The sequence below is a fragment of the Paenibacillus sp. IHB B 3084 genome (assembly GCF_001447315.1).
Classification (GTDB): Bacteria; Bacillota; Bacilli; order Paenibacillales; family Paenibacillaceae; genus Paenibacillus.
On record NZ_CP013203.1, the window covers coordinates 2,018,502 to 2,075,781 of the forward strand.

Genomic DNA, 57,280 nt, shown 5'->3' on the forward strand with positions numbered 1-57,280 from the left:
TCCTTCACTTCATTCATCTTTTCCAGCAAATGGTGAATTGGCCGCTCAATCTCACGGGTTAACAGCCAACCTCCCAGATAAGCAAAGGCCACACCAAATAGTAAAATCGTGCCCGCCCATACCCAATAGGAGCTGGAAAGCGTCTCATCCAGACGTTCCAGCCGAATCTGCGTAGCCAGGCAAAACAAAAACAGCGGAAAAGCACCAATCAACGTTGCACTCAGCTGAAATTTGTGCCGGAGCGATAGTAATACCCGTCCCCGAAGCGATATGTTAATTCCATATTTCTGATAAGTTCGGTCTCTAATTTCTATCAGCAACGGACGGATCGCCCTCATCGTCAGAAAAAATTCAATCATCGCGTGCATCGAAGCAACCAGACAAGCCCCTATACAGGCAATTCCCACATAATAGAAGGGCAGGGTGAGCTGTTTGGTATGAATCATCCATATGGCCATACCAGCAACCGGGATGGAAAAACCGAGCAAATGCGGTCCCATAATACGTAACACAGACAGAATAGGCAGACGGTGAATCCGTATATACATCGCTTCTACATCCTCGAACGTCGTCCGCTTATCCAGAAAAAAGTGACGAACTGGTCCCAAATGCATCCTAAATACCAGCGTTTCGCAAACAATCATAATAATACTGGAAAAAGCAATGATCTTCATAAGACCTAAAAATTCATAATGGGCTACATTTAACGTGGAAAATAAAAAAATCGCGCCTACCAACAGAACAGCTATAAACGAACCTATAATATAGTTCAGGATAACATGCTGAATAAAACGCTTATAGATCGGCAAAATGCTACCCCTCTTTTCATCCGTACACTCACAAAACATCTTGTTTATTCAATATCGGAGTCCGGTCGGCAAAAGTTAACCTTCTTGCTTGAGCAATTTGCATAAATCCTATAAGCGAATTTTAATCAACCATATATAGATTGAGAAATTGCAGCCTTGCATTTCAGAATCGTTCTTGCTATACTATTAAAGTATGTATTAAACCCCATAGGATTCCGCGCAACAAGCTATACTCCTAATCACCGCATGGAGCTTCTCCAAATTTTATGTATAACCCTAATGTAGAATTTTGAGCTTTTGCCGAAGATTTTCACATTCACACTGGCGCGGTCATCGGAGCCGCAAGGACGAAAGAGAGGTAGGGCTTTTGTCGTTTGGAAAATGAGCAGTGGAATCGGACTGCCCCTTATGAACATGCTGACCATATTATGCAAGGCAGCAGGGTTGAATATATATTATGCCGTCGAACCATGAAGTTCGAGCAGGCCGTGCAGTTCACGCAAGCTGCACCCATCCTCCGGATGATCCCCGGGGATTTTTAATGTACATAGGTATTCTGTTAAGCACCATCGAAAGCATCTATAGCCAAAAAATGACCCTGCCAATACATCGGCAGGGTCTATAGCTTGATCAAAAAGGGGTTAATAAGGTCATTATAGTCACTCTTTCTTAAAACTAAATGATATGCACCTTAAAAACTCATTAATTTTTTCCAGCTTTGAGTTCTACTTAATAATTCGTCCAGTATTCTGTGCCGCCCTGCGGCGTGGTTGGAGTAGTTGTGCGCCCTGTTTCCGGGCGGGTGAACCTATCCGTTGAAGGACGCTCCCACCCTTCCAGCAAGACCACATGCTGAGTACTGGAGTTATTTTCCCATGTAATATAACGCTCCTGTTCCATATGCCGCAAAGCGGCTGTAATCTCGCTGTCCCTCTTCCCCGTTTTGATGGTCAATTCCGTCATCGTCGGCATATGGCGATGCTGGGCAAAATAGTTATACAAAATCCGTAACAGCTTTCGTTCCAAATCAGGCAACATCGTCTTTCCTCCCATCATAAAGAACATATGTTCCCATTATAGCACATAAAAATGCACCCTCCTACTGGAAGCTGCATTTTGGACTTTTACGTCCGTTTCAAATTCAGTTTTTTCTTTCTCCTGACGACCAACAGAACGCAGCCACCAAACAATTCCACCCACGCTTCCTAGTGCAAGAACCGTCAGGAAAATAATATAGAACAGATGAAATCCACGATCACTCATGGCAATCGCCTCCTTACTTTATGTATACACTTCCCAACTAATCCTGTAAACCTCTTTTTGGAGCTCAGCTTTATTTTTTTCCAAACGCTCCACAACAGGTATCTTCTTGAGGTAAATCGGTACATGCTAATTAAATATGGTTAATACCAAATAAGAGACAGACCAAGGAGGGTATCGAATATGAAATTTCTATTGATCGTCATCATCGTCGTGCTGGTTGTTGTATTGTTCATGAGAAGACGCAGATAAACGAAGACATCCCGCATTGTTGAAAAAAGGATACAAAAAGGGCTTTCGGCCAAAGACCAAAAGCCCTTTTTCATCTGAGGTTAAGGCTGAATTACGCCTTGTTTTTCTTGCTATATTTAATGAAAGCAATCACAATCGTTACGGCAAACAATATTCCAGTAACTACCCAAGTTGTTAAAAATGCCATGCCCGAACCAACATTAGCGCCCATCGTCGGGTGCTTCACCGCTGTAAGTACTGAACCTTGCACCATAAATATCGTACAAAATAAAACGATGGGCACCAGAAGAATTGTACTCGCAGTCCTCCGGTTACCTGATACCGCAATCACGCTTAGAGCGGAAATTACCAAAATCACAAAATATATAGTCGCTTCCCACAGCATAGAAGTGCTCACCGTCCGATCTTTTTTCTATCCATTTGTAAATGTCACTTCTATTGTAACAGACGTCACACAGTGAACCAAGCCATAATTTGAAATGAAAAGGGGTAAATCCTGCCGGCAACGTAAATAATGTATAGTAACTACATAAAGACCCCAAAGGAGATGAACCCATGAGAAGTGCAAGTCCCTTTGTCATTGTGAACGATGTCCAGCAAACGGTGGATTACTATCAGTCTGTTTTGGGCGGAGAAATTAAAGTACTGAACAAGCAGGAAGACAAGCTTTTACACGCTGAGCTTCACTTGGGCAGCAGTCACATCCATTTTTCCGATTCCTATGGTAAACCGCTGAGAGCCCAACATGTACAAATCATTCTCGATTTTGACAGCGAAGAAGAGCTTAAGCAGGCTTACCATGCACTGGCAGAAAAAGGTGCCGTTGACGTAGAGCTTCAAGATACTTTTTTTGGTGCCCTGCATGGCGAAGTGACAGACCATCTCAATCACATTGGTTGGGTTATGAACTATTTTAAAAACCGCCGTCCTTGATCTGTTGTACAAATAACCACAAGTCTCTTTCATTTGCACGGCTGAAAACGAGCCATTGCAGGACACAAAACTTGGCAGATTCCAAGCAAAAAAGGACAGCATCGGCGCTGTCCTGCTTGTATTCTTCTACCACCACTAATGACCGTTAACAGCAGATTCCATCTACCAATCTTGCCGCCGCAGAAGCTCCACCTGCTACCCTCTGCTCACTTAACTACTGCTGGCTGGCCGCGATCGCCTGCTCCAAATCGTACAAAATATCGTCTATCGCTTCCGTCCCGACAGATAAACGCAACAGCTCTGGCTTGACTCCAGCAGCAACCTGTTCCTCCGCATTCAACTGTTGATGGGTTGTGCTAGCCGGATGAATGATCAGAGATTTGGAATCACCTACATTTGCCAGATGGGAAAATAGCTTCACATTTTCAATCAGCTTGCTTCCCGCCTGACTGCCGCCTTTAATGCCGAAGGTCAGGATCGCCCCTTGCCCTTTCGGCAAGTATTTTTGGGCTAACTCGTAGGATGGGTGGCTTGGCAATCCAGTGTAGCTGACCCATTCCACATCCTTGTGGCCTTCGAGATATTGCGCTACCTTCAAAGCATTCTGGCTATGTCTTTCCAGCCGCAGATGGAGTGTCTCCAAGCCCTGAAGCAGCAGCCATGAGTTGAACGGTGAAATAGCTGCTCCCAGGTCACGCAGTAGTTGTACCCGCGCCTTGATAATGTATGCAATAGGCCCCACCGCCTCGGTGTATACAACCCCATGATAGCTCGGGTCCGGCTCGGTCAGTCCCGGGAAACGGCCACTTGCTTTCCAGTCAAACTTGCCGCTGTCCACGATCACCCCACCGATGGACGTTCCGTGTCCGCCAATGAATTTCGTCGCAGAATGCACGACAATATCCGCTCCGTATTCAATGGGACGCAATAAGTACGGGCTTGGGAACGTGTTATCTACAATTAACGGAATACCGTATTCATGCGCAATCGCTGCTACAGCTTCCACATCCAGCACATTGCCCTGTGGATTGCCAATCGTTTCGGCAAATAACGCCTTCGTTTTATCCGTAATGGCTTTGCGGAAGTTCTCCGGGTCATCCGAATCCACAAAATGCACCTTAATGCCCAGCTTCGGCAGCGTCGTGGAAAACAAATTATATGTACCGCCATATAGACTGGATGCCGACACAATTTCATCCCCTGCTCCCGCAATGTTCAGGATGGAAAAGGAAATGGCTGCCGCTCCCGAAGCCGTTGCCAACGCGCCAGCCCCTCCCTCCAGAGCTGCGATCCGCTGCTCGAACACATCCGTGGTCGGATTCATCAGGCGCGTATAAATGTTGCCGAACTCTTTTAGCGAAAACAAATCAGCCGCATGCTCGGCATCCCGAAATCCATACGAGGTGGTTTGGTATAACGGAACAGCGCGGGCAAAGGTAGTAGGATCAATTTGTTGTCCGGCATGGACAGCGAGAGTTTCGAATGACAGCTTACGATCTTCTGACATGGTTATTTCCTCCCTTGTTATACGTGCTGTATGAATCTTCTCTTTCTGTATGCGCAATCATGAATGATTTTTCAATCATTCTCGCACAAAAAGAACGATTTGGGAAGATAATTCTCATTATTCAGGTAGGAAATTATAAATTTTCTAAAACATCAGGTTTCAGACCGGAAGGTTTTGCCCAACTGCTCACCAAGGCCGAAATAATGGCGGAAGTTATAGATGAGTGGGCTCCACTTTGCCGGATCAATGTGGTTATCACCGAGGATCATATCCTGATGAACATGCACCTGTACAGCTTGGGTTTCAACGATTGCAAAATAAGGAGAATGATCAGGAATCCGTACATCCCTCACCTTCGCTTCAATTTGAATAGGGGATTCCCTAATTCGAGCGGGCTTGACCACATTAGAGTCAATCGAAGTTAGTCCGCTAATCTCATACTTGTCTTTCTGATAGGTAAAGCCATTTTGTTGCTTATCCTCGGGTACGGGATTTTTGCCCGTGTAGGGGGCCAACCGCTCCACATGCTCCCATAAGGCAGGTCCCGGAATGTTAATCACACATTCGGGATGCCGCTTCATATTTTCAAACGCTTTCCCACCTATTCCAATACCCAGTACGACACAATCTCCCAATGCCCATGAGGAGGAAATAGGGCTGATATTGGTCGTTCCATCCTCATTCAGCGTGTTGAGTAAAATCACAGGGGTTCCATAATATAAAATGCTAGGTTTAATCGTTTTGATGTCTGGGCTGAAATTCATTTGATTCATTTGGTCCATTATCCCTTCTCCTTCTGTTCAGATCTGCCTCCTTATTGTAGAATATAAATACTTCAATCTTCATCGAAGTATGGATTACAAAGGAGGATAACTGTGCCATGAGCGCCAAATCAAATGTAGCCATGATTGCTTCTCTCGTCAGCGAGCCTTCCCGCGCAGCCATCTTAACCGCCTTATTAGACGGCAGATTTCATCCTGCAAGCGAGCTGGCCCATATGGCAGGCATCAAACCACAAACCGCCAGCTTCCATTTGGCTAAAATGACCGAGGCTCAAGTCGTTACTGTGGAGAAACAAGGGCGTCACCGTTACTACGGCATTCAAAATCCCGAAGTTGCCCGGGTAATGGAGTCATTTTTATCCATAGCTCCACCTGTTCCAATCAAGTCATTCCAGCATGCTTCCGAAGACAAAGCCATACGTCAGGCAAGAACCTGCTACGATCATCTGGCAGGTCATTTAGGTGTACAGCTAACGGCTTCTCTCATTCAAAAAGATTACATTTCGCAGGATCGGGACGGGTTCTCTGTTACTGAAAAAGGGAGGGCGTTCTTTGCAGACTTTCAAATTGACCTTGAAGCAACGAAAAAAAAGCGCCGCTCCTTCTCATATAAATGCATAGATTGGAGTGAACGACGCCACCATCTGGCCGGAGCCTTGGGGAATGCTCTTTTGGACAGATTATTAGAATTAAACTGGATTCAACGCCTGCCCAAAACCCGGGCAATATACATTACAGCAGATGGTGAGAGAGGTTTTAAAGAAGTATTTTCGATAGAGATCGGGAAGGATAATTCTGAGCTGTAGTCCTTTATTTAGCGTATATTCGTTTACGTTGTTCTTCCACAAGCTGAGCCAGTTCAGGAGTAGCATATCCGGCAGGATAGAAGGCTTTAGATTGGATATGATAGGCAAGGTTTCTCGTTGATCCGTCTTTCATTTCAATTTGGAGATAGTAGCTGTTCCCTTGTACATTTGGTCAAATGGAACGTAGTTCAGTTTAGGATAGGCTTCGGAAAAATGCGATATAAAATTGCGCCAACTTTCTCCCCTTTGTGCAAGCTACTATTGTCGTTCTCATAGCTCGCCCTATAGGTAACGCCATTCCATTTTGCTAAAGATGCGTAATCAATAGTTACATTTGAACACTCTTTTTCGTGCTTATCCGATGGCCCCACTTGTGTGGATTCTACAGACGATTTTTCATGTTCCTCGTCCTTCGCTGGCGTGCAGCCGGATAATAGTAACACTGCTGTACTAGCTACTGCTATAGTTCGTCTAAACAACGTGAAGCTGTTCATTGATCATCCCCCCCTGAATACTCAGACGGGTTCACATCCTGAATGGTTACTAACCACTGGACTGATTTATAAATTTCGACACCTGTTTAGGATTTAAAAGATATGGTCTTGGCGCACCTCCTGTTGGGGAATACTGTGTCCCAGTCTGAAGGATTACGTTTAATTATTTATGCTACACATCAGCGACAGCATATCAGTGCATGATTTCTTTCTTATTCACCTTAACACCTGATAAAGATTGATCAAACATATCGAGAATAAAAAGGAAGCGCTCAGCTTCACGAAATACATGATCAGCTAATAAAGGATGGATAATACTTTTTATTCGGCATTCGTCGATTAAATCACGCGCTGTTTTCTTAAAATCACGCAAGGACTTAACAGAGACACGGTTTTCATCAACAAATTGACTCAAGAGTGGAACGGTCTGCGACTGTGGCCGCATATGACTTAAATCAATTGCTTGAAACATCAGTGTATCAAAATCATTGCTAAACTCCCTAGCTTGTTCAACCAGTTTACGTTCGGATGGATCAAGCAAATGGCCTATAAATTTTGCGTGATCGGCCATGATTTTAAGAAAAATACATTTTCATCAATAATTGCATCGGGTAATGGTTCGAGCTTTCCCGAATTGAGTTCCTCTAAACGGTTTCTGAAATAATTCGCTTCCCGGCTCACATGATCTACCAGTAAAGGGAAATTGGTTTGTCCGGGAAGCTTGCATTGCAATATAAGGCCCAATACCATTCTCTTAAACGCCCAAATATTAGTCGCCGCATTCCGGACCTCCGTATTAAACTCTTTGATTGTGTGAGGGTCTGTATCGATATTAAAACCGTGTGATCTTCTCTCAATATCCTCAAAAATAGCGTAAAACTGATTGGCTTCTGTAATGAGTTGAGTATCTTCAGCTCTAAAACCTAACCCCAAAAAAATGAATGCTCCTTCATGATCCTGGACCAAAATCGTATCTCATCCAATGAGCGTGCAACGAATGCATCCAAGCATATCCCTCCTCTATGTGAGCAAAAAGCACTTACTTAGTCATATGGAATATGCCTTGTCATTATGTATATCGAATCCCACGTCTAATACTAATCTAATTCCGTAGTTGTTTAGAAGTTTTGATAGAAGATGACTTTTTTAATGGACATTCACCCAACAATATGAGTTCGAATAATGTAGCACTGCAGATGCATGTGGTATACAAATTTATCGAAAAAAGGAGTGAAATATTATGTTTCCTATTCAACGGGCGTATTTCCTTATGTAATACAACCATACGATCATTATTGGCGATCGGATCAAGTAACACCTGCTCATCTAATGACCAAAAATCCCCATTGTGTAAGCAAGGCGAAGGTTGAATTGAAAAGCTTCATGCGTATGCTGTGGGAACAACATATCGCCTAGTTAGAAGATCGCTCATTCCAACAAAAAAGCGCGACCTCCAAAAAGCTTGGAAGCCGCGCTGTGCTTGAGTTTCATAGAATGCTGGTGAAGGGAATTGAACCCCCGGCCTACGCATTACGAGGTGCGTCGAAATAGAGTTTTAATAGGTTTTAAAAGGGGCCTATAGCCTGCACTATCAAGAATAAGGTTCCTACTGGTAGTGTAGATATCCGTATTTCGGTAGAAGATTTGGTAGAAGAAAAGTCGTGATAAAATGTGCGAAGTACCCTGCCGTAACGAACAGGTTACTTCGCTTTATTTAGAGTATTCACTTACTTCAAACGTTAGGATACGATCATACAGCATGTAGTCCTTACGACTGCTGAATGGGCCTTTATTGTTGTCGTGTTTGTTGATTGCGTATGAAGCCGATCCAGAACCAGCCTGCTTGCCTTCGTACCAGGCAATTAAGTCATTGACTTCTCTCATGCTCAGGTCGAATTCTTTTTCTAAGCCGGTTGTCATTACAAAACAAAATAAAAATCACCATATCTATAACAGTAAAGCACCTTACTATGCTCTAAAAATTTAAATTCACTATTAAACTTATATTTGAATATATAGACATTAATGTTTATACATCCCTTTAATTCGGTTCTATAATTCAGTTGTTATTACATATATTTAGGAGGAAGTCATGAATAATATAATGTTCAAAAAGTTTGGGAGTATCTTGTTAGCCTTATTCATTGGAGTTTCCGTGTTCTCATTATTTCCTGTAGTTACAAAAGCAGAAACTGCCAATGTGACCTGGTCAGATGGATCTCTAACAAAAACAATTCCTGAATGGAATCAAACCGATATTGCTAATGTAGGTAAAAGCTCAGGGAAATGGTATTAGGAAGTAACCCTTAATAAAGGAAGCGGCGATATCGGAGTCGCAAATTCAGACAAGAAAAAACAAATCAGGTACACTGGTTATCATGGAGATAGTAATGGTCCTACGAGCCAATCTTTTAGCACAGGAACTTATAATTACGGGGCCGTTTATACAGTAAATGATGTCATTTCGGTCGCTTTAGATCTAAGTAATAATACAATAACCTTTTACAAAAATGGAGTTTCACAAGGTATTTCTAAGTATACTCCTTCTTTATTAGGCGATACTGTATATCCCTACATAAGAAACGATCAATTAAATGGCTCTGTTGTATATACTGCTAATTTTGGGGCAAGTGAGTTTAAATATCCAATGCCTGAAGGTTTTCTGCCTTATCAAGATTCGGGCTCATCTACAACACCTGACCCATCCACAACACCTGATCCATCTACAACACCTGATCCATCTACAAAGCCTGATCCGTCGGATACAGATGGTTCCTCGCAACCAACTGGCGACCGATCTATTCTAACTGTAACGATGGACAATGGGTTTGATAAAGAATTCGATCTGAGTAAAAAAGAACTCAATGCCTTCATCGCTTGGTATGATGCTAAAGATGCTGGCAGAGGTGCTTCATTCTTTGCCATTGATAAACACAATAATAACAAGGGTCCATTCAGCAACCGTAAGGACTACGTAATATTCAACAAAATCCTTACATTTGAAGTAAGCGAGTATTCAACTAAATAAACATTAATAAGGACTTCATATCGGCTAACATGCCAATGAAGTCCTTCTTTACATTTACTCTAATCTCGAAATCACGCCTAAATTGCACTACTGGGCAATACACTTTTCTAGACCAAAGGTTTCAAACTGTTTGCAAATCGCTTATTTCAACAAAAAAAGCGCGGCTTCAAAAAAAAACTGGAAGCTGCGCCTAAGTTTAATAAAATACTCTCGAATGAGTGTCCGTGACGTATTCAGTAGTCTTTTTCAAACAGATAGAAACCTACACTTGGCCCCCAACTTTGTTTGGATTTAGATCAATATTTCTAGTGTACACTTTGTTATTAATAAGACTAATGATGCTGTTAACTATAATTGAAGTAAGTACCGTTAACAACGTTAACCACAACAGGATCAAGATAGATACCTTGGGAAAAAAGACAATACTCTGAAAATAATAATAACAAAAAAAGGTGTGGGTTAACCAAATATTCATTGAATTTTTACCTAGGTAAGCAAAAGGTCTGGTTAGTTTTAATTTATTCATTAAATGAATACTAACGAGGATAAATACAGGGGCTATTATAATATCAATCGTTGTCTTCTCAAATATTTGACTCGTAGTACGAAAGCGAAATAACACTACAATTATTATAATATCAAATAGTATATTATTGAATATTATGGAATTATAAATCTTACTCATCCATGAATACAATTTATATTTAGCAAAGAACAACCCTATCAGAAACGGCAACTGCCAATACATAATACTGTAATAATTTCCTTGTGAATATGAATTATAAAAAATAAGACCGGCAATTAGTAGAGTTACCCACGCGTTACGTTGAAAGGCTTGGAAGGTGACCGGAAAAATTAATAGCAGCAGAATATAATCATATAAAAACCACCACTCACCATTATATGAACTTGATAGTGCTATAAAATTCCGCAAAAAATCCATTATTGAATTATTTTGAAATCTATCAGAATTTCCAAAGAAGTATAGACCGGCTGGAATAAAAAGCAAAAAAACAACCCAGTAATTTATCATTATTTTGCTTAATCTCGTAAAGCTTTTCTGCAATAAATGATGTGGATTTTGAATATTGCTCTTATATAACCCATAACCACTTAAAAATAAAAAATAGATATTGCTATTTGGCCAAAATGTCCTAGATAGAACTCCCCTCTTTCATGAAATAAACTAAATAATGAAACATAGTCGTACTTTATTCTGTCAGGAAAAGCAAAGAGGTGATGAATCAAAAGTAGTATTACAGCAATACCTTTTGCAATATTTGTTTCTGCAAGCTTTAATTCCTTATCATGGTGCACACAATATCCTCTTTTCTAGTTGTAATTGAATAGAGATATATTAGCACAAACAAAAAATATAGAATATTTATTTTTTTTAATGCCATCACACCCTCCATTTTTACACAAAAAAACACGGCCTCCAAAAGCGTAGAGATCGCGCTGTGCTTGAGTTTGTAATGTGTTGGTGAAGGGAATTAAACCCCCGGCTTTGCGACATAGTCTGATCTGACAGACTGAATCATTTATACAATTTTTAGCAATGCAGTACGTCCGATATCACATATTAATGAAATGCCTCTAGAATAGAATGAGCCACAGTTTATTATCATTGATGTAAAACTTGAAAAGTATTACACATTCAACACCAATATTCGATAATAAAGGTAACAAGATAAAATGAGCAACTACCTCAACCGATGAGGATACTCACAGGAGAATTCATCATGTCAAAGAAAGTTTTATTGATTACTCTACTTTCTGTAGTTCTAACAGCTTGTGGAAGCAATATAAAAGAAGAAACAACAAAAGCAGGGTCTAATTCTTCAAGTACATCCTTTGCTACAGAACAAACAGCGAGCAATGAGAATACTGCTCAGCAAAGTTCTAAAAATAATCAGGTCACAGATCAACAATATTTATTTGCCGAATTCATGAAAAATGGGACACCTGTTTTAACAGAAGATCAAGCTTCTATGGAGCAAGCATCTTACGACTTCATTGTTAAAAACAGTGACTTATTTCCTTCAACAGATAAAAGCAAAGTCATTAATCTAGTAGACAAATCTGTAACAACAAAACACTTAAATAAAAATCTGAATTTATACTTAAACAAATTTGTAAAAATAAGCGGCGATGTAATAGATATAGAAGAAGATAACATTGCTGCAGGGACAATGGCTATCGTTTATATTAGTGATGAAAATGATAATACAGTAATGGCAGTATATCCAGGTGCAAGTGGAGAAATCTTTGAAGGAGACGTTGCTTCAGTTATTGGAGTTCCTATCGCTAATTTTTCGTATGAAAATGTTTCAGGTGGTTATACGAATACTACACTGTTAGCAGCTTCTTTTCTTTCAAAAGAAAATCAATAATTTTAACAAAGTAAGCCCTTCGGGGCTTTTTCTTTTAAATCACAACAGAATTGGTGAAATTAAGTGCGTTCCGGTAAAGTTCCCGTAAGATACTTAATTTTTCGAGAAATTGTATATTCACTATGAAAAGCGATCTTTCAGGTGAGATTGTGACTCCTTCCGATGGACAATGGATTGGATAAAGAGTTCGATCTGAGCAAAAAAGAACTGAATGCCTTCATCGCTTGGTATGATGCTAAAGATGCCGGCAGAGGTGCTTCATTCTTTGCCATTGATAAGCATAATAACAACAAAGGTCCATTCAGCAACCGGTAGGACTACGTAATCTTCAATAAAATCCTTACCTTTGAAGTAAGTGAGTATTTAACTAAATAAACAACAAGAAGGACTCTATCCGGCTAAATGCCCATTGAGTCCTTTTTTTACATTTACTAGACTAAAGGTTTGCAAACTGTTTGCATTCTCCTCACTCCAACAAAAAAGCGCGGCCTCCAAAAAGCTTGGAAGCCGCGCTGTGCTTGAGTTTCATAGAATGCTGGTGAAGGGAATTGAACCCCCGGCCTACGCATTACGAGTGCGTTTAATCTCCGCTATCATCCCGAAACCTAGACGTAGCCTATGACGGACATTCAGACGATGACCTACGGATTGTACGAAGCCCTACGGTTTGGTATTTTAATACATAGCGATTATAGCACGGGGATATGATCGGAGCAACGCACCTATAAACGAAGAAAAAGCGCCCGCCCCCGAAGAGACGAGCGCTCTATTATTTTCGGAAGTTTATTTTGATACGCCGAAATTTTGTACACCAGATTCCGGGCCGCGCGCAGGGGCCCTTGGGGGTACGGCACTCGCTATCTCCACGCAAAAAGACGCTCATTCAATCGCTTTCGATAGCGTAAATAAGCGTTATTTTCGATCGGACACACGCTGCCATACGTGCCCCCGTCCGCCTTTTATGCAGCCGATATTCACGGACATGTTCACAAAATCCATATTATGCGAACAAGTCTGCGCTCGGAAGCCGCGCCGTTATGCGGTTCCTACCGCGTTGTATAAACGTACCGTATTCGCTGTATATACATTACCAGCGTATAAGCCGTATAAATCCCGTAGCTACGCGGCTCTACACCCTATCCAGCCGCCTACCCGCTGGTAACGTATGCAATCAAATACGCTGGTTCTCACGTCCGTTATACATGGCGTATGCAGCCGAAACATATAGCGTAAATCCGCTATGTGTCCGTTCACTCCGAAAAATTCCGAAGGGGTCACGCGTCAGGAGGCTCGTGTAGGAAAATTCACGCTACTTGAACTTTTGTAACACGTTAACTGACGCAGCAACTCTGCACCACTACGCCGCCCATCGCCCATTACGCCCGTTTCTCGTTTACTTTACGATAGACCGGACTCACGGAAAAACCACTCGATATCCCGCGCTGCACGAACGCGAGCCCTTCCGCGATTCTCACGCATTAATTCCTCGGTCCGTCGTTTGATCTCTCGTTTCAGCTCACGTTGAAAGTCCGGCCGTTTACGGTAACGATAAAGCGTCATCCGCGTAATCCCGAGCCGACGCGCTATTTCTTTGTGGCTCGGTCGCTTAACATCGGACAGTAATGCAATAGCCGCGTAGTGAATATCGCTGAGAGGTAGGCGGCGGCTCGATCGCTTATTCATCGCCAGCTTTACGTACTTTCAACGCCTCGATACGAGCTTTGAGCGCTTCAATATCCGTGCCGCTCTCGCTGCTGGCATTCGTAGTCACTTCGACCTTGTCGGACAACATACCGTGAATCTGAAGCACAAGCTTCGCCATAGCCGCATTTTTCTCAGCGATAGCAATTTCCGGTAAGACTGCAATCAACGCAGGCAAATCATCGACATTATTACGGACAATTTGACGTTTTAGTTCCGCCTCAAACGCAGGATCGCGCTTCCACTGGTAAATAGCGGACGGTGTTACGCCGCACTCCTCCGCTATCTCCGTGATTGGTGGGCGCTCCCCCGGCGGTAGTGACAAGTATTGTATCGCGGTATAATGCTTCGCTTCTAGTTTCATATTAACGTATCCCCTTTCGTAAGTAAAAGAGCGAGCCGCAGCCCGCTCGTTATTACGTCGCTAATCTACGCGCCAGAACACCGGCGAGCTTTTCAATATCCGATTCCTCACGAATCGTTGCGTTGATCGTGATGTTTACGTCACCGCGACCGCCGCTTCTCCGATACTCATCCGCTTGCGCACGAGGTAGTACAGTCTCTCCTTTATGGAGTTCCGCGCGGTACCCGTCAAACGGTACGTTATTTAGACCGCCCGAGTGTTTGCCGTCTTTTTTCCATGCGCTAAAGCGATCTATCCCGACAGGAGCGTTACTTCCCGTAGGATTCGCCCCTTGGTAACTAACCTTTCCGCCGGACTTGGACTTATCAGCATAGGCCGCCGATCTTTCTTGAGCCGCGCTTGCCGCCTGTGCAAATTCTGACGCGCCTATACCTAAAACAGCCCCGCCCGCGCCTCCGATTACAGCTCCCCAAGGCCCGAACCTAGATCCGAGGTTTACACCAGCCCCACCGAGAAGAAGCGAGCTGGCTACCGGATTAGAGCCGATTTCCTTGAGAACTCCGGTTACTACAGCCGCACCGATATCGACTCCGACCTTTGTCGCAGCTTGGAGCAAAGGACCGGATGCTTTGAGCGCTTTACCGATCGTGTCACCAATTTTACGACCTGTTTCCTCAAACGCCGCACTACCTCCGTTATCCCACCATTTGTTGAATGTAGCCATCACATCGTCAAAGATAAAAGCAATCTTACTTTGGATGTCGGGAAGCCGGTTGAATGCGGGGTTGTCGATAAAGTGCGACTTGAGGTAGTTTTTAGCGGTATTGACCGTACGCTCGATAGCGGCAGTAATTCGCGGTGTATATTTAACGACAAACTCCGAAGCCGCCTGCGCCAGTTTCTTCAGGATCGGCATCGTCGGAAGCAACGCGGAAATCTGCAACGTTTCGATTGCGCCTTGGAACTGCTCGACCGCACCCGCTGCGCTGTCCATCTTCTTAGTTGCGACCTGGAGCGCGGTTACATTCGCCATCTCCTGTTGGAATTTCTTAACGCCAGCCGCGCCTTCCTTATACAGAATATTTCCCGCACGAATCGCGTCCGACCCAAAGATTTGGTACATGTAGTATTGGCGTTGCTCATTCGTAAGCTTACCGAATCGATTCTTCAGCAAATCCGCTACTTGCGCCAGGTCTTTAATCTTACCTTTATTATCGTAGAACGCGGAGTGAATGAGGTTACTCGCTGTCAGAAACTTCTTCGTTTCCTTTGCGGATTTAGCCGTTCCGACCTTGAGTCCCGTCTGGGCTGCGATGTATTTCTCGATGTCCTTCGTAACCGCCTGGACGGACGTGCCGGTCGACTTTATGCCCTTTTTGGACATGAACGCTAATGCGTCCGTAGTATTAACGGTCAGGAGGTTAAAGTCTTCGAACATGTTGTACGCCTTGTCCGTCATCGGCACTAAGTTAGCGACCATTGTCTTTAGTGACGTGCCTGCGTCCGCGCCTTTTAGCATGTTATTCGCGAACAAACCTAACGCAGTATTCGTGTCTTTAAACGACATTCCAGCGCCATCAGCTACGGAACCAACCGCCGCGAGAGAGTAGCGTAAGTCATGTACGTCAGCGGCGGACGCATTCGCGGTACCGGCAAGGATATCCGCAGCCTTCGCCGCGCTGAGACCGTCCTTTTTGAATCCGTTGAGAGAGTTCGACATGACTTCCGCAGCTTCAGCGAGACCAAGTCCGCCTGCTGTCGCGAGGTTGAGCGCTGCGTTCAGACCGCCCGCTTGGACTTGCGCGGTGGACATGCCCGCTTTGAGCAATTCCTCAATCCCTTGCGCGGCTTCGAGTGCGGAATATTTTGTTAATGCGCCTTGCTGAAGGGCTAACGCCTGCATAGACTTCGTTTGCTCGTCGGTCGCACCCGTTAACGCCTGGACCGTCTTCATTTCGGCTTGGAAGTCCATCGCTTTCTTGACGGAATCAGCCGCGAATCCAACGCCAGTTACTGCTACGCCAAGGCCCGTCGCCGCTACACCGAACTTCGTTATGCTGCTAAAAGCCTTGCGCATGGGACGGCTCATATCGTCGACTAGGCGTAAGTGTCCGACTAAGTCAAAGCTCATTGCGCTCTACCCACTTCCGGTGTCGCGTAGATGCTACGGCCAGCCTATGTACCGCTTTGTGTACCTTTCCCCGCTGGCGTAGCCCATTACGCCCGTTACCGGTCTCCGTATCTGCGCGTTCCATTGCGTTGGACAGTCTGCGCATGTTATACCCGATCATCCGCACCGTATAGATGTTTGAACGTTCAAACCGGCTTGCTATCTCGCTCCAAGCTGCGTATTGATCGGGATAGTCGGAGCTAAAGCGGTAGTTACCGGGTAGGTTATCCGGTATGGCCTGCGCCAAAAGCGCCCCTATTTCGGTTGCACGTTCTAAATCTGCGTTTATTTGATCCACCGTATCTCTCCTTTCGTAATTAAAAAGAGGCCCCGAAGGACCTCCGTGATATCGCTATTTACTTACGCGGTCAGCCCTTTAATACGGGCGTGTGCCTTCTCTTGCTCAAACTCTAGCGTATACTCTCCGACGATGATGCCGGACTGGTAATCGCCTTTGACGCCGAGGTACGTGTGACCGAAGGAGCGATCGCCGAGAGGACGAATCTTAATCCGATTCGCGTCTACGAAAAGAATCTCGTCCGGCTTCAGGTTATCGTTAAGCACGACTTGGAACGTACCGAAGTCATTGACGATGTGGTCGACTTTCTGACCGCGACTGTTTTCGGCTTGTGTCAATCTGATCTGCGTAAACGCCATGTCACTAATTGCGCGCTTCTGCACGGCAGGAACAACGAACGTATAGCCTGCGCTTCCTGTCGCAAAACCGCCCGCATTGTAGACTTGTTGCGCCACGTCATCGAGGAGCTTTTTCGAAACTGGCCCGCCCGCAGTGGTCACGTTAGTCTCGATGAAGCTACGGATGCCACGCATTGTGCGCATATCCCCGCTATCAAATTTGCGACCGCCGATAATGGCTTTCTCAAGTTGGAGCGCAAGTTCGAGTTGTTTCTTCGCCTTCTCATACGCGTAAAGGCCGCTTGCTCCGATGCCGTACTGTGCGACTGCTTCTGCTGAACCGGTTACACTAACCGTGTCCTCAAAAATCTGCGTCACGTTGTCTACTTTTGTCTTGGACTTATACCGTGCGTCGCGCGCATCTGCACCCTCTCGGCTGTCTCCATAAAGAGACTCAATCGGAGAGTCCTTCGTAATCGCAGCAGCCGTTGTGCCACTATGCCCCCGGACAACCGTAATCTTATTCGCGGTGGTATCCACAGCCTGAATCAGTACGAGTTCATCGCCAATTTCCGCAATGGTACGTGGTCGGAACGGCTCGGTGCTAGCCACCTTAATTTCCGTTGCATCCACAGCAGCAGCGGCAGCCACCGTCGTACGTGTCGCGAACATCGCGTCCTCAACCCAAACGTGCGTAGTTGATGTAACCGGCTGGCTGAATCCGAGTAAATTCAGCATAGGCGTTTGTGTTGGGTTAAGTAGCAGAATTTCGTCGGCTACAGATTCGCGTTTACCTACCAAATCAGTTGTATAAATTGTCATAATAAATTCCCCCTATTAATTTTGTAATTTAAGTTTACTTTTGAGTTCCATGTACTCAACCATGTCTTCCGGACGACCGGTACGTTTGGCTTTTTCCGCTGCTGTCGCAAGTCGCTGTTCGCTCGTCTTTTCGACTCTCTCTTGATAGTTGAGACCGGACGGGCCTCCTATAGTCCGCGGTTCTTTAGGTTTAGCGGCTGAGGTAAACGCGGTCAGAATTTCATCAATCCCCTGCGCTTGCCCTGCGTCATCAAACGTTACAGCAGAAAGATTTACAATACCCGCCAGTGCGTCCGGATCATCAACCCCCGCTGCTCTTGCCTTACGGTAGAACGCGTTGTTGACACGCTGACTGTGTAGCTCCGTTGTCAACGTTTCAAGCCGCTGCGTGAGCTCCGCGCGTTCATCCTCCCACGTTGTTTCCTGCGTTTGATCCTCCGGGATTTCCGGATTTGTTACGTCTTCCATGTATACCGCTCCTTTACCATTTAAATTTCATGTGTCTGAACCACGTAAAACCTCGTGGCGTCATTAGCCGTCTTACTGCCGGAGTAATCATCGTACTCACCTCCCTCACGCTGCTTGTACGTCCGCCGCTGCGGGCTTGCCGCCCCTACCTTCCGTTAGCACGTAACTCACGCGCAAGCCGATCGGCACTTCCGCCGTATCAAACGATTCGCAGTCGGCTATGTGGAAGAACACGCGATCCTCACCGGACGAAATGAATCCGTAGCCGCGATCGCTATAATACGAAACTACGCCGGATTTACGTTTTACCTTCACTGGTTTGTCCGACTGGCGGCGACTATATCCGAGTGATGGGCCGATGTTGGCGATCTCCTCGCCGGTACCGATGCCGCCCGACCACGTTTTTGAGTTGATAAATTTACTCACGCTGATTCCTCCCCTTCAAATTCTGTTACGAATTGTTCCACCGCTCCACTGACGTTTGACACCACGGCAACCGGATATTTTCCGAAAAGGTGACGCCTATCTTGTACCTCGAAGTACCCGGACCATAGCGCATCAACGGCGCTTTCTAGCGATGTCCTCTCTGCATTAACAGGCCAAGTCCCTGTCAGTGTATCAATGCCGGACGCATCGTAAATCTTAACGATATCCTGGCCGCCCTCTTGCTTATGGATAACTTGCGTACATTGATCGCTCATTTCCGTTTCCCCCTTCGTCTGCGTCTCCGTTCCTCTTCCGCGATCATAGGTGCAGCGAATCGAATCCATGCGCGGGATACGGAGTCACCGAATGTCACGGAAACATCAGCGTACGTTACGACCGTATGGTACTGGTTAACCCCATTGCTTAACATGTTCGCGCTCTCCTTTCTCGATTTAAAGCATTGAAGTATTGGTATAAAAATAAAGACGCCTGTTAAAGCGCCAGTTTAGTTGATTCCTTCGCCCGCTGAATTGCAGCTAAAACGTCGTCTCCCGTTCCGAAAACCTGCGCGATCTTGATTCGCAGGTCTCGGGAAACCGTTCGACGGCCGTTTTCAACGTCAGATATGCAGGACTGACTTACGGCTAAAGCCTCCGCAAAGCCTGCCTGTGTCATACCGGTCATAACACGGATGCCGCGAACCCCCGTTCCGTCCATTATCACAGACCCCCTTGTCCTATTTGTAATAACGCCTGTCCCTTAAATAAAACAGTCAGGAACGTCCGTTCCCTTCCTCATTAGTATGTAAATCTGTACGGGGTATTCAGCTTATCCCCGTACTTCATCCGCAAGTAACGTTTTACCACTTCCGGACGTCTTTTCTTGACTGATACAACGCCGCTTTCACCTTTTTGGGAAGGTCGATACGGTTTAAAGTGTGTAGATACCTGTTCGCTATCCATCGTCACCCCCTGCGGCTTCTGCCGTCCTCCTTTATTCCGCGCTTGGGCCTTTCGATCAATGATATCTTCCTTATAGCACACCTCTGAAAACTGGTTGACGTGCTCCAATTCGCAAGGGCTATAGAACGGGTATTCATGTTGCTGACGTGCTTGGTCGCGTTTCCTCCGCTCATCTCCTTCGTTTCTATGCCGACGGATTCGGAGCATTTCAGCCCAACGCGTGCAACGTGGTCCGCATCGCTTGGCGTTTCCGCCGGGACTGGTATCAATGAAATAGCTTCGGCAACATTCGCATACTTTTCGCCTCTTGAGCATAGCTGGCGTAAGGAAGTTCATCTCCATTTCTTGATACGCGCGAGCAGCGCCGCCCAACGGAGGATATTCCTGGCTATACTCGTCCAGCTCCTCTCGGAATCGGTCGCGCAGCATTAAACCGTCCGCCAAGTCCTCCGCGAGAAGGAAGTCGGTCAATAGTTCAAGCGCGATTAACTCGCGATATGTCGGATGTACGCTCTTGGAGCTTTCGACCAAGATCGCCAGAATAGCCAACACGCCACGCATCCGATGATCTAGCGGTATACTCGCGTTCCACACATAGTGCATCTTACGTGTGTTTGGTAACGACTGAGGGACAGCGGCGAGGATATCGGTGTATTGAAGAGAGCGGAAATGTTCGTCGAAGCGGCTGTAAACATACTGATCGAGTGGTGTGACGATTACCCTGAGTTGCGCTTCTGCTCCGTGTTGTGTCAACTTTTTGACTGCTGTCATGTAGTCTCCTCCTTAGATTTCGTAATCAGCCCACGCTTTTAGCAGCGATCGCATACGGCTTGACGGTAGATAAAGACGAATAGGCTCACCCCTACGGATGCGAGAACGCCATATCCACTGAAGCAGATCGGACACCGCAAGCGCGCCCAAATTAATGCTGACACCGTTCTCCTCAAAAAACGCCTTCTCCTGCGGATTCAGGTATCGGTTGTATACGTAGGCCAACGCCCACCTATCGGCGTACTCGTTAGTCGCTCGTGTATTTACAGGTATGAAACTGTCCGCAAAGCCGCGACCTTTCAAAGTACCGCGATGATCCTTGAGCGTGGTCCATAGTATCTCTCCCGCTTTCGCATCGCATTGATTGCGTAGGAACGTATAGTGATTCCTCTTTAGCTGTAGCATCGTGTCCCCGTCGGCCCGATCAAGCCATGACGTACTAAGTGCGTTGGAACGTTTAGCCACATCATTAAGCTTACCGTCATAAACGTCGATTAGTTGAAACAGTTCCTCACGCCGCTCGTTCCGTTTATCGTATTCGACAAGCTCGTAGCAATCACCGCATTTCTGAACCGCTTTGTATTCATATGAAATGTCGTGCATATCGAAGTAGTACCTCTGTAACTGTCCGTCAAATAAATAGGTCATCGAGTAGACGTTATCAAACGTGGAGAACACACGCGGCGGAAACGTCCATACAAGGAACTGATTTCGGTAGATAAAAAGATTACCCGCTTTCGCAAGCCGTTTAATGTCCGCAAAACGCGAATCTGAGTATTCATCGAATAACCAAATGACTCGGTTATCTACAATCTCAATGTACTCGGACCTAATCAGCGTCTTGATATCCTGAGTGCCGATGTTCACTCGCTCCACAACGTCCATCGCCTCGTCGAGAATCAGCGTATATCCCGAACCGGTTAGAAGCTCGATCAACTCATCGTCAGCGTCACGAAAAAGACTGTGTGTCGCGCAGATATCCTCACCGCGAATTATAAGTTGTTTGAGGTCAAACATCTTCCGTCCCTTGGCATTGTTGTTATCCGGTGCCACAATCTCGCGACGAGTCAAAGCCGCCCGAACACGCTCGATCTCAGCAAGAAACGGCGTAATAAAAATGAATTTACTCTCCGCTGGAGCTTCGTTCATATGCGATATAGCCCACGAAGTTTTTCCACTCCCCATAACCGAGTCGATTACGATTACTTTATCCATCGCGATACCTCCTATATTTTGTAAGTAGCTATGACAACATCAGCGAGGGAAACCGTATCTTTTTCCTTTAAGGAACGACGCCGAAAACCCTTGCTACATAAGGCTTTTTAGAGAAAACCAGCACGCCTATGTTGCTTAAATACTTTCGACGCGATGATTTTTATCGCGGAGATAGCGAACGAAGTGAAGCTATTGATACGGAGTGTTAACGCAGAACCACAATGGTTCACCGACAACACAGCGCCACTTACTGCCGCCTCCCTTCGGTCGTTGCCTCACCGCGCCAAAAAGATGGCACGATGAAAGTGTATCTCTACCATAATCTTTCTCGCGTTTAGAATATGTACAGACGTCCCGGTTAGGGGCGGATGTCCGTAGGAGCGTAGCGACGCGGAAGGTAAAGCGGATGAACACGTTCATATCTACCGTTGTAGCGTCTACTTTCCCGGTAGTAACGTATCCCGGTATACCTCGGATAGGCGCGTTAATTTATCCGGCGTAAGTTCGAGCTTCCTTTCGAGCATATCCGCCCTGACTTTCGGTAGGTTACGAGCTCCGTTCTCGACGTAAGACACGAAACGTCCACTCACGCCCATCAACGCGCCTAATTCTTCGTATGAGAGCCGATAGACTGCGCGGATAATACCGATGTTGCTTTCGTTAACGATCGTCATAAGAATCGCCTCCTGCGTAAGATAATTGAGCGGTAGCCCACAACGGAGCCGCCGCGTTGTAACACCGATTAAGCCTCCAAGATGGCCGCCTTCTCTCGTTGTAGTGCCGCGGTTATACTGCTTCTCAATTTACCTACGTTAATTATTCCTCGTGGTATCCGTTTCTCAAGGAGCCTGCTGGCTTTTGGAAAGTTACCTTCAGCTTCAGCTAGTTTTGAAAAATCTGAGAGGACGCTGTCTACGCGCGATTTGAGCAATCCCCCTAATCGTGAGTAAGGTCCTTCCGAGAGTAGTTTAGAGAGTTTCTGGATATGATTCATTTCATCGGACAGATACACCGTACTGAGCGCGTAACCCTCCGCATTTATAGCGTGATCCACGTTGTATGCATGTTCCATGGCCCGAAACATGGACGCTTGGATACCGGCCAGCGTCATATAAAACACAACGTCGATTCCCTTCGCTTCCGCACGCGCTGTTACGAAATTAAACTCTACGCTCAACTGATCTTTCAATGTTTGTACATTTGCTAATACTGTCATAATAAAATCGCTCCCTTTTCGTTTGGTTTTATGAGATGCGGTTTCCCGCGGTCTACCTAGTTAACCGAATGCGCGGCGTCTTTATGCACACTTTCACTACGTTTGTTTCCAGCGGAATGAGTTTGGCACAGGTGAGCGTAATGTTTTCCGCCTTACATAGATAAAACAACAGCAACACAGCCTTTCGCACACTTTTACGAAAATTCTCCGCTGTACACCTACTTCAACGCCGCCCAACCGCTCGTGACACACTTTTGCGGAAATTTATTTTCGTCCGTCATAGATAACACGTATACCGACCACCGTTTCGCACATCGGATACAGTATTATCTACAGCGAATTTTGATTCCGCACAGGACTGCGAGAATTTTCCCCCCTATATATAGATAGGACACGGAATCGCAAAAACGGGACCTGCAAGTAATCCGCACATTCTAATTGTGTCTAAATCGTGAACAAACAACATTTTCCCGAAATAAAACGGAACCTACGTTCCCATCCTGCGTATTAATCTGGTATAACAAGCAGACGACCGGTGCCTGAACCGGATTTACCGGCCGTTCGTCCCTCCACTATTTATATGAAGCGATGTGCCTGAACGGAGGTTGCCGCTTCCGCATCGCGTTGTAACTAAAAGGAAACCCGAGTTTCGTTCTAATGAAGTCGGCCAGCCTACCGAGACGTTGGCGCGTCTTACGTAGACCGACCGGAGAACCACCGAGCAGTTAGCGCTACTCAGCGTTAAAGCAGCGACCTGTTAGCGCAGGCCTGACGTCCGCATGGCGTTCCCTCCGATTGGCGTCGGAAAGTACGGACATTTGATTTGATCGCTCGTTGGCGCGAGGCGACCGACCTGGTAGGGTATTAAACCGTCTCCTCCCCATTTATGTAGACGGAACGATTGGCGTCGAACCGTTTGCGTTTAGGTTCATCGGAAGGCGCGTCAGCCCTTTTTCTTAACGAGATTCAATTCGATATCGCCACGGTCTTCGAGCCATAAGAGTTCATCGACCAAAAACGTTAACCCGTTCATGGCGCGGATATGGTTGAGGACTTCCGTAACAACTTCCAACAAATCGCGCTGAACGTTCTTCCCGAGCTGAAGCCCGCCGCTATCCCCTTCGATAAATAAGTGCGTGTGTTCCGGATGCTCGACCTTGCGGACGTGACGAAGCCATAAAATTCCGGTCTCAAGATGGAAGAAATAACGGTCAGCGTACAAAACGCCCTCCACGAGCTCATACATATGCGGCAGGTCGTACGGACCATAAGCAAGCACCGCCTTTTCTAGTACGTTTGATTTAGTCTCCATTTTCGTACGCTCCTTCGTAGTTAAATCCGACCGGCTTCATATCGGCGGCTGTAACGTTATGGCCGGTATCGTTCGCGTTCTGAACCGCCTGCTCGATCGCAAGCGCCCGGAGTTCGCCCCTCGTAAGCTGGCGCGGCGAATATATCGGAAAGGTCATGCGGATGTCTCCGAACTCGACGACGCATCTGTAACAATGATCGGCCGCCATTAAGAAACGCCCCCATTCGGAAATACGTTGTTAAACGCTGAATTTAGCTCTTTTAACCTCTGGATACGCTCTGCATCGGTGAAGTGTGAACTCTCCAATACGTCGCCTACCGCAAGTGTGTAAAAGCGGGACGCGATCATCAACGCATCGCCGTAGGTTTCCGATCCGAGTCGATAATCCGTGAATATTTCCAAGTACGTCATTACGTCAACACCTCTCGCGCTATCAACACGACAGCGTAAATAAACTTGAGTACAGCGACGATACGTTTACGAGCCTTACGCGACAATACGATGTTACGCGTAGTTGATAAATTGCTTACTGCGTTCAATCTGGACGCCTCCCTTCCCGACGATGAATCCGAGTTCACTCATGACGTCCATTGACAGCGTTAAACTACCGAGTGGTGACCGCCGACTGACTCCTGTTGTCTTCCAGAATGCTCGTGGCTGTATGACGAGTTCCTGACGTGTGCCGACGTACCGAACTATGTAGTTCCCTGTGATCGGATCGAGTACGTAGCGAACTTGAGCCGGAGTAACTAGCGGACGAACAACACGGAAGACTTCCTGCTTCATTTCTGCGTCCAATTCAAAGCCGAGTTCGACGAGCTGTGCCGGGGTAGCTTCCACAACACCACCGTAGAGATACGGATTAGCTTGCGGTATAATAGTGAAGAATAATTCCGATGTAACGCGGAGTTCCTGACGAATGCGGCCGCTACCGACCGTGAGGATGACGTTACTTTCGCGACGATTACGGATGAAACCTAACGTGATTGACATATGATTGCGCCTCCTAGCGAGATTATAGGATGAATTGAAAGTGTATCTTTAACCGACACTTTGGCGGTGTTACTTCGTTACAGTACGATGTTGCTCGGAATGTAAATGAAACCTTTTGTTAACTCATAGCGTTAATAACCTGATACGATAATAACCCAATGAGTTAATAGAGTCAACCCCCTTTTATGATAAAATAAAATTAATTACAAGGAGGGTCGCGAATGATTCGTTTTACACTTGAAGAGATGCTCAAGAAAAGAGAAATGAGTATGTATGCGTTGTCTAAAAGCTCAGGTATCCGTCCAAATACCATAAGCCAATGGGTAACAAATGAGGGCGTTGACGTAAAGTCTATAACTATCGAGACTCTTGATAGAGTTTGCTCCGCATTAGACTGTCAACCGGGGGATTTGATTAAATACATAACGAATGCCAAAGAAAGTACCGAACCAAAAAAAGAAGACCGTTAATCTAGCGGTCTTTTTGCGTTAAATTAGCGCCCCCAATCGTACCCTTCCATACCCCTTAACGTAGGCTTTGGCAGCCTGATATACGCTAATTTAACGTAAAGGAGACGGGAAAATGGAACAGTTGACGAAGGTATTCAATTACGGAGAACGCGAGGTGCGCACGGTAGTAATCGAAGGGGAGCCGTGGTTTGTTGCGAAGGATATTTGTGATTCACTGGGTATAACAAACCAAGGCAATGCAGTAGCAAGGTTAGATGAAGACGAAAAACAAACTATCCGTTTAACGGACACTTTGAGCAGAAACCCGAATACGGTAATCGTCAATGAATCAGGCCTCTACTCGCTTATCCTCGGGAGCCGTAAGCCCGAAGCACGCGCATTTAAACGATGGATTACACACGAGGTTATTCCGACGATCCGAAAAACAGGCGGATACGTGGCGAACGATGACGTATCTTCCACATGCCGATGGTACGATGTACGCTTTGCCTATTAATAGGTTTATTTTTAGAAGGGTCTGTATTGAACGCAGGTCCTTTGCAAGAAGAGGTCAAGGCGTATCGCGATTTCCGATGACTCACCGCAAATTAAACGAAAGGAGGGATCAACGTGAGTGAAGTCGCAACTTTACCATCCGATTTACCTACGATAACTGCGGAAATCAACGCATACAAGCGCGTTGCGGGCGAAGCTATCTTCGAAATCGGATGTAGGTTGAAGCACGTCAAGGAGAACGACTTGGCGCACGGACAGTACTTAGCTTGGTTACAAAAAATCGATATGTCGCCAAGGCACGCTCAACAATTCGTGCAACTAGCGGGGGAGTTTGAGGGAAAAGCGAAATCGGTTGCGCATTTGGGCTTTGCGAAACTCTTACAAATTGCGCAACTGCCTTCCGACATCGACCGCGCATCTTTCGTATCGGCGTCGCACACCGTCCCGTCCACCGGCGCAGTCAAAACCGTCGACGAAATGACGGTCCGCGAGCTGCGCGAGGTAAAAGCGGCACTTAAAGCGGAGAAAGAAGCGCGAGAGCTTGCGGAGGCACGTGCGGAGAGGGCGGAGGACGACTACGAACGCACTATGTTAAACATAGAGCGAATACTATCATTATAAACGACGAAAAAGCCCGTAATCCTCTACGTTGAGGACATGGGCTTTTAACGTTAAATTAGGCGTTTATGGCGCTACCCTTACGTGGGTATTCTGGACGGAGTTATGGCGCTTATTTGCGGTGAAAATAAGGTATATGTATTGTCTTATATCAATGTATGGGTGCAATAAACCCGATCAACGTACCAATTAATCCGCACGCGACCGATAGCGCCATGATTGTGACGCCCTGAACGTCCTTACCGGACTTTTTCGTCAAGTATCCAAACACAACGCCAGCGGCTCCGATAAGCAACGGGAAGAACAACAGCGATACGACAACGCAAATCCACCCGAGCACTGGATAAAGGTTAGGCTGCGTTCTCTTCCGTTCAAACCGCGCTTTGAACTTATCGCTCTCCAAACCGAATCCCCTCCGTTAACTTACGTTTACCTAAATAATACCATCGGACTAGGACGCTGTCACTACGAATATACGAAAAAAAAACGAATATACATTCCGTAACTATTCCCGTTTATTTAGCAGCATAGACAAAAAAATAACTACAAATCATTGTTATGCGAATTTAAAATCGTCTATAAACAAAAATAATAATAATATTGTTTATAGTCAACCCTTAGTGTATAATAAAATAAACGACCGCTAAAGAAACTCAGCGATCGTTTAGATACCTATGAAAAGCTGCTGTACACAATGTGTATATTAGATCAAAATTTAGAGACTTGGTTAATCAACGAACTCAGACTCTACTCTTTTATTCTAACATCACGAAGTCTTTACTTTTTAATTGCAGATAGTTTAATAAAAATTGCAGTTAAGAGCATAAGGTTCAAAACCTCATACAAATCCATATTCATATAATAATCCTCCTTTTTTTAAAAAATTTAGGTAGGATATTTTTGACGTATCCACACTTTACCTGATTATACACCATATGACGGCTCTAATCTATAATTTTAGTTTATCAAAACGCCCACCTCCGAAGAGATGAGCGTTATTGTTCGTACTATTGGCGTCTTTTTCCTACGCGAGACATTCTGAGTCGTGAAAGTGGCGAATACTGCGCATGGCTATCACGCATAGCGCCTTCGTTTACCTTGACGTACCCCTGCGTAGTCTTAATATCAGCGTGCGCTACTATCCGTTGCAGTGTGAAGAGGTCTCCACCGTTAAGTAGGTAGTTTGTGCAGAAGTAATCGCGGAATCGGTGCGGAGATACCGGCGTTTCCTTCCGATCAATACCTACTTTGTCCGCATACTGGCTCAGCCTCTTTCGGAATTGATCGGCTTTTAACGGATCACCGTAATTCGCCAGAAATATGAAGTCCGTATCAAAATAAGTGCGGTTCTCTTCCATGAGCTTAATCAACTCACGTAAAACACTCGACGAAACCGGAACAATTCGCGGCTTCCTATTTTTGTTCATATGGCCCGGTAACCGAATGCAACGTGACGCGATGTCCAGGTGGGCCGACTCTAACCGCAACGCCTCGTTAATTCGCAACCCCGTATCCGCAAGTAACAACATAAGCGTACGGTCGCGGAAGCCCGCAAATGTATCAACGTCGGTAGCTTCGATTAAAGCTCGGAGTTGTTCGTCGACAATTACACTTTTCTCCTCGGTATCCTTGCGCGGCGACTTCAGCTTCTCCGCTGGATCTTCGTTCATTAATCCTTCAGACATCCAAAATTTACACATTGTTTTCAACGCGCGGAGTCTTGATGCTACCGTGACGGGTGAGAGACTACATCCCTCTATCCGCCGTTCTTCGACACCGTCATACTTTGTCCGTTCATAGGACATGTAGTTCATATACTCGCGTAAAAGAGCCGTATCAAGTTGCCCTACTTCACTTATCTCCGAATGACTCTCCGTAAGCCATTCCCGAAAATAACGCCAGTAGCTTTGGTAGTCTTCGAGTGTTCGCGTCCGTAACTTCTCCGCTCGTTTAGCGTTGAAGAATAGATCGAATCCCAACTCAAGCCCAATGACACCGGCTCCTTTTTCAGACCGCCCATTACGTCGTTTAGCGGTGACCGCCTTACCCTTACGCGGATCAATCGACATAGCAAAAAACCTCCTACAAAATACCGTAGGAGGCTCCGTATATACCGCATTTCAGCGCCGACGTTCGTCTGTTTTATCGCTAGGAAAACGTTGACCTAGCGCCTGCCTATCTGGAACATTCAACGAGTGACAAACGTTGATATGACGGGAAATTCTAACGAAGAATGCTGGTGAAGGGAATTGAACCCCCGGCCTACGCATTACGAGTGCGTTGCTCTACCCCTGAGCTACACCAGCAGGTCAGTGTAACTGACAACAAAAACTATTATACTCTTAGTTACATAAAAATCAATCACTTACATCAACTTTTTCAACTAGGATTTGGATTTAGTTCGGTAACATTTCCTGTCGCTGTGCCAGATAGTTTATCTGCGACGGAACGGAGCTTTTGATGACTGGAGGAAGGCTTGTCACGGCGATCATCAATTTTGACCGAGGTGGAAACGCGCTTGGCTCCTGACAGGAATGGCGCTTCGTGCAGCGCAGCAATGGCGGTGAACACATCGTCCAACGAACCTTCAATAATCGTACTCATGGAGGTAAGCACATAGGTAATTCCTTTTTGCGTCTTCAACACTTTTTGCATCTGGGCAACGTAGTCGCTCAGGCTTGTACTCCCCGTACCAATCGGGATCACTGTCACTTCTGCAATAGCCATCGCCAAGTTCCTCCTGTAATTTAAAATCGTCACTTCTTTAAAAATCTAAAACCTCAGTCCGATAGAGCGGGCAACCTTATTTCACAAAAAAAGTTCATATGTATGCTGCTTGTTTCTGTAGGAAACATCTTTATCATTCATTGTACCGTTCAAACAGCCTCAATTCAAATACAGCCCGCGACTTCTCTGCATATTTTGATTTTCCATTCCTTTTCCTTTACGTATGGCTTCGAATGTTGCTATAATACTCCTTGCACTTATTTGAAATTTTAAGTTTATACACACAATATGTTGGGTTAAATATTCATAACACGTCTAAATATAGTGATGTAGCCGATAAATCGTACGGGAACCATCTTTTCCCCCTTCATTGGCAGGTGCATCGCTATTTTCTATGTTATTGGATTACATACAGCCCCCAAATGCTGTCTGACCATCGCTTTTTTCACCATTATCTTCTCATCATGATCATCTTCATGCCTATTCCCAGAGTATAAATTCCAAATCAGGAAAGCGAGGAATTAATCCCATGCCACAACTCGTAACGAAACCAAATAACCGCCAGTTGGCTTTTGATGAAATACGCATTTCCGTATATGCCGACCGTGTGCTCAGCGGATTAGACAAGCTGGATAAAGATCGACTCATTCGCGGTGTAACTAGCAAGCTGCGCCGGGACGAGGTCACGGGGGATGACATCAGCAACGCGTTTGCGATGGCTGCGCTTGAACTGGTCAGCAAGGAAGAACCGGACTGGAAATTTGCCGCTGCACGTGCTTTGCTCACTTCCTTATATAAAAAAGCGGCCACTCACCGCCGTTACAAATCCTATGCGGACGAGCCTTACGGCGCTTTTTATCCACTGATTACAGATTTGATCCAAAAAGGAATTTACCGTCAAGAACTGCTCGACTACTACACCAAGGAGCAAATTGACGAGCTGGGTGCATCCATTTTGCCGAAAAATGACCTGCTGTTCGATTACATCGGGCTGTTGACGCTGTCCGAGCGCTATTTGGCGAACGATTTTGACGGACGCGTAATGGAGTTGCCGCAGGAACGCTACATGATCATTGCGATGTACCTGATGCACAAGGAGCCTGCCGACAAGCGTATGGAGCTGGTGAAGGAAGCTTACTGGGCGATGAGCAATATGTACATGACGGCGGCTACGCCAACCATGTCCAATGCCGGGAAAAAGGTCGCAGGACAGCTCTCCAGCTGCTTCATCGACACCGTAGACGACTCGCTGGAAGGCATTTTCGATTCCAACACCGATGTAGCCCGTCTCAGCAAAATGGGCGGCGGCATTGGCGTATACCTCGGTAAAGTACGGGCACGTGGCTCCGACATCCGTGGACACAAAAATACAAGCTCCGGCGTCATCCCGTGGATTCGCCAGCTGAATAATACAGCGGTCAGCGTAGACCAACTGGGTACACGTAAAGGCGCAATTGCCGTCTATCTGGATGTATTCCACAAAGATATTCTTGCGTTCCTCGACCTGAAGCTGAACAACGGTGACGAGCGCATGCGTGCACATGATATTTTCCATGGCGTATGTCTGCCCGATCTGTTCATGGAGCGGGTGGAAGCACGTGCCGAATGGAACCTGTTCTGCCCGCATGAAGTGAAGAAGGTCATGGGCTGGAAAGATGACAACGGCCGTCCACTGGGGCTGGAGGATTTTTACGATGAAGGCTTTGGTACAGGCTCCTTCCGCGAGAAGTATGAGGAAGCGTCACAGCATCCAATTCTCTCCCGCATTACGGTGCCTGCTATCGACATCATGAAGCGCTTGATGAAATCGCAGCTGGAAACAGGTACGCCATACATGTTCTACCGCGATACAGTAAACCGTGCGAACCCAAACCGCGCCCACGGTATGGTATATTCCTCCAACCTGTGCACGGAAATTATGCAAAACCAATCGGCGACCGTGGTGGAAAAAGAGGAGTTAGTCACCAAGGATGGACAAACACGCATTGTCATTTCCAAAATTCCTGGCGATTTTGTTGTATGCAACCTGAACTCCATCCATCTGGCTCGCGCTGTTCCAGCAGGTGTGCTGGATCGTCTCGTACCGATTCAGGTACGTATGCTGGATAACGTGATTGATATCAACAACATTGAGGTGCTGCAAGCACAATATACGAACAGCCAATATCGCGCAGTCGGTCTGGGTACATTCGGACTGCATCATCTGCTTGCACTCGAAGGCATCCGTTGGGAATCCGATGAAGCGGTAACCTATAACGATCATTTGTACGAAAAAATTAACTATCTGGCTGTAAAATCGAGCATGGAGCTGGCGAAGGAAAAAGGCCGTTATGCCAAATTTGAAGGCTCTGACTGGTCTACCGGGCATTATTTCACATCCCGTGGCTATACGGACGGTACACGTGAAGGCAAATTTGTCACCACGTCCGAGTGGAGTGAACTTGCGGAAGAAGTCAAACAAAACGGTGTTCGCAACGCATGGCTGTTCGCCATCGCGCCTAACGGTTCCACCTCCATCATCGCAGGTTCTACGGCCAGCATTGATCCATTGTATGAGCTGCTTTCCTATGAAGAGAAAACTACCTACAAGATCGCTAACCCTGCACCGGACTTAAACGAAAAAACGATCTGGTACTACAAAACGGCTTTCCTGCTGGATCAGCATGCTTCGATCAACATGGCTTCTGCCCGTCAGCGTCATATTGACCAGGGCCAAAGCTTTAACCTGTATGTGCGCCCGGATATCAAAGCTACTGAATTCCTGGAACTGCACATTCATGCCTGGAAATCAGGTATGAAATCAACCTATTATGTACGCAGTCGCGCACTGACGATTGAAGAATGCGATAGCTGTGCATCCTAAAATAAAGGAGAGAATCTCCCATGCAGTTACAAAAGATTTTTAACACGGAAGCACCTAACCGCTCTACCCGTATTATTGAAGGTGAAAACTCCGGGATTTTGAACTGGAACGATATTCGGATGCCGCATATGTACAAGCTGTACAAGGTGCTGCTGCTGAACCACTGGATTCCGGATGAAATCCCGATGTCCAAAGACGCGTCCCAATTCCCAACACTGGATGCCGAAGAACAGCGCACGTTCAAAATCAACATCGGCCTGCTGGCCGTGCTGGATTCCATGCAAACGATGTTTGTCGGGGATGTAAAACGCTACTTTACCGATTCCTCGCTGGAAGCTGTATCGGCCATTATCGGGCAGCAGGAAGTCGTGCATAACCAGTCCTACTCCTACGTGCTGTCGTCTCTGGTATCGGATCAGGAGCAGAAGGAAATTTTTGAATACTGGAAAAATGATCCTGTATTGCTGGAGCGTAATACATTCATCTCGGACATTTACCAGGAGTTCCGTGATGAGCAAAATCCGCAAACCTTTTTCCAGGCGATGGTGGCGGACCTGATTCTGGAGGGCATTTTCTTTTATAGTACGTTCGCTTTCTTCTATAATTTGGCCCGTGACCAAAAGATGATGTCGACCAGCCAAATGATCTCGTATATCCAGCGGGATGAAAATCAGCATTGCTACTTTTTTGCCGAAGTGTTCAAGCAATTGTTGTCTGATTTCCCTGAGCTGGACACAAAGGAAAATACGGATTATGTCTACCGCATGATCGACCGCGCAGTCGAACTGGAAACGAATTGGGCACACTACACGCTCAAAGAGGTTCGCGGCATCGACCTGAACGAGCTGGGTGATTATATCAAGTACATGGCGAACATGCGCCTGAGACTACTCGGTATGGACAAAGCCTACGAAGGCGTAGACGTAAATTGTATGCCTTGGATCAAACCATTCTCGGATGAAGCACTGAACGCGACAAAAACAGACTTTTTTGAAGCCAAATCGCGCAATTACGGCAAGGTCGGAGACGACAACGGATTTGACGATTTGTAAGAATAGCTGCAGATCATAAGTATAAAATACGGAAGTGTCTCACAAGCCATCTATGGTTAGAGACACTTCTTTTCTTTTTCAAACTAAACATGCATCTGTGCTGGTTGCCCATGATTGGCTATTTGCAGCTTCAGCTCATCCATGATGCATTCGGCCGCTTCCTCGCCAGCCTCGACACATTCAGGCCATTTTGTAAAATCAAACGCCGCAATATGTCCGACTTCAGGGCGAATGACGACGTCTGCTAGCCGGAGACTATTATGCTTTCGTTCAGCGGTCATCAAGCTGTAAGAGCGGTATACAACTTCCAACATATTGCGCGGCGGCTTCTTTTCATGTCCCCGTGCCACATCAACAGCAATCACTAAACAATCTGCTTCCCGACTCATCTCTTCTACAGGCAAATTGTTTAATACCCCTCCGTCGACTAGCATCTTGCCTTCATGCATCACAGGAGCGAATAAGCCGGGAAACGCCATCGTAGCCCGCAGTGCTGTCACCAAATCACCTTGTTCAAAAATGAATTGATTGCCTTCCAGTAAATCGACAGAAACAGCTTTAAAACGGATAGGAAGATCCTCAATCTTCTGCGTATGCTGTCCATGCTGTTGCAGCAACTCATTCACCACCGTATTCATGCTGTTACCGGCAATTAAACCACGATGGCGTATGCCGATATCCAACAGGCGGTATTTAGGTGTCTTTTTAATACAATCCAATAGAGCATCCGCAGGAACACCCGCCGCATAAAGTCCGCCAACAATGCCGCCCATACTCGTACCGACGATACAATCGACCTGAATCCCATGTCTTTCGAACGCTCTCAGTACCCCCAAATGAGCAAGTCCTCTGACTGCTCCCCCACCCAAAACCAATCCTACCTTCGGCATATACGCAACCCCTTTACATGTATTTACTGCATCCGTCCAAACACACAAAAGACCCAAAAACCAAGCGTAAGGAGGCCAGCTTCCTCTCCTCACGAATGACTCATTCCTGTTATATTCAAAAATAAAAAGCCTCGCTTAGAAAATCGGAAAGCAACCCTTTTTCCTCGTCAGAAAGATCCGAAATGGATTGCAGAAAACGGGAAACCAGCTCCGTAATTTCAAGGCCCAGTTCATCGTTCATCGTTTGTACGGCCATACCCAACACAGTGCCAACAAACATGGTCATGCCCATTTCCTTGCTTGGCGCTGTAAGGACAATCTGCTGAATCCAGGGACCTCTTTTATCTCCCAGCTTCTTCAAGTACATCAAAAGCAGCCCTATAATATAGGCGCAAAAATTGATCCTGACACTGGCTTCAGGAATTTCAGCCCAAATTTTTCGGACCGCATCATTGGGACTTGTGTTGTTCAAATCCTTGAGCAGTCCCGAGATGTTCTCGACGGTTTTTTTCCAATCCACCAGATCCACTAATTCATTCCGGGACTGGTTGAACAAATCCGAAGCTTTATCCGTAGGCACAAATACGACCTGAGATCGTCCGGTTACCTTGGCATTCACCTCGTAGCTGCGCGTAATAAAACCGAGCTTTTCAATTTCTTTCAGCATGTCATAAGCCGTCCATTTGCTAACGCCTAATGATTTAGCCAAGGCTTCGTAATGAATAGGTAAATTCGTCTTTTGATACAAATCCACTAATGTATGCAGAAATTGCAGACGACGTTTAGTAAGTGACACGGTAGCGTTGTATACCTCCCTGTGTATCCCCTGCGAATACGTTCTTGGGTTTTTTGTGTCTAAATCTTAGCACTGAATATCTATATAATCAAGCAGCAGGCTCACTCCAGATTCCTCCGTGCAGCAAGCTGCTCTTTGCATATTTTCTTTTTCATCCGCCTGTGTTATATTTTTATCCATACTATTTTTTGGTTTTTTTGGTCTTTACGGTCTTTTGTGTGATTATTTCATTGGAGGGAAACATAAATGCAATCAGCTCTCAACCTGAACGGGGTTACAATTACAGGTACCGGATTCTACGTTCCGACATCCCTGTTAACCAATTTGGAATTAGCCGCATCTCTGGACACATCCGATGAATGGATCAGCCAACGAACAGGCATCCGTCAGCGATATATTGCAGAAGCATCCACGGACACCTCTGACCTTGCCGTCGTTGCTGCAACCCAGGCTTTAAGCCGTGCCCAATTATCCCCGGAAGACGTGGATCTCATTGTTGTGGCGACTTCAACTCCTGATTATGCCTTCCCCTCCACAGCCATGCTGGTCAAGCAAAAGCTCGGAAGCCGCGCACCTGCATTCGACTTATCGGCAGCCTGCTCCGGTTTTGTGTACGCCCTTTCGGTCAGCAGCGACATGATGAAATCAGGCGCCTACCACAACGTTCTGGTGATTGGAGCGGACAAGTTCTCCAAAATCATAGATTGGCAGGACCGTAATACTGCTGTCCTGTTTGGAGATGGGGCAGGCGCTGTCGTCCTTCAATCTCGTCCTGGTGCTTTCCCGTGTTTCTCCTTGCTAGGCTCGGAAGAAGGTGGGGCAGAAGCGCTGACATCCCCGGTTACAGGCCCCATCACCATGCAAGGTCGAGAGGTTTTCAAGTTTGGGGTGCGTATTGTGGAATCTATGCTAACTAAAGCTCTGGAAACATTGAAATTAAGCATTGATGATATTGCTTTAATCATTCCACATCAAGCCAATATTCGAATCATCGAGAGTGCCGCTGGCAAGATGAATATTCCTCTGGATAAATTTTTTGTGAATATCGAAAATTACGGAAATACGTCAGCGGCTTCTATTCCCATTGCGCTTGCGGAAGCCATGGAACAACAGCGCGTTCATGCCGGTGATATTGTGATGCTGGTCGGATTCGGCGCGGGTTTGGCATGGGGCGTACAAGTCATTCAGATCGCATGAATTCTCTACTTGACAGAAAAGGCCTTGGTCCAGTTCTATGAACCAGCTTTGCCCTTTAGGGATAGGTTCAACAGAAACGGGCTAAGGCCTTTTTGCATAAAAAATCAATCAAATATATGATTATCTATTCATTCTTATATCATTCTGCTTATCCCTTTGATTGTCATCAGCGGCTTTATTTATGGACCACCAAACATTCCATCGAGAACGCATCCTTATCCACCTTGCAGCAAAATAACGAAGCTCTCGTGACCAACACCTCCAAGCTGATGAAAATAAGATAGTTGTCCGAAGTATCCCACAATCTGACGATCCTATCTGACAATTTTAAAATAGTCTCCTGCCCCGAAGCTGAGAAGTTCACCTTCGTCCGGCGTGGCGCATACATATAACCTAGAACCGTGTAATCCAGTCCAGAGCTCCACAGTATATCAATGCTACTCACGACGGAGGCATCAACGCTGTTTTTACTTGCTTTGTATAGGAAGGATAGCCGCCCGTATGCTGGAGCATTTCGATTTCACGCAAAATACGCGGCAAGTCAGCGACCGAGTTCATGACGATGTGGGCTCCAGCCCTTTTTAATCCGTATACGTTCTGTCTGCGCCGTTCCTCAGCCACTCTGTCGTCGGATTCACGGTTAGTTGCTTGCGGCGCGGTCAGCGCACCTTCGCTATGATTCAGCACACCTATTGTCCACACACCAGCATTCCTGCCCTCTTGCATATCTGCTGCCGTATCTCCTACTTTTACAATATCGCTAAGCGGAAAAACCTGTAAGCGGTGTGCAATCTCATAGATCATCCATGGATAAGGACGCCCTTGTGAAACTTCACAGGGAGCTACCGTGCAATCCAGTGCATATGGGGACTGTGCAGGCGTAAAAACGTTGCCCAGCATCTCCATCGGGCAAGAGGCGGTGGCACCTGACTGAATCCGCCGATCCTGCAACTCATTCAGCGCTTTATCCATACCGAAAGTGGGTTCAGCTCCCTGGATCAAGGAACGGAGAACAGGGACAAGCTCAAGGTAAATATGCTCAATATCCGCCCTCCCGGGGTGCGTACCGAAGCAATCCAGCCATTTTTTCCGAACCTCTGAAAGTGCCAGCACATTCGCAATATGATCACGGATCGGTAATCCTCGCCCATGAGATGCCTGTTCTTCGGTTACCTGCACACCCTTCCATCTGAAAATATCGCGTATTCCCTGGATTAAGCCTCGTCCTCCGGGGTCCAACAATGTACTTTCGAGATTAAAAATAACCGCTTGTATCATGCAATCCCCGCCTCTCCGTAACGCGGCTATCCGCTGTCATTATTTCTTAGAACCATGATACACAGCTAACGTAAAATGAAGTGCCGTAAAGCGTCAGCGGAGTGTAATTGAAAATAATTCCTTGATTGGTTGTGGATTACTGATTGTGATGAAGTGTACTAAGGAGGAATCGCAACATGAGACATCCATGGAATGAATATAATCCCAAGATGCCTTGGCGAATGGAGCTGGGTTGTTATGCGCTGAACAAACTGGCTTGCGGAGGACTGGTGTTCGGCCTGTTATGGGCCTATTGCTATATAGCAGAGGCAATTACGGGGATTCCTGTAACCATAGCAGGTAATAGCGGTGAGCTGACCGCGCAACTATGGGCATATGGTTTTGCCCTACCGGCCGCTCTTGTCGCCGATGCACTGCACGATCTCTTGCCCTGGCTGCGAAAACCGGAGCTGCTCACCCTGTACCTTGCCGCAGGATTCAGTATCTTCCTCCTGCTCGGTTCTTTTATATCGCCCGAAGGAACGGGAGTCTCATGGAGTAACGGCATCGCGGGTACAGTGATCACATTACTATATTACCGGGGAAGGCATTATGCAGGAAGACCCTGGCAGAGCCGTGAATTTGGGGTACAGATCATCTTGGCCTTCCTCCTGCCCTTACTATTATGGATTATAGGGCTTCAATAATGTCACCCGCAATGACCGAGGCGGCATGCTGGCGATGACGCGCTGCTGCTTCTCCAGCCCTGCCGTGCAGGTATACTCCAAAGGCTGCTGCCTGCGAAGCACTCAAGCCCTGCGCCAGCAAGCCTGCAATGATGCCTGTCAACACATCACCTGCACCGCCTGTCGCCATCCCGGCGTGGCCTGTCGTGTTGACATAAGCCGTTCCGTCCGGGCACGCAATGACGGTACGCGCTCCCTTGAGCACCAGCGTCACCCCGCGTGTTTGGGCGTACTGCCGGGCATGGGCGATGCGGTCACGCTGCACCTCGGCCGTCGATATGCCCAGCAGACGGGCCATCTCGCCGGGGTGCGGCGTCAGTACAACCGCCGCGCTTCTCGGCTTCCAGGCATCAAGCTCTGGCCCCGCTGCAGCGAGGATGTTCAGAGCGTCCGCATCAAGTACGAGCGGGCCGCCGTATTCTTCCCACAGGCGGCGCAGCCAGCCGATGTCTCCTGCGAAGCGGCCGAGGCCGGGGCCGACGGCCAGCACATCGCGCGTCTGCGCAAGCTGAAGCAGCTCGTCCGCGGAGTCGGCATTCCACTCGCCGTCTCCACCTGCGGCTGCGGTAGCGAGCATCAGCTCCGGCGCGGCTCCGATGAGGCGCGGCAGCAGCGCTTCGGGCACGGCCCACGTGACAAGGCCGCTGCCGATGCGCAGGGCAGCACGTGCGGCCAGCAGGCCCGCGCCGCTCATGCGCAGGCTTCCCGCGGCGATGAGGACGTGGCCGTAGGTGCCCTTGTGCCCATCCGGCACGCGGCTGCGGCTCACGTCCACGCCCAGCGCTTCGCGCAGCGTGTCGCGGGTCAGGAGCCGTAGCTGCACGCCGTGCTCACGGGCAAGCCCGGGCGGGATGCCGATGTAGCGTACCACTACATCGCCTGCATTCCCCGCGCCCGGGTATTGGACGAGCCCACACTTCAAGTAGGCGAGGCATACGGTGACGCGTGCGCGAATGCACGGCTCGTGCAGCGCACCTGTGTCGGCATCGAGACCGCTAGGCACATCTACCGACACAAGCGGCACTCCGCTGGCATTGGCCTCGCGAATCAGCGAGGCGTAGGGTTCGCGCGGCGGGCCTTGTGTGCCCGTGCCCAGCAGGGCATCTACGATGCCGGAGGCGCCGCGCAGGTCAAGGGCATCCCGGCCGTAGACCAGGGTCGGGATGTGCAGAGCCGCGATGGTATCACGTTGCACCGCCGCTTCGCCGCGCAGCGAGTCCGGCGACTCAGCGTACACAACGGTGACGCGCAGGCCCGCATCCGTCAGATGACGGGCCGCCACCAGACCGTCGCCGCCATTGTTGCCTTTGCCGATGAGAATATACCAATGCTCCCGTTCCCACATGGCATGTCGCCCGTGGCTCCAAGGCTCCGTCCGAATAACACCGCCATGTCCCGGCGTGTCCCCAGGCCCTGAGTGGGCGACCTGCTCACCATAGGCTGGACCCTCATCATATCCTTGCTTGGCAGCATCTTGCCCCACTATATATCTGCGTTCCGTACCGTATGCTGAATCCACATGGCTTTCCGAGAAGCTCTTATAGCTCCATCCACTTTCCACAGCGTAGAGCTTCAATACCTCGTCAGCTACCGCACGCCCGGCATTTTCCATCAAGGTAAGGGCCGGGATGCCCAGCTTGTCAATCGTATACCGATCCAGTTGCCGCATTTCTTCGGCGGTCACAATATACATGCTTCTTCGCCTCCCGTAGTGCCATCCCTTTTTTAATACCCGACCGTAAAACGGGAATTCACAAATTCCCCTTCCACCAGCTCATCAATCAAAGCAACCGCATAATCCTCAACCGAGATGCGGCTGTGACCCAATTCATCAACAACTACATGGTCCAAGCCAATGCGAAACTGTCCTGTACGCCGTCCCGACTCAATGATTGCGGCAGGACTGCAATATGTCCAGTCCACATCCGCAGCACGATACAGCTCCAGTGCATCGGCATGTGCGGCTGCCAGTGGCTTGACTTCCTCTGGAAACTCGGCGGTATCCATCAGACGTTCACCGTTTTCCGTTTTCAGGCTGCCAGCCCCGCCGACTACCAGTATGCGCTCAGCGCCGGAACGTCGGGTTCCTTCCAATAAAGAACGGGTTGCTTCGAGCAATTCTTCCTCGGCTCCAAACTTGGGACCGTAGGCGCTAATAATGGCATCATGTCCTTTCGCCACGGCTGTTACGGAATTGGGATTCAAAATATCCGCTTGAACGACCGTCAATATTCACTTTGCTCCGTCACACGCTGCGGATCACGCACCGCCGCCGTCACCTGGTACTTGCGCTTGATGGCCTCCTTCACCAATGCTTGCCCAATGGTTCCTGTTGCTCCAAAATAATGATTTTCATATGTCCTTGCCTTCTTCCTGTCTATAATTTCCTTACTATTACTTATCCACTTCGGCCCTTGCTCAAACCCCGCCCGGCTGCCGCCAGTACATCCCTTCCGATCCAGGGCTGGTCAATTGGAAGCCGAATTGCGCATACAAGCGGTCGGCTGGCTTGTCTGCGATCAGCGTCGCAAAGCTACCCGCTGGAACCTCACGTTTCAAATAGGCCATAATCTCTTCCATAAGCTTACGCCCGTAACCTTTTCCCTGATGGGAGGGCTTGACTGCAATATCCGTCACCAAAAGAAAACACCGCCATCACCGCTCACCCGGCCCATGCCGATCAATTCCTGCCCGATCCGTAGCGTCACCGCAAACAGGCTGTTCGGCAGGCCCTTGGCTGCTGCTGCTTCTGTAATCTGCGTCAGACCCGCCTCCTTCCGCAGTGCCCGGTACTCCTCAACGGATGGAACGACGTACTCCACGCGAAGCTGCCCGTCCGGGTGATTCGATCCTCTATGATGTTCTGCGGTATTTTCTATATACTCGTTCATGCTGAATCTCCCCTCCCTGCTTATCATCTTGTCTATTTTACCAAAAATACTTCATATATCTCTGTCAGACGTGACCAAGCCCTTGAAATGCCTGTGTGGTCTGTGCAATAGTGTAGAAAGAACAATGGAAGGAGGGATTGCGGGTGTCCCCGACGGACTTCGCGGCATTGGCCGCATATATCTCACCCGGTCTGATTGCCGTCCTGCTGGCATTGTCTTTGCTGGTGTGGCTGTATGTTCACAGCGCAGCCCAGCTTCGAAATTCACGTCAGCAGCGGTTGAATGAATTACAGGAATCGCTGCGTATCTACGGACGGTTGGCAGGCTATCTCCAAACCTCCACTCAGAACGGCATAAGCAGCAGTGAAACGCGCCAGCAGCAGAGTGGACTGATTCATGCCCTTCAGGAAGCGAAGGCTGCTCCCTATTTAACCCCGCACCTTCAGGAACAGGTTCAGGCATCTCTAAGAGAATGTGACGCATTCCGCAGGGAATTGCTTCTCAAATCACTGGAGCGCGAAATGAACAAACTAATCGACGAACGTCGACTTGTTCTGCTGGAATCGCATGCTCCGGGCTGGGGTACGGCTTTATGGAAGCTGCTGCGTCCCGCTGCCGGGCCTTTGGCGCTGGCGGGTATAGTGTGGCTAATCTCACGGCTGATTGTAGAACTTATGTCGTATAGTACAATCTATAATAGTCTGCCCGAAGCTGTCCCATCTGCATCCTGGCTCATATGGTGTACATGGATGAGATTTGCTTCCGGCTTGATCGCCCTGCTGTACGTATACCGGTTGATGACCCTGCGCAGACAAAATGATCTGGATGTGACGGCATCCCATTTCCCGACAAGCCTGTTGTCCATTATGATCGCCGCCGTTGCCCTGTTTCAATGGATCGGACCGGAGGCTTCTCCCTACATACTGGCTGTGCAGCTTGCCCTGTTTTTGATTGGCTTCCGACTCACCCGAGGCCGCTCACGGAGTGATCGCCCTTATGTCGGTCATCCCGGCTTGATGGAGGCCGATCCTTCTCAACATCCGGAAATGCACACAGCAGACAGAGACAGAACGTCCGACTCTTCTTTGGCGGAGGAGCATAGCCGTTCCTAAACGGCAAGCGAAGCAGGATTATATACAGCATGAACGTTCAACCGCATAACCTCGCAGGACATCCCGACAGACACCGAATGGTTTTTATGGGGTGTCCTGTTTTTTGAACAATTTTAGGCTTTTTGATGGGTTAAGCTTGTGCCGACAATCAAGGAAAGGGTATATTGTTTATATAAATGTAAATCATATCGTTTTTTATGTATGAATATTGAAAAAAATCCATATATGTTAAACTATCATCAATTGTTGATGTGCGTTAGAATTGGAGGAACTATGCAACTGGACATTTCTGAAAAATCACTTCCCGTATATGAAGCGCTGGCCAGCGAGGTACGGCTGAACATGATTGTTCTGCTTGCGGAGAAGCCTATGAATATACGCGAGCTGGCGGAAGCACTGGGACTAAGCAGTGCCATCATGACCATGCATGTTAAAAGCTGGAGAGAGCGTCCATTATTTCGACCAAAATGCTGCCCGGACGCGGTGGCGTTCAGAAAGTATGCTCACTGGCTACGGACAAAATTGAAATAGCCATGCCCCGCTATCAGCAGGATGTACGGCAATTTCATCAGACGGAGATTTCCGTCGGGCACTTTACGGATTTTGAAATTCAGCCGACCTGCGGGCTGGCTACCGTCGAGAAAATTATCGGAGAATTCGACGAGCCTCGTTCGTTTCTGGACCCTGAGCGCTTCAATTCCAAAATTCTGTGGTTTAGTCAGGGATATATGGATTATAAAGTACCAAATTTCCTCCTGTCCAGCCAAAAGGCCGAGGAGCTGGAAATTTCGATGGAGCTATCGTCTGAGGCCCCTTTTACCAATGACAACTGGCCTTCGGACATTACCTTTTTCCTGAACGATGTGAATCTGGGGACTTGGACCAGCCCGGGAGATTTCGGCGATAACCGGGGAAAATACACACCTGCATGGTGGCCTGATTTTATCAACCAATACGGTCTGCTCAAAAGACTTCGCGTTACGTCTGAGGGTACCTTTATGGACGGCAAGCAAATATCCAATGTGACCTTAAGCCAGGTGCTGATTGATCAGAAGCAATGGAAATTCCGCATTGCCATTCTGGATGATGCCAAGCATGTTGGAGGGGTTACCCTGTTCGGTACCGGATTCGGTAACTACAATCAGGACATTCTGTTCCGTTTGTACTACAAGCCTGCGGAAAACCATACGAAAACAGCAACGGTAGAAGCTGGCGACAGCAGCAAATAAACTTTCAGACCATTTTCTTCTCAGACCCTAAAACACGGCGCTTTGCCCCATGCGTTCATGGCAAGCAAAGCACCGTGTTTTTATTTTTTCATCTTGTTCTAACGTGCCTTTTTGCCATACGCTATGACTGCCGCACAGGTTCAATGCATACGGGTGAAGGAACTTCCAGCACATATCCTGTTCGAGTCAAGCGTCCGTCATCGCCGTGAATAGCAAAGGATACGATATTATTCCCGTCCTGATTCGCGACAACCAGATACCCGGACAGGATGTTGAAGTTACGCGGCGTGCTGCCAAAAGTCTCCACCCATTCAACCGTCTCCAGCTTGCCGCTGTCCAGATCGACATGGTAAAGCACGATGCTGTTATGCCCCCGGTTTGACACGTACAGATAGCGTCCACAAGGCGTAATCCGAATGTCCGCGGCTGTATTTTCCACATCTATGATGCCTTCCGGCAGTGTGGACAAGCTTTGAAGCAATTGAAGCTCCCCGTTCCGTTCGTTGTAGCTAAATACAGCGACAGTATTGTTCAGTTCGTTAGCCACAAAGGCATAGGGACGCGAAGGATGAAAGACCAGATGACGCGGACCCGAACCAGGCGGCAGGTCTGCCTCACGATGGGTCACCAGTTTCCCGTCTTCCGTCAAACGGTATGCCACAATCTGATCCAACCCCAGATCACATATCATTGCATACTGTCCTGAAGGATCAGGAATAATCGAATGCGGATGTGCCGCATCCTGACGGTCCTGACGAATACCTGAGCCGGTATGTTGAACCTGCCCCGACATTTCCCCCAACCCGCCAGCTTCCGTCACCGGGAATACCACAGCATTACCGCCTGAATAATTGGAAGCCATTACATACCGTCCATCTGCTGTCACTGAGACATAGCAAGTATGCGCCCCTTCTGTCCCTTTTCGATCCAATGGGTGCAGCTCTCCCGTCTGCGCATGTACCTGATACGCGTACAACTCACCTTCCTCTGTTTCACTGGCGGCATACAGCTTCGTTCCATCCGGGTGCAGTGCCAGAAATGAAGGCCGCTCGATTCCTTCCACGCCTCCAATGATGCGCAAATCACCGTTTTCCACATGTAAAGCGCATACATAAATACCTCTATCATCGTGAGACGCATAAGTTCCTGTATAAAATAACTTTTCATTTCGCTCTTCCATCGGCTCTCGTCTCCTTTGGGCTGTTGCCCATATTTTATCGAGCTGTATTTCATTCCTGCGTCTTCTTCATAAACTCATCATGAATTATTACCCAATATTCAGTCGTTTCATTTACGATTTCGCTATGTATACAAAAAATAGTCTCCTTCGGCGCGATCTGTGGTTCACAAGAACAACACATTTCACGCCAAAAGAGACTATGTTTACAGGAAAAATAACATTAAACCGCTGTCGTTTGCGTACCTTTGCTGTTCCATTTTACAGCCAGCCCCAAACTAAGAATGAGAATGGCCGCCCCGAAAATGTACGGCAAATTGATATGCACCTCAAACAGCGTACCCGCCAGCGCAGGTCCCAAAATATTACCGATACTCATATAGGCATTGTTCATTCCGGCTGCAACTCCCTGCTCATCCCCGGCCATTTTGGATAAAGCCGTATTAATGGCTGGTCGCAGTAGCGACGTGGCGGTAAAGAAGATGAGCGATACCCCCAGTACATAATAAAAGTTGCCAGAGAGCAGCATAAGCACAAGTGAAATCGCGGAAAACAGAAAGGAGCCGATAATGACACCTTTTTCGCCAAAACGATTCAACAACGGACTGATCACAACCGCCTGAATCACCGTTCCGACCAGCGCCCCTACCGTAATAATGATCGCAATATCGCGCTCATTGTAATGAAACTTGCCTGTCACGAAGAAAGGAAACATGGTTTCAAAATGCGTCAGCCCAAAGGTTAGGGTGAAAATCATAATCAACAGCATGAAGTACGGCTTGCGAAAAGAAAGTGCAAACTGCTTAATGACATTGTCGCGCTTGACTTTGACATTCCGGAATTTCAACTGTTTCTCCATCGACAAGGTTTCGGGCAGCAAAATCAACGAAACCAGGGCAGCCACACCCGATACTCCAGCCGAAACGTACAAAGGCGTGCGAATCGAGATATCTGCCAGCAAGCCACCCACGCCAGGGCCGATAACAAACCCAAGAGACATGGCCGCGCCCAACAAACCCATTCCCCGACCGCGATTGTGTACCGTCGTAATGTCGGCAATATAAGCCATCATCGGAGGAATCATAAAGGCAGCCCCTGCGCCTCCGAGCAAACGGGATATATACAGCATCGTCAACGAATGCCCAATGGCAAATAATACTGAAGAAATCGTCATGATCACCAAACCGATAATGATCATTTTTTTGCGTCCGTATTTATCGGACCATTCACCAGCCAACGGTGAAAACAGAAACTGGGTCAAGCCGAACACGGCAACCAGGTAGCCTCCCGTTTCACCAGTGCCTCCCAGGGAGCCCATGAATTTGGGGAGGATCGGAATGATGAGGCCAATTCCCAGCATGGCAATAAACATATTAATCATCAAAATGACCAACGGCCCCATTTTCAATTGTGATTCTGACATGTTGCGTGTTGTCCTCCTAAGGTTATTTATTTCGCATGCAAAAATCTTATTTTGCAACTATTAGTTCAAAACTCTTCACTATATTAATAGACCCACGAGCAAATAACAATCATAAATCACACTAAAATATTATCAATAATCTGAAATAGTCTTAGCAGCTTGCATTTGGCATCGTGAAGCACGTAGATAACTCTTCTGCATATATTATATACAAACATGCGTTCTATATTCAATGCATAAAAAAAGGAACTGCCAGTATAACATTAGCAGAATCCACGCACTCATATAGAGTGCGACACAAAGCAGTCCATTTTATTCGATTATCAAGACTTAATAATGCGTCCTTTGAGTTATAGGAAAATTAACGGCAACTATCTTTCAAAAGATGACCTCATCGCAGGCATATGACCACCAAAATATGGCAGATAAGCGATACTCCATAGAGAAGGATAGTTATAAATAACAAAAAACACCGGTGGACGGTGTTTTTTTTGCTACTGCTATATCGAACTGTTTTTTAAGTATTCGGCTAATTGATCGAACGTCCCGGTAAATCCGTTCTGAACCATCTCTTGTGAAGAAAAGTAGGTTTTGAACTCTTCCTCAGTCGGGGATGAAGGAGCCATAATCATTGTAAGGGTTGTTTTTCCTTCGTTCTCGATGAACGTCATGTTATTCAGGGTTTCCAGAGGCCAGTTTGCATCAAAGGGGGCACGTACTTTGTTACCTTCCTCATCAGAAAAGAAACTGGCGTAAACGATTTTATCCGTTGCAACTATTTCACTGTATAAAAATTTAACCCACATTTTCTCGCCGTCAGCGGGTTGCTGGCTATAGTGAAAGACACCCCCCGGACGGAAATCTGCTTTCGCAACATGAAACATCCATCCTTTTGGCCCCCACCAATTTTGTAGATGTTGTGATTCGGTGAATGCCTTAAACACAAGTTCTCGTGGAGCATTGAAGCTATAAGTGATTTCGATTTGATTTGACATTGTAGATCCTCCAATAATTTTTATTGTTTTTTATATCTCTCTTTTGCAGATCCTGCAAATCCCGTTCCGCCATTCCCTGTACGATATTACATTATTTATCAGAAAAGGAGTCGACGCAGACAATCCGCTCCGGCACCACAATTTCGTGGTTCCTGCTTACTCGAGGCTCCATTGCTAGCCGTTTTTCATAATTACTTTGCTTGTAGCTCACTTAAATAATCATCTAAGCGCTCGAATCTATCCTCCCAAATGGTTCGAAAGGAACCAATCCAGTCGTCCAGATATCCAAGAAAGGCTGTGACAGCAGCTTATAGATGCGGCGATTCGCACTTGGATGTACCTCAACGAGCCCGGAATCACTAAGTATACGTAGATGTTTAGACACTTGCGGCTGACGAACACCAAGTCGATCAGCTATTTCTCCTACAGTAAGGGGCCTGTCACGCAAAAGCTCGACAATGTGTAATAATCGGTTGGGTTCGGCAAGTGCACTCAAAGTTTTCATGCTCACGCCCATATAATGTGCCTCCTTTCGCTTCGAATATATTCTATAAGGAGTATACCCGTCAAGGTATACACTATAAGCAAATTTCATCATCTTGGTCATGTGTTTCCTCCTATCAATGCACACGTTGAATACTATGAGAAATAGATCTTGATATTCTATATGTGCTGAAAGAAAATGAGAGAGCTGCTAACGTAGAATACGTCAAAGCCCTCCCATATTATAGACTTGATAATTTATGGGCACGATCTTTTTTCAATCCACGCACTCATATAGAGTGCGACAATAAGATCGGTAGTGCTACTGTCAATCACCTGTCATTTCAATCCACGCACTCTTATAGAGTGCGACCAAGAGATGTTTTTGATGACTCGTTCGACAGTAAATTTCAATCCACGCACTCATATAGAGTGCGACCCGGCTCCCCTTTGTGTCCGGTTTTTCATACAAATAATTTCAATCCACGCACTCATATAGAGTGCGACGTAATCTATCCTTGGCTTTATACCAAGGACTATCAGGAATTTCAATCCACGCACTCATATAGAGTGCGACCTCTCGTTATCCTATGTATTGGCGTTGTCTCTGCAAATTTCAATCCACGCACTCATATAGAGTGCGACAAAAGTTATCGGTGACGAAACGCATCAAAGGTATAAGATTTCAATCCACGCACTCATATAGAGTGCGACAGCGAAAATGCAGTAATTCATACCTTAATGATATAAATTCCATACATTTTAGCAAAGAACGATGCCAAAAAGGCTTGAATCAACCATTGACTTCTACTGAAGAAAACTGATTTAATGTTTTTCGACAAATTTCGAGGTGCGAAGGATCCGGGGTTTTTATGTGAGCTTCACATTCGCACCTCACCATAAGAGCAGAAAACTCATTTTATTTCCCCTTATACATATACCATAAATGAGCATGATAACCAATAATGAGGTGCAGATCCGGTGAATGTTTGGGCAAAAGACAAACTTCGATCTCATCTGCTTGGCCCAACGTATAGGTCGCCTTCTTGTAGCTAAAGTCTAAGTTGTATACGAGTACGGATAGCTCTCTTGAGGTTCACCCATTCCTTATTGGGGATCTTCGAATAGCTCCTGCATCATCTTTTCCTTGTTGTTCATAAATTGTTTCATGATGATGAAATGATCGGTTTCCTCCAGCGTCCGGGTGTCTATGCCTTCATGTGTCAGGTGGTACAGGACGGAGTCGGGATAGGCCATCAAAATCGGGGAATGCGTAGAAATGATGAACTGCGAGCCCTGCTGTACCAGCTCGTGGATACGTGCAAGCATGGCCATCTGGCGCAGGGGCGATAACGCAGCCTCTGGCTCATCCAGAATATACAGCCCCTGACCTCCAAACCGATGCAAAAATGCAGCAAAAAAAGACTCGCCATGCGACTGCTCATGCAACGATTTTCCCCCGTAGGAGTCTCGGATGGGCGGGCCCCCTCTTTCCCGATCCATCTCGTCGATATGAGTCGCCAGATTATAATAGCTTTCTGCCCGGAAAAAGAAACCGTCCCGCGGCTTGCGGGCCCCTCTCACCAGCCGGACATACTCATGCAGCGATGAATGCGTGGCCTGTGTGGAGAAATTAAAATTTTTGGTGCCGCCCTCCGGATTAAATCCCCACGCGACCGCTATCGCTTCCATAAGCGTTGATTTACCCACACCGTTTTCTCCAACAATATAGGTAACAGACGGGTGAAATTTCAGCTCATTCCATTGACGCATGGCTTTTAAGTTAAATGGATATTGGCTCTCGTCAGCATCCTGCGGCCACATCAGCTCCAATCGACGTACAAAAAGATCACGATCCCATATACTCATGTCCGTTCAACTCCATTACCAAGCAAATGACTAGGCTTTTTATCATTATATTGGAATTATTTACGGCAATCAATCTGAAAATCCGGTTTTCGTAACCCTTCTGTTGTTATTCGTTCGTTTATTACAGGTATAATATATAGTAGCCTTTCATTGGGCATGATATTTCCGTGTATCATTCAGAATCTATTTCATTATTTTTCAGGCAGGTGAATCTATGAATTCAAATCACAAACCGATCCAATCCTTTAAAATCGTACAGTTCATGATGACCATCTACAGGCAGCGGCTGACACGTATTTTGCTTCCACTGGCTGTATTGGCTTTTATTATATGGGAGGCTGGACGAGAGCTGAAAAGCTTCAATCTGGCACGTATGCTTCATGAGCTGCGGCGAATGGATGCTACCTTTCTCATCGAAATCGGCTTGTTCTCACTGATAGCCGTGGCCGCCATGAGCGCATACGATTACGTGATCAGGCATCATTTCAAACTACAGGTCAAGCCCGGAGCGACATTCCGGTACGCCTGGATTTCGAACACCTTCAATAACGTCTTTGGCTTTGCAGGCTTTACAGGAGCGGGATTGCGCACGGTGCTGTACAGAAAAAGCGGCGTGCCGCTGGGTGTTATCACCTCTGCGGTCGTGTTCCTTTCGCCTGTGGTCATTACGGGTCTGTCTTTGCTGGCCTGGGGCGCGATCGCCCATCTGTATCCGGTACAGCCCGTGCTGGATGCTCATCCGTGGCTTCATTGGGCGTTATGGGGAATGGCGCTGTACCTGCCGCTGTTTCTGATTATGCAGCGCTCCAAACGATACGCCAGTTGGTTCAACAAGGGAGAAGGCCAGCTTTCCTGGTCCACCATCTCCGCTTCCATCGGCGCTTCGCTGCTGGAATGGCTGCTGGCTGGTCTTACTTTTGCATGGATCGGCTCGCACTTGCTGCATGAGCTGCCGATAAATGCCGTGTTCGGCATTTATGTGATTGCCGCGATTGCCGGGCTGATCAGTCTGGCGCCCGGAGGGGTCGGCGCATTCGACATCATTGCCCTACTCGGGCTGCAAATGGCAGGCGCCAACTCGGATCGGGCATTGGCTGTGCTGCTGGCCTTTCGCGTCTTTTATTACATCATTCCGTGGCTAATCGGCCTGGTGCTGGCTGCGCTGGAAATATTACCACGCAACGAACGTCTGAGCCAACTGGCAGAGACGGGTTGGGAAACCTCACTCAACGCTTGGCAAAAGGTATGGGGCTGGCCCGGTCAATTCCGCTTTCTGGCCGACCTCGGGGTATGGGCACTCGGCAAGCTGGTACTCATCTCTGGCGTGGTGCTTCTTCTGTCGGCGGCTACGCCAGGTCTGCTGTATCGGCTGCGTTTTGCCGAGCATCTGCTCAGTCTGCCCGTCATGCGCCTGTCGCACGAAATCTCAGTCGTCATCGGGATTATGCTCGTAGTGCTGTCTCACGGCATATCCCTGCGCATTCGCAGAGCCCTGCGGCTGACGCTGGTACTGCTGCTTGCGGGGTCCATTTTCACCTTCATTAAGGGTCTGGATTTCGAGGAAGCTCTATTCCTGTTGTTCGTAGCGCTGATGCTGTGGGTCTCGCGCTCGCGGTTTTATCGGGTTAGTGCGCCGCTGAATCGGCACAATATTTTAATATGGGGCGGATTGTCTCTGCTCGTGACCGGCGCTTACTTTATAATAGGGGCAGGCTCCAATACTCCGTTTATGCGCCATCTGCACGCCAAGGTCCATCTGGACTTTTTTATGAACCGCAGCGATTACGGGGTTACAGCGGTGTTCAGTCTGATTTTGGCGTGGGTATTCCTGACGGTATATTTCTTCCTCCGTCCCCAGCGTGGAATCGGCAATCTACCTGATGCGCAGGAACTGGATAAGCTAAAAGAATTTCTGGAAAAGCAAGGCGGAAATTTGGTTTCTCATATGCTCTTTCTAGGTGATAAATATCTGTATTGGACCAAGAACGAACAAGTGGTTATTCCCTATGCCCGCAGCCGGGACAAACTGATTGTGTTAGGTGACCCGCTGGGTCCGGAAGAACGTGTGAGCGAAGCGATTCAGGAATTTCAGCGCTTCGCAGACCGGTATGCGTTAACGGCTGTATTTTATCAGGCATCACCGGAGTATTTGTCCATCTACCATGAGAACGGCTATCGGTTTTTCAAGCTCGGCGAGGAAGCGCTGGTGCCGCTGGAGTCCTTTACACTGACAGGTAAAAGCAATCAGGTGCTGCGCAGTGCCAAGAACCGCTTTGACCGTGAGGGTTACACATTCGAAATGATCCAGCCGCCTTTGGATAGAGCATTAATTGAGGAGCTTCATCACATTTCGAATATCTGGCTGGACGGACGGAAGGAGAAGGGCTATTCGCTCGGCTGTTTCAAGGAGCCTTATCTTCAGTTAGCCCCGATTGCGCTGTTAAAGGACCCTGAAGGAAAGATCATCGCCTTCGCGACAATGGCCCCTGCCTATGACTGTGGACAGACGGTCTCCATAGACCTGATGCGTCATCTGCCTGATACGCCAAATGGCACGATGGACTACTTGTTCACACGAGTGATCGAGTGGGCCAAAGACAGCGGGTATGCGACATTCAATCTCGGTATGGCACCGCTGTCCCAGGTAGGACAAAGCGAAAAAGCGTTGCGCGAAGAAAAGCTGGCCCGGCTCGTTTTCCAATACGGAGGGCATTTTTACGGCTTTCAAGGACTACGCCGCTTCAAGGATAAGTTCAAGCCGCAATGGGAGCCGCGCTATCTGGCCTATCCGGCTTCTGTCTTTTTGCCTATTCTGACGCTGGAGCTGGTATATCTCGTTTCCAAGCGTTCGGATTAGAGCAAAAGCATTCTTGCAACCTTACCTAGGCATAACAAAAGGGTGTTCCCCCAACCACGACGGTTGCAGGAACACCCTTTTTATGTTAAAAATTATTCTTAGAAGCTACCTTTTACAACAACTTCAGACAATGGGAAACGTCCTGATGGACGTGCCGGCACTTGTGCTTTACCTACCGTAATCAGCATTACTGGCAGGTAACGTGCAGGAACGTTGAATTGCTCGATCAATTGCGCAGGAATGAAACCGCCCATAGCGCAAGTGTCATAGCCCAGAGATTTAGCAGCCAGCATAATATTCTGTGCCGCAAAAGCAGAGTTCAGGAGCGCTGCATCGCGAGCTACTTGTGCGTTTTGGTAAGCACCGTTGATTTGGCCTACCAAGGCGTCACGGATTTCTGCTGGCAATGAGCCTGCTTCTACCGCTTGATCATAAATAACTGTGTTACGGTTCGCTTCCAAATCACCCAATACGACAATCGTTACGGAGCTTTCCGCTACTTGACCTTGGTTGTAGGCGATAGGCAGCAACTTTTGCTTGTCAGCTTCGGTTTCAATCACGAGGAATTTCCAGTGTTGAAGGTTCCAGGCGGAAGGAGCTTCTATCGCAGCTGTCAAAATAGCTTCCAGATCTTCCTCTGGCAATTTAAAATCCTTAACATAACTTTTTACCGCATGTCTTTCACTAATGACAGACAGAGTTTCGTTTTTTTGGATACTTGACATTCTGGACACACTCCTACATTTCTCATAGTATATATATCTGAATCTTGAATCCTTATTAACTTCCCAAACTATTGTAATTATAAAAACGATAGTGAATGATGTCAATATGTTTAAGTATGACCCTGCACTCAAAATACAGTACAATATGGATAAGACATCCATATCGGCAGATGCCCGCCCGATCGGACAAGACACGGTGAGTTCATTTTGTTCTCATTTGAATCAAAAAAGGAGCGTTACTATGATTGGATCGTTAAAAAAAACGGATATTGCTTTGTTTGCCGCCTGGGTTGTGGCTTGTGTGGCTACATTAGGCAGCCTCTATCTCAGCGAGATTTTGGGGTATGAGCCTTGCAAGCTATGCTGGTTTCAGCGCATTCTGATGTATCCCCTGACTCTGCTGCTCGGAATCGCTTATTTTCGGGGAGATACAGGAATACGGCGTTATGTCATGCCGCTGGCGATCATTGGTGGCGGTATTTCGGCCTACCATTTTGTGATTCAGCGCATCCATGCAGCCGCCAAAGCGGCTACTCAGGCTTCAACGTCCTGTGGAAGAGTATCCTGTGAGCAGGATTACCTGAACTGGTTTGATTTTATTACCATTCCTTTTCTCGCACTCATCGCTTTTATCCTTATTATTACAGCCATGGGTTATATCATGCGTCAGGAGAAAAAATCGGCGCAAGGAGAGGTACAAGCAGAGCATCTTGCATAAGTATGATAGAGACCCGAGATCGTTGGGCCAGTCACCACAATCGAGCGTATAATCCGCTTGCCGGAGGAAAGACTGTAACTAAATATATCCATTACATATGTGATATAATAAAAAAGGTTTGCAGTCTGGCCAATAACGCTTACATTTCTTATAGAGGGGGCCCCGTCCATGTTTCATATCAGCACCCCAATTCTGCAATATGGCGCAACCTTCGGCATGATCTTAATCGCTGTTTCGGCTATTTTCATCCGTATGAAGACAGGTCACCGCCCGGTTAACGCCAAAAAGATTATCATCCCTCCGCTCGGCATGAGCACCGGCTTTATGATGTTTATCGTGCCAGAGGTACGGGTTCCCTTGCTTTGGGCGATGGGCGCTTTTCTGGTTGGCTGGTTTATTTTCTCGTATCCGCTGATCCGCAGCACCAAGTTTGAGATGCAAGAAGGACAAGTTTTTGTACAACGCTCACGCACCTTCTTTTTTATCCTGATCAGTCTGCTGATCGTTCGCCTGCTGCTGCATGAGTTTATCCAGCGCTACATTACCATTCCACAGACGGCGGGGCTATTTTTCATTCTCGCCTTCGGGACATTGCTGCACTGGCGGCTTCGTATGTATTTTCAATATCGTCAGCTCAATCTGAATGAGGCAGAAGTCCGAATCTGACAAACAGATACTCGCGTGCAGTAAGCATGTTGTTGCATACTCCAAAAAGACACGACCTTCCAACAGGAAGTCGTGTCTTTTTGCTTGTTGTGTAACGGCATCACACCTGCCCGGAAAAATGGCCTCACTTCACCCAGCGGGTAAGGAGGCGAATACGATTTGGCATCCCGCATGCGGCCTCGCTGTACGGATTAACAGACAGATACAGCGTCTTTACAACCACTTCACCTGCTTGTGGGGCAGACAGAGGCTCTTCACGAATGTAAAATATTCAGCAGTCGGTAGCCCTTGCGGACGGGAAGCCAAAATAATCTTTTCATTCATCACCATGTGTATTCCTCATTTATACTAAAAGAGACTGTCCTCTGGACAGCCCCTTTTTCTGTATTACGCCTACCTGATTTATTGCTGCGTCAAAATAATCGGGCCGTCCGCTGTAATCGCCAGCGTATGCTCGTATTGCGCCGACAAACCGCCGTCCAGTGTACGCGCCGTCCATCCGTCTGCATCCACTTTGCTGCGGTAGGTGCCCGTGTTCAGCATCGGCTCAATCGTAATGACCATGCCTTCTTTCAGGCGCGGTCCGCGATGCGGTGGTCCATAATGCGGCACCTGCGGTTGCTCATGCATATCTTCTCCGATACCGTGACCGATGAATTCGCGTACAACCGAGAAGCCTTCCGCTTCCGCATAGGTTTGGATCGCATGGGAAATATCGCCGATCCGGTTACCGATTACAGCCTGCTCAATCCCTCTGTACAGGGATTCCTTCGTAACGTCCAGCAGCTTTTGTGCCTGCTCGGAAACATTACCCACTGCATACGACCAGGCGGAATCCGCCAGCCAGCCGTTCAGGTTTACGACCATGTCAATCGTCACGATGTCCCCGTCCTTCAACGGTGTCTTGTTCGGAAAACCGTGGCAAATGACATCGTTAGGCGATCCACAAGTCGCAAACTGGTAGCCGTTGTAGCCCTTTTGTTCCGGCGTTGCGCCATGCTTTTTCATAAACGATTCCGCGAAGGCATCAATTTCCAGTGTTGTAATACCCGGCTTGATCATTTTGGCAATTTCCCGGTGGCAAGCAGCCAAAATTTCGCCAGCTTTCTTCATATTTTCAATTTGTTCTTTGGTTTTAATAATAATCATTAAACGGTCTCCTTCTTTTCCGTGTTCGTTCCACTTTCACTGCTGCTTTTTTCTGCTTCTTTTCTGCTTCTATTGTAACGCTAAAAGCATTGAAATGGAACCGATGTCCATTGACACCGTTTACAAGTATCTTTTACGGGGTATATAATACTTCATAACTTGTATACAAGTATGCCCGAAAGAGGCAACCTAAATTTTCAAGAAGGAGTATGCCTATGAAATATCCGTCAATCTGGCTACAGGGTGCATCGCTTGGTGAAAGGATTGCTTGTGAGCTTCGACTTCAGATTATCCGTGGCATGCAGACACCCGGCACGGTATTATCTGAAAATCAGATTGCTGCCGATTTTGGCACCAGCCGTTCTCCTGTTCGTGAAGCGTTAAAAGTGCTTTCCAGTGAAGGATTGCTTCGCTTGGAACGCATGGGGGCGATTGTCATAGGCATGACGCCCGCTGATATGGAGGAGCTTTTCGATGTGCGAATGCTGATTGAGCATTTTGTTGTACAAAGATTTGTACATAGAGACAATGCCGGGTTGGTGACCGCTTTAAACCGGATGATTGATAAAATGGAAGTCGCTCTCAAGCACAGAGACGTCGTTGAATTTTCTCTTCAGGACTTCAATTTTCATGAGGCTCTGGTGCTGGAAGCAGGCCATGCTCGTATTCTCCACACCTGGAACGGAATGAGGCAGTTGATCCTGACGGTCATGCTGGCTGCCACAGAACAACGCTTTACGTCCAAGATTGAAGAATCCCAAGTCACGATTCACAAACATCGTACCTTTGCAAACGCTTTAAACCAAGGGAGCGCTCAGGAGCTGTCCGAATTTATCGAGGATCATTACCGGGACACCCGCAACGCGGTAAACGACAGCGTTCTGTCCCCTTACCGCAAGAGTCTGCCCTAATCCGCAAAATGTATAAAAGGAGCCGCTGCACCGCGCTTTAGGTGTTCTAAGCTGGCGCAGTTCCTTTTTAGACTAAAGTTGTCGACAAGTATACATGTACTACACATTAACGCATAAGGAGGCATTACTTCATGAACACCCTATTCGGCTTGAGCCATAACGCTTCACTACTTACGTGGGCGCTAATTACCATCATTCTTTTGATTTTGCTGATTGCCAAGTTTAAATGGAATCCCTTTGTTTCACTACTGCTTTCCTCCGTATTTCTCGGGCTGGTTAACGGGATGCCGGGACATGAAGTTACTGCCTCCATCACCAAGGGCCTCGGGAGCACACTTGGCTCCATCGCCATCGTCATCGGGCTAGGCACCATGCTTGGTAAAATGATGGCGGAATCCGGCGGTGCCGAGCGTATTGCAACTACACTTATGGATCGGTTTGGTGAAAAACGTGTCCATTGGGCCATGATGATCGTAGGCTTTATCGTGGGTATTCCGGTATTTTTCGAAGTTGGCATTATTTTATTAATTCCGATTCTGTTCACGGTCGCCCGTAAAATGAATATGTCTCTGCTGAAAATCGGTATTCCCATGCTGGCGGGGCTATCGACGGTACATGGACTTTTGCCGCCCCATCCGGCTCCG

Annotated in this window: 56 protein-coding genes, 2 tRNA genes, 8 pseudogenes and 1 CRISPR repeat array (2 of these 67 only partly in view); of the genes and pseudogenes, 19 read left to right on the forward strand and 47 right to left on the reverse strand. The window is 47.3% G+C overall.

Translation table 11 applies throughout. The annotated features are described in order from the left end of the window. The 4 genes from ASL14_RS09465 to ASL14_RS09480 all read right to left on the reverse strand — a co-directional run. Positions 1-809 carry the 5' portion of an HD-GYP domain-containing protein gene (locus tag ASL14_RS09465; RefSeq protein ID WP_134911386.1) on the reverse strand. 694 nt of this gene lie to the left of the window's left edge, so the window shows 809 of its 1,503 coding nt (coding positions 1-809); its start codon is at positions 807-809; the stop codon falls past the left edge of the window. Between the two features lie 729 nt (positions 810-1,538). Continuing rightward, entirely contained in the window at positions 1,539-1,847 is a 309-nt protein-coding gene (locus ASL14_RS09470) for a LexA family transcriptional regulator (RefSeq protein WP_134911387.1), read from the reverse strand. A gap of 36 nt (positions 1,848-1,883) precedes the next feature. Beyond that, the gene (locus ASL14_RS09475; protein ID WP_134911388.1) at positions 1,884-2,072 is read right to left on the reverse strand and encodes a hypothetical protein; all 189 of its coding nucleotides are present in this window, start codon (positions 2,070-2,072) and stop codon (positions 1,884-1,886) included. A 340-nt stretch (positions 2,073-2,412) separates the two neighbouring features. Next, positions 2,413-2,706, reverse strand: a complete 294-nt coding sequence (locus tag ASL14_RS09480) for a hypothetical protein (RefSeq protein ID WP_134911389.1) — start codon at positions 2,704-2,706, stop codon at positions 2,413-2,415. 170 nt (positions 2,707-2,876) lie between these two features. Here ASL14_RS09480 and ASL14_RS09485 point away from each other — a divergent pair, with 170 nt between their 5' ends. Then, positions 2,877-3,254, forward strand: a complete 378-nt coding sequence (locus ASL14_RS09485; protein WP_134911390.1) for a VOC family protein — start codon at positions 2,877-2,879, stop codon at positions 3,252-3,254. A 214-nt stretch (positions 3,255-3,468) separates the two neighbouring features. Here ASL14_RS09485 and ASL14_RS09490 read toward each other — a convergent pair whose 3' ends face one another. Beyond that, positions 3,469-4,761 carry a homocysteine synthase gene (locus ASL14_RS09490; RefSeq protein WP_134911391.1) on the reverse strand — a complete coding sequence of 431 codons (1,293 nt, stop codon included), beginning with the start codon at positions 4,759-4,761 and terminating at the stop codon, positions 3,469-3,471. A 152-nt stretch (positions 4,762-4,913) separates the two neighbouring features. Next, positions 4,914-5,543 carry a flavin reductase family protein gene (locus tag ASL14_RS09495; RefSeq protein ID WP_134911392.1) on the reverse strand — a complete coding sequence of 210 codons (630 nt, stop codon included), beginning with the start codon at positions 5,541-5,543 and terminating at the stop codon, positions 4,914-4,916. 98 nt (positions 5,544-5,641) lie between these two features. Here ASL14_RS09495 and ASL14_RS09500 point away from each other — a divergent pair, with 98 nt between their 5' ends. Then, positions 5,642-6,349 (forward strand): ArsR/SmtB family transcription factor, encoded by a 708-nt coding sequence (locus ASL14_RS09500; RefSeq protein ID WP_134911393.1) that lies wholly within the window; start codon positions 5,642-5,644, stop codon positions 6,347-6,349. A gap of 188 nt (positions 6,350-6,537) precedes the next feature. On the opposite strand, the gene ASL14_RS09505 is transcribed toward ASL14_RS09500, so the two are convergent. The 3 genes and pseudogenes from ASL14_RS09505 to ASL14_RS27975 form a co-directional block, all read right to left on the reverse strand. Then, positions 6,538-6,843: a hypothetical protein gene (locus tag ASL14_RS09505; RefSeq protein ID WP_134911394.1), complete on the reverse strand. Its 306-nt coding sequence runs from the start codon at positions 6,841-6,843 to the stop codon at positions 6,538-6,540. A gap of 193 nt (positions 6,844-7,036) precedes the next feature. Next, positions 7,037-7,850 (reverse strand): annotated as a pseudogene (locus ASL14_RS09510) (DUF2935 domain-containing protein). Between the two features lie 703 nt (positions 7,851-8,553). Next, a pseudogene (locus ASL14_RS27975) lies at positions 8,554-8,763 on the reverse strand (fibronectin type III domain-containing protein); the annotation flags it as partial. Positions 8,764-8,935: 172 nt separating this feature from the next. Here ASL14_RS27975 and ASL14_RS09520 point away from each other — a divergent pair. Continuing rightward, positions 8,936-9,871 (forward strand): annotated as a pseudogene (locus ASL14_RS09520) (SPRY domain-containing protein). A 262-nt stretch (positions 9,872-10,133) separates the two neighbouring features. On the opposite strand, the gene ASL14_RS09525 reads toward ASL14_RS09520, so the two are convergent. Then, positions 10,134-10,937 carry an acyltransferase family protein gene (locus ASL14_RS09525; protein ID WP_237171627.1) on the reverse strand — a complete coding sequence of 268 codons (804 nt, stop codon included), beginning with the start codon at positions 10,935-10,937 and terminating at the stop codon, positions 10,134-10,136. 47 nt (positions 10,938-10,984) lie between these two features. Then, complete coding sequence (locus ASL14_RS27980; RefSeq protein WP_223264271.1) at positions 10,985-11,188, reverse strand: hypothetical protein; 204 nt, start codon at positions 11,186-11,188, stop codon at positions 10,985-10,987. 425 nt (positions 11,189-11,613) lie between these two features. Here ASL14_RS27980 and ASL14_RS09530 point away from each other — a divergent pair, with 425 nt between their 5' ends. Together ASL14_RS09530 and ASL14_RS27330 are read left to right on the forward strand one after the other, a co-directional pair. Further along, positions 11,614-12,264 carry a hypothetical protein gene (locus ASL14_RS09530; RefSeq protein WP_134911395.1) on the forward strand — a complete coding sequence of 217 codons (651 nt, stop codon included), beginning with the start codon at positions 11,614-11,616 and terminating at the stop codon, positions 12,262-12,264. Between the two features lie 162 nt (positions 12,265-12,426). Further along, positions 12,427-12,579: pseudogene (locus ASL14_RS27330) on the forward strand (SPRY domain-containing protein); the annotation flags it as partial. Between the two features lie 221 nt (positions 12,580-12,800). Here ASL14_RS27330 and ASL14_RS27165 read toward each other — a convergent pair. From ASL14_RS27165 to ASL14_RS09610, 19 genes are all read right to left on the reverse strand, one after another. Beyond that, a tRNA-Thr gene (locus tag ASL14_RS27165) sits at positions 12,801-12,861 on the reverse strand. Between the two features lie 801 nt (positions 12,862-13,662). Beyond that, positions 13,663-13,947: a phBC6A51 family helix-turn-helix protein gene (locus tag ASL14_RS09535; RefSeq protein WP_134911396.1), complete on the reverse strand. Its 285-nt coding sequence runs from the start codon at positions 13,945-13,947 to the stop codon at positions 13,663-13,665. Then, positions 13,940-14,329: a phBC6A51 family helix-turn-helix protein gene (locus ASL14_RS09540; RefSeq protein WP_134911397.1), complete on the reverse strand. Its 390-nt coding sequence runs from the start codon at positions 14,327-14,329 to the stop codon at positions 13,940-13,942. The genes ASL14_RS09535 and ASL14_RS09540 overlap by 8 nt, the downstream gene beginning before the upstream one ends. A gap of 52 nt (positions 14,330-14,381) precedes the next feature. After that, the gene (locus ASL14_RS09545; protein ID WP_134911398.1) at positions 14,382-16,460 is read right to left on the reverse strand and encodes a phage tail tape measure protein; all 2,079 of its coding nucleotides are present in this window, start codon (positions 16,458-16,460) and stop codon (positions 14,382-14,384) included. Further along, positions 16,450-16,797, reverse strand: coding sequence for a hypothetical protein (locus ASL14_RS09550; protein ID WP_134911399.1), 348 nt, complete (start codon positions 16,795-16,797; stop codon positions 16,450-16,452). The genes ASL14_RS09545 and ASL14_RS09550 overlap by 11 nt, the downstream gene beginning before the upstream one ends. A gap of 62 nt (positions 16,798-16,859) precedes the next feature. Next, positions 16,860-17,957: an SU10 major capsid protein gene (locus ASL14_RS09555; RefSeq protein ID WP_223264272.1), complete on the reverse strand. Its 1,098-nt coding sequence runs from the start codon at positions 17,955-17,957 to the stop codon at positions 16,860-16,862. Between the two features lie 15 nt (positions 17,958-17,972). Next, positions 17,973-18,425 carry a phage scaffolding protein gene (locus ASL14_RS09560; protein ID WP_134911400.1) on the reverse strand — a complete coding sequence of 151 codons (453 nt, stop codon included), beginning with the start codon at positions 18,423-18,425 and terminating at the stop codon, positions 17,973-17,975. A gap of 105 nt (positions 18,426-18,530) precedes the next feature. Continuing rightward, positions 18,531-18,851 carry a cold-shock protein gene (locus ASL14_RS09565; RefSeq protein ID WP_189338249.1) on the reverse strand — a complete coding sequence of 107 codons (321 nt, stop codon included), beginning with the start codon at positions 18,849-18,851 and terminating at the stop codon, positions 18,531-18,533. Continuing rightward, positions 18,848-19,126 (reverse strand): hypothetical protein, encoded by a 279-nt coding sequence (locus ASL14_RS09570; RefSeq protein WP_134911402.1) that lies wholly within the window; start codon positions 19,124-19,126, stop codon positions 18,848-18,850. The genes ASL14_RS09565 and ASL14_RS09570 overlap by 4 nt, the downstream gene beginning before the upstream one ends. Next, positions 19,123-19,281 (reverse strand): hypothetical protein, encoded by a 159-nt coding sequence (locus tag ASL14_RS27335; protein WP_189338250.1) that lies wholly within the window; start codon positions 19,279-19,281, stop codon positions 19,123-19,125. The genes ASL14_RS09570 and ASL14_RS27335 overlap by 4 nt, the downstream gene beginning before the upstream one ends. A gap of 62 nt (positions 19,282-19,343) precedes the next feature. Next, positions 19,344-19,568, reverse strand: a complete 225-nt coding sequence (locus ASL14_RS09575) for a helix-turn-helix transcriptional regulator (protein ID WP_134911403.1) — start codon at positions 19,566-19,568, stop codon at positions 19,344-19,346. Between the two features lie 80 nt (positions 19,569-19,648). Next, complete coding sequence (locus ASL14_RS09580) at positions 19,649-20,584, reverse strand: hypothetical protein (protein WP_134911404.1); 936 nt, start codon at positions 20,582-20,584, stop codon at positions 19,649-19,651. A gap of 12 nt (positions 20,585-20,596) precedes the next feature. Then, positions 20,597-21,799, reverse strand: coding sequence for a hypothetical protein (locus tag ASL14_RS09585; RefSeq protein WP_134911405.1), 1,203 nt, complete (start codon positions 21,797-21,799; stop codon positions 20,597-20,599). Positions 21,800-22,236: 437 nt separating this feature from the next. After that, positions 22,237-22,473, reverse strand: coding sequence for a helix-turn-helix domain-containing protein (locus ASL14_RS09590; RefSeq protein WP_134911406.1), 237 nt, complete (start codon positions 22,471-22,473; stop codon positions 22,237-22,239). A 68-nt stretch (positions 22,474-22,541) separates the two neighbouring features. Then, positions 22,542-23,015: a hypothetical protein gene (locus ASL14_RS09595; RefSeq protein ID WP_134911407.1), complete on the reverse strand. Its 474-nt coding sequence runs from the start codon at positions 23,013-23,015 to the stop codon at positions 22,542-22,544. Positions 23,016-23,958: 943 nt separating this feature from the next. Next, entirely contained in the window at positions 23,959-24,327 is a 369-nt protein-coding gene (locus tag ASL14_RS09600) for a hypothetical protein (protein WP_134911408.1), read from the reverse strand. After that, positions 24,317-24,484: a hypothetical protein gene (locus ASL14_RS27340; RefSeq protein ID WP_189338251.1), complete on the reverse strand. Its 168-nt coding sequence runs from the start codon at positions 24,482-24,484 to the stop codon at positions 24,317-24,319. Before ASL14_RS27340 ends, ASL14_RS09600 begins: the two co-directional genes overlap by 11 nt. 50 nt (positions 24,485-24,534) lie before the next feature. After that, a complete protein-coding gene (locus tag ASL14_RS09605) occupies positions 24,535-24,738 on the reverse strand; it encodes a hypothetical protein (protein WP_134911409.1) in 204 nt (67 codons plus the stop codon). A 93-nt stretch (positions 24,739-24,831) separates the two neighbouring features. Next, on the reverse strand, positions 24,832-25,167 hold the full coding sequence (locus ASL14_RS09610) for a hypothetical protein (RefSeq protein WP_223264273.1): 336 nt from the start codon (positions 25,165-25,167) through the stop codon (positions 24,832-24,834). A gap of 374 nt (positions 25,168-25,541) precedes the next feature. Between ASL14_RS09610 and ASL14_RS09615 the strand changes: the two genes are divergently transcribed. The 3 genes from ASL14_RS09615 (at position 25,542) to ASL14_RS09625 (ending at position 26,906) form a co-directional block, all read left to right on the forward strand. Beyond that, positions 25,542-25,790: a helix-turn-helix domain-containing protein gene (locus tag ASL14_RS09615; protein ID WP_134911411.1), complete on the forward strand. Its 249-nt coding sequence runs from the start codon at positions 25,542-25,544 to the stop codon at positions 25,788-25,790. Positions 25,791-25,902: 112 nt separating this feature from the next. Beyond that, positions 25,903-26,286, forward strand: coding sequence for a BRO-N domain-containing protein (locus tag ASL14_RS09620; protein ID WP_134911412.1), 384 nt, complete (start codon positions 25,903-25,905; stop codon positions 26,284-26,286). A 113-nt stretch (positions 26,287-26,399) separates the two neighbouring features. After that, positions 26,400-26,906 carry a DUF3102 domain-containing protein gene (locus tag ASL14_RS09625; protein WP_134911413.1) on the forward strand — a complete coding sequence of 169 codons (507 nt, stop codon included), beginning with the start codon at positions 26,400-26,402 and terminating at the stop codon, positions 26,904-26,906. 148 nt (positions 26,907-27,054) lie between these two features. On the opposite strand, the gene ASL14_RS09630 is transcribed toward ASL14_RS09625, so the two are convergent. From ASL14_RS09630 to ASL14_RS09645, 4 genes are all read right to left on the reverse strand, one after another. Beyond that, on the reverse strand, positions 27,055-27,306 hold the full coding sequence (locus tag ASL14_RS09630; protein WP_134911414.1) for a hypothetical protein: 252 nt from the start codon (positions 27,304-27,306) through the stop codon (positions 27,055-27,057). A 604-nt stretch (positions 27,307-27,910) separates the two neighbouring features. Further along, positions 27,911-28,972 carry a tyrosine-type recombinase/integrase gene (locus ASL14_RS09635; protein ID WP_134911415.1) on the reverse strand — a complete coding sequence of 354 codons (1,062 nt, stop codon included), beginning with the start codon at positions 28,970-28,972 and terminating at the stop codon, positions 27,911-27,913. Positions 28,973-29,137: 165 nt separating this feature from the next. Then, a tRNA-Thr gene (locus ASL14_RS09640) sits at positions 29,138-29,209 on the reverse strand. A 73-nt stretch (positions 29,210-29,282) separates the two neighbouring features. Next, positions 29,283-29,630: an MTH1187 family thiamine-binding protein gene (locus ASL14_RS09645; RefSeq protein ID WP_134911416.1), complete on the reverse strand. Its 348-nt coding sequence runs from the start codon at positions 29,628-29,630 to the stop codon at positions 29,283-29,285. 529 nt (positions 29,631-30,159) lie between these two features. Between ASL14_RS09645 and ASL14_RS09650 the strand changes: the two genes are divergently transcribed. Together ASL14_RS09650 and ASL14_RS09655 are read left to right on the forward strand one after the other, a co-directional pair. Continuing rightward, a complete protein-coding gene (locus ASL14_RS09650) occupies positions 30,160-32,493 on the forward strand; it encodes a ribonucleoside-diphosphate reductase subunit alpha (RefSeq protein WP_134911417.1) in 2,334 nt (777 codons plus the stop codon). Positions 32,494-32,513: 20 nt separating this feature from the next. Beyond that, positions 32,514-33,545, forward strand: a complete 1,032-nt coding sequence (locus ASL14_RS09655; protein WP_134911418.1) for a ribonucleotide-diphosphate reductase subunit beta — start codon at positions 32,514-32,516, stop codon at positions 33,543-33,545. An 83-nt stretch (positions 33,546-33,628) separates the two neighbouring features. Here ASL14_RS09655 and ASL14_RS09660 read toward each other — a convergent pair whose 3' ends face one another. After that, complete coding sequence (locus ASL14_RS09660; protein WP_134911419.1) at positions 33,629-34,435, reverse strand: patatin-like phospholipase family protein; 807 nt, start codon at positions 34,433-34,435, stop codon at positions 33,629-33,631. A gap of 115 nt (positions 34,436-34,550) precedes the next feature. Further along, a complete protein-coding gene (locus ASL14_RS09665; RefSeq protein WP_134911420.1) occupies positions 34,551-35,231 on the reverse strand; it encodes a MarR family transcriptional regulator in 681 nt (226 codons plus the stop codon). Between the two features lie 246 nt (positions 35,232-35,477). Here ASL14_RS09665 and ASL14_RS09670 point away from each other — a divergent pair, with 246 nt between their 5' ends. After that, entirely contained in the window at positions 35,478-36,428 is a 951-nt protein-coding gene (locus tag ASL14_RS09670) for a beta-ketoacyl-ACP synthase III (protein WP_134911421.1), read from the forward strand. 441 nt (positions 36,429-36,869) lie between these two features. On the opposite strand, the gene ASL14_RS09675 is transcribed toward ASL14_RS09670, so the two are convergent. After that, positions 36,870-37,706, reverse strand: coding sequence for an HAD hydrolase-like protein (locus tag ASL14_RS09675; RefSeq protein WP_134911422.1), 837 nt, complete (start codon positions 37,704-37,706; stop codon positions 36,870-36,872). A gap of 176 nt (positions 37,707-37,882) precedes the next feature. Here ASL14_RS09675 and ASL14_RS09680 point away from each other — a divergent pair, with 176 nt between their 5' ends. Beyond that, on the forward strand, positions 37,883-38,392 hold the full coding sequence (locus tag ASL14_RS09680) for a hypothetical protein (protein ID WP_134911423.1): 510 nt from the start codon (positions 37,883-37,885) through the stop codon (positions 38,390-38,392). On the opposite strand, the gene ASL14_RS09685 is transcribed toward ASL14_RS09680, so the two are convergent. From ASL14_RS09685 to ASL14_RS09695, 3 genes and pseudogenes are all read right to left on the reverse strand, one after another. Beyond that, positions 38,376-40,124: an NAD(P)H-hydrate dehydratase gene (locus tag ASL14_RS09685; protein ID WP_223264274.1), complete on the reverse strand. Its 1,749-nt coding sequence runs from the start codon at positions 40,122-40,124 to the stop codon at positions 38,376-38,378. The two genes, ASL14_RS09680 and ASL14_RS09685, sit on opposite strands and share 17 nt — an antisense overlap. 32 nt (positions 40,125-40,156) lie before the next feature. After that, positions 40,157-40,812, reverse strand: a pseudogene (locus ASL14_RS09690) (NAD(P)-dependent oxidoreductase). Between the two features lie 37 nt (positions 40,813-40,849). Next, positions 40,850-41,322 (reverse strand): annotated as a pseudogene (locus ASL14_RS09695) (GNAT family N-acetyltransferase). Positions 41,323-41,465: 143 nt separating this feature from the next. On the opposite strand from ASL14_RS09695, the gene ASL14_RS09700 reads away from it, so the two are divergent. Both ASL14_RS09700 and ASL14_RS09705 read left to right on the forward strand, forming a co-directional pair. Beyond that, positions 41,466-42,434: a flagellar export protein FliJ gene (locus ASL14_RS09700; protein WP_134911424.1), complete on the forward strand. Its 969-nt coding sequence runs from the start codon at positions 41,466-41,468 to the stop codon at positions 42,432-42,434. A gap of 273 nt (positions 42,435-42,707) precedes the next feature. Further along, positions 42,708-43,663, forward strand: a pseudogene (locus ASL14_RS09705) (ArsR/SmtB family transcription factor). 121 nt (positions 43,664-43,784) lie between these two features. Here ASL14_RS09705 and ASL14_RS09710 read toward each other — a convergent pair. From ASL14_RS09710 to ASL14_RS09730, 5 genes and pseudogenes are all read right to left on the reverse strand, one after another. Then, entirely contained in the window at positions 43,785-44,843 is a 1,059-nt protein-coding gene (locus tag ASL14_RS09710; RefSeq protein ID WP_134911425.1) for a lactonase family protein, read from the reverse strand. A gap of 220 nt (positions 44,844-45,063) precedes the next feature. Next, positions 45,064-46,263, reverse strand: a complete 1,200-nt coding sequence (locus ASL14_RS09715) for an MFS transporter (RefSeq protein WP_134911426.1) — start codon at positions 46,261-46,263, stop codon at positions 45,064-45,066. A 500-nt stretch (positions 46,264-46,763) separates the two neighbouring features. Then, positions 46,764-47,258, reverse strand: coding sequence for an SRPBCC family protein (locus ASL14_RS09720; protein WP_134911427.1), 495 nt, complete (start codon positions 47,256-47,258; stop codon positions 46,764-46,766). Between the two features lie 191 nt (positions 47,259-47,449). Beyond that, positions 47,450-47,775, reverse strand: a pseudogene (locus ASL14_RS09725) (ArsR/SmtB family transcription factor). A 239-nt stretch (positions 47,776-48,014) separates the two neighbouring features. Then, positions 48,015-48,455: a CRISPR direct-repeat array (repeat unit 33 nt; unit sequence AATTTCAATCCACGCACTCATATAGAGTGCGAC). A gap of 393 nt (positions 48,456-48,848) precedes the next feature. Beyond that, positions 48,849-49,610: an AAA family ATPase gene (locus ASL14_RS09730; protein ID WP_134911428.1), complete on the reverse strand. Its 762-nt coding sequence runs from the start codon at positions 49,608-49,610 to the stop codon at positions 48,849-48,851. Between the two features lie 214 nt (positions 49,611-49,824). On the opposite strand from ASL14_RS09730, the gene mprF reads away from it, so the two are divergent. Beyond that, positions 49,825-52,467: a bifunctional lysylphosphatidylglycerol flippase/synthetase MprF gene (gene mprF / locus ASL14_RS09735; RefSeq protein WP_134911429.1), complete on the forward strand. Its 2,643-nt coding sequence runs from the start codon at positions 49,825-49,827 to the stop codon at positions 52,465-52,467. Positions 52,468-52,565: 98 nt separating this feature from the next. On the opposite strand, the gene ASL14_RS09740 is transcribed toward mprF, so the two are convergent. Next, the gene (locus ASL14_RS09740; RefSeq protein ID WP_134911430.1) at positions 52,566-53,192 is read right to left on the reverse strand and encodes a nitroreductase family protein; all 627 of its coding nucleotides are present in this window, start codon (positions 53,190-53,192) and stop codon (positions 52,566-52,568) included. A gap of 241 nt (positions 53,193-53,433) precedes the next feature. Between ASL14_RS09740 and ASL14_RS09745 the strand changes: the two genes are divergently transcribed. Together ASL14_RS09745 and ASL14_RS09750 are read left to right on the forward strand one after the other, a co-directional pair. Next, on the forward strand, positions 53,434-53,910 hold the full coding sequence (locus tag ASL14_RS09745; protein ID WP_134911431.1) for a disulfide oxidoreductase: 477 nt from the start codon (positions 53,434-53,436) through the stop codon (positions 53,908-53,910). A 168-nt stretch (positions 53,911-54,078) separates the two neighbouring features. Further along, on the forward strand, positions 54,079-54,576 hold the full coding sequence (locus ASL14_RS09750) for a CcdC family protein (RefSeq protein ID WP_134911432.1): 498 nt from the start codon (positions 54,079-54,081) through the stop codon (positions 54,574-54,576). A gap of 402 nt (positions 54,577-54,978) precedes the next feature. On the opposite strand, the gene map is transcribed toward ASL14_RS09750, so the two are convergent. Next, positions 54,979-55,725, reverse strand: coding sequence for a type I methionyl aminopeptidase (map, locus tag ASL14_RS09755; protein WP_044646282.1), 747 nt, complete (start codon positions 55,723-55,725; stop codon positions 54,979-54,981). A gap of 215 nt (positions 55,726-55,940) precedes the next feature. On the opposite strand from map, the gene ASL14_RS09760 reads away from it, so the two are divergent. Both ASL14_RS09760 and ASL14_RS09765 read left to right on the forward strand, forming a co-directional pair. After that, complete coding sequence (locus ASL14_RS09760; protein ID WP_134911433.1) at positions 55,941-56,636, forward strand: GntR family transcriptional regulator; 696 nt, start codon at positions 55,941-55,943, stop codon at positions 56,634-56,636. Between the two features lie 131 nt (positions 56,637-56,767). Next, positions 56,768-57,280: the start of a GntP family permease gene (locus tag ASL14_RS09765; protein ID WP_134911434.1), read on the forward strand. Its footprint extends 849 nt past the window's final position; 513 of the gene's 1,362 nt are visible here — the first part of the coding sequence; its start codon is at positions 56,768-56,770; the stop codon falls past the right edge of the window.

Bases quoted from the DNA above. Each gene is read 5' to 3' on its own strand.
- ASL14_RS09470 (WP_134911387.1), bottom strand. From the start codon at position 1,847: ATGTTGCCTGATTTGGAACGAAAGCTGTTACGGATTTTGTATAACTAT.
- ASL14_RS09475 (WP_134911388.1), bottom strand. From the start codon at position 2,072: ATGAGTGATCGTGGATTTCATCTGTTCTATATTATTTTCCTGACGGTT.
- ASL14_RS09480 (WP_134911389.1), bottom strand. From the start codon at position 2,706: ATGCTGTGGGAAGCGACTATATATTTTGTGATTTTGGTAATTTCCGCT.
- ASL14_RS09485 (WP_134911390.1), top strand. From the start codon at position 2,877: ATGAGAAGTGCAAGTCCCTTTGTCATTGTGAACGATGTCCAGCAAACG.
- ASL14_RS09490 (WP_134911391.1), bottom strand. From the start codon at position 4,761: ATGTCAGAAGATCGTAAGCTGTCATTCGAAACTCTCGCTGTCCATGCC.
- ASL14_RS09495 (WP_134911392.1), bottom strand. From the start codon at position 5,543: ATGGACCAAATGAATCAAATGAATTTCAGCCCAGACATCAAAACGATT.
- ASL14_RS09500 (WP_134911393.1), top strand. From the start codon at position 5,642: ATGAGCGCCAAATCAAATGTAGCCATGATTGCTTCTCTCGTCAGCGAG.
- ASL14_RS09505 (WP_134911394.1), bottom strand. From the start codon at position 6,843: ATGAACAGCTTCACGTTGTTTAGACGAACTATAGCAGTAGCTAGTACA.
- ASL14_RS09530 (WP_134911395.1), top strand. From the start codon at position 11,614: ATGTCAAAGAAAGTTTTATTGATTACTCTACTTTCTGTAGTTCTAACA.
- ASL14_RS09535 (WP_134911396.1), bottom strand. From the start codon at position 13,947: ATGAATAAGCGATCGAGCCGCCGCCTACCTCTCAGCGATATTCACTAC.
- ASL14_RS09540 (WP_134911397.1), bottom strand. From the start codon at position 14,329: ATGAAACTAGAAGCGAAGCATTATACCGCGATACAATACTTGTCACTA.
- ASL14_RS09545 (WP_134911398.1), bottom strand. From the start codon at position 16,460: ATGAGCTTTGACTTAGTCGGACACTTACGCCTAGTCGACGATATGAGC.
- ASL14_RS09555 (WP_223264272.1), bottom strand. From the start codon at position 17,957: ATGACAATTTATACAACTGATTTGGTAGGTAAACGCGAATCTGTAGCC.
- ASL14_RS09560 (WP_134911400.1), bottom strand. From the start codon at position 18,425: ATGGAAGACGTAACAAATCCGGAAATCCCGGAGGATCAAACGCAGGAA.
- ASL14_RS09570 (WP_134911402.1), bottom strand. From the start codon at position 19,126: ATGAGCGATCAATGTACGCAAGTTATCCATAAGCAAGAGGGCGGCCAG.
- ASL14_RS27335 (WP_189338250.1), bottom strand. From the start codon at position 19,281: ATGTTAAGCAATGGGGTTAACCAGTACCATACGGTCGTAACGTACGCT.
- ASL14_RS09575 (WP_134911403.1), bottom strand. From the start codon at position 19,568: ATGGACGGAACGGGGGTTCGCGGCATCCGTGTTATGACCGGTATGACA.
- ASL14_RS09580 (WP_134911404.1), bottom strand. From the start codon at position 20,584: ATGACAGCAGTCAAAAAGTTGACACAACACGGAGCAGAAGCGCAACTC.
- ASL14_RS09585 (WP_134911405.1), bottom strand. From the start codon at position 21,799: ATGGATAAAGTAATCGTAATCGACTCGGTTATGGGGAGTGGAAAAACT.
- ASL14_RS09590 (WP_134911406.1), bottom strand. From the start codon at position 22,473: ATGACGATCGTTAACGAAAGCAACATCGGTATTATCCGCGCAGTCTAT.
- ASL14_RS09595 (WP_134911407.1), bottom strand. From the start codon at position 23,015: ATGACAGTATTAGCAAATGTACAAACATTGAAAGATCAGTTGAGCGTA.
- ASL14_RS09600 (WP_134911408.1), bottom strand. From the start codon at position 24,327: ATGGAGACTAAATCAAACGTACTAGAAAAGGCGGTGCTTGCTTATGGT.
- ASL14_RS27340 (WP_189338251.1), bottom strand. From the start codon at position 24,484: ATGACCTTTCCGATATATTCGCCGCGCCAGCTTACGAGGGGCGAACTC.
- ASL14_RS09605 (WP_134911409.1), bottom strand. From the start codon at position 24,738: ATGACGTACTTGGAAATATTCACGGATTATCGACTCGGATCGGAAACC.
- ASL14_RS09615 (WP_134911411.1), top strand. From the start codon at position 25,542: ATGATTCGTTTTACACTTGAAGAGATGCTCAAGAAAAGAGAAATGAGT.
- ASL14_RS09620 (WP_134911412.1), top strand. From the start codon at position 25,903: ATGGAACAGTTGACGAAGGTATTCAATTACGGAGAACGCGAGGTGCGC.
- ASL14_RS09635 (WP_134911415.1), bottom strand. From the start codon at position 28,972: ATGTCGATTGATCCGCGTAAGGGTAAGGCGGTCACCGCTAAACGACGT.
- ASL14_RS09645 (WP_134911416.1), bottom strand. From the start codon at position 29,630: ATGGCTATTGCAGAAGTGACAGTGATCCCGATTGGTACGGGGAGTACA.
- ASL14_RS09650 (WP_134911417.1), top strand. From the start codon at position 30,160: ATGCCACAACTCGTAACGAAACCAAATAACCGCCAGTTGGCTTTTGAT.
- ASL14_RS09655 (WP_134911418.1), top strand. From the start codon at position 32,514: ATGCAGTTACAAAAGATTTTTAACACGGAAGCACCTAACCGCTCTACC.
- ASL14_RS09660 (WP_134911419.1), bottom strand. From the start codon at position 34,435: ATGCCGAAGGTAGGATTGGTTTTGGGTGGGGGAGCAGTCAGAGGACTT.
- ASL14_RS09670 (WP_134911421.1), top strand. From the start codon at position 35,478: ATGCAATCAGCTCTCAACCTGAACGGGGTTACAATTACAGGTACCGGA.
- ASL14_RS09675 (WP_134911422.1), bottom strand. From the start codon at position 37,706: ATGATACAAGCGGTTATTTTTAATCTCGAAAGTACATTGTTGGACCCC.
- ASL14_RS09680 (WP_134911423.1), top strand. From the start codon at position 37,883: ATGAGACATCCATGGAATGAATATAATCCCAAGATGCCTTGGCGAATG.
- ASL14_RS09685 (WP_223264274.1), bottom strand. From the start codon at position 40,124: ATGTATATTGTGACCGCCGAAGAAATGCGGCAACTGGATCGGTATACG.
- ASL14_RS09710 (WP_134911425.1), bottom strand. From the start codon at position 44,843: ATGGAAGAGCGAAATGAAAAGTTATTTTATACAGGAACTTATGCGTCT.
- ASL14_RS09715 (WP_134911426.1), bottom strand. From the start codon at position 46,263: ATGTCAGAATCACAATTGAAAATGGGGCCGTTGGTCATTTTGATGATT.
- ASL14_RS09720 (WP_134911427.1), bottom strand. From the start codon at position 47,258: ATGTCAAATCAAATCGAAATCACTTATAGCTTCAATGCTCCACGAGAA.
- ASL14_RS09730 (WP_134911428.1), bottom strand. From the start codon at position 49,610: ATGAGTATATGGGATCGTGATCTTTTTGTACGTCGATTGGAGCTGATG.
- mprF (WP_134911429.1), top strand. From the start codon at position 49,825: ATGAATTCAAATCACAAACCGATCCAATCCTTTAAAATCGTACAGTTC.
- ASL14_RS09740 (WP_134911430.1), bottom strand. From the start codon at position 53,192: ATGTCAAGTATCCAAAAAAACGAAACTCTGTCTGTCATTAGTGAAAGA.
- ASL14_RS09745 (WP_134911431.1), top strand. From the start codon at position 53,434: ATGATTGGATCGTTAAAAAAAACGGATATTGCTTTGTTTGCCGCCTGG.
- ASL14_RS09750 (WP_134911432.1), top strand. From the start codon at position 54,079: ATGTTTCATATCAGCACCCCAATTCTGCAATATGGCGCAACCTTCGGC.
- map (WP_044646282.1), bottom strand. From the start codon at position 55,725: ATGATTATTATTAAAACCAAAGAACAAATTGAAAATATGAAGAAAGCT.
- ASL14_RS09760 (WP_134911433.1), top strand. From the start codon at position 55,941: ATGAAATATCCGTCAATCTGGCTACAGGGTGCATCGCTTGGTGAAAGG.